At 62.1% G+C, this 52,329-nt stretch carries 75 protein-coding genes and 1 pseudogene; 32 read left to right on the forward strand and 44 right to left on the reverse strand.

All coding sequences use genetic code 11. From position 1 onward, the window contains the following. The 7 genes from AC4D12_RS15795 to AC4D12_RS15825 form a co-directional block, all read right to left on the reverse strand. A partial coding sequence (locus AC4D12_RS15795; protein ID WP_490951023.1) for a ParB family protein occupies nt 1–144 on the reverse strand: 144 nt, incomplete at its 3' end. After that, the gene (locus tag AC4D12_RS15800; protein ID WP_490950909.1) at nt 141–314 is read right to left on the reverse strand and encodes a hypothetical protein; all 174 of its coding nucleotides are present in this window, start codon (nt 312–314) and stop codon (nt 141–143) included. The genes AC4D12_RS15795 and AC4D12_RS15800, both read right to left, overlap by 4 nt. A gap of 80 nt (nt 315–394) precedes the next feature. Beyond that, nucleotides 395–967: a single-stranded DNA-binding protein gene (locus AC4D12_RS15805; RefSeq protein ID WP_490950910.1), complete on the reverse strand. Its 573-nt coding sequence runs from the start codon at nt 965–967 to the stop codon at nt 395–397. A gap of 74 nt (nt 968–1,041) precedes the next feature. Then, nucleotides 1,042–1,266 carry a hypothetical protein gene (locus AC4D12_RS15810; RefSeq protein ID WP_490950911.1) on the reverse strand — a complete coding sequence of 75 codons (225 nt, stop codon included), beginning with the start codon at nt 1,264–1,266 and terminating at the stop codon, nt 1,042–1,044. Between the two features lie 5 nt (nt 1,267–1,271). Then, the gene (locus AC4D12_RS15815; RefSeq protein ID WP_490950912.1) at nt 1,272–1,550 is read right to left on the reverse strand and encodes a glutaredoxin family protein; all 279 of its coding nucleotides are present in this window, start codon (nt 1,548–1,550) and stop codon (nt 1,272–1,274) included. A 115-nt stretch (nt 1,551–1,665) separates the two neighbouring features. Next, on the reverse strand, nt 1,666–1,962 hold the full coding sequence (locus AC4D12_RS15820) for a hypothetical protein (RefSeq protein WP_490950913.1): 297 nt from the start codon (nt 1,960–1,962) through the stop codon (nt 1,666–1,668). Nucleotides 1,963–2,050: 88 nt separating this feature from the next. After that, a complete protein-coding gene (locus AC4D12_RS15825) occupies nt 2,051–2,485 on the reverse strand; it encodes a hypothetical protein (RefSeq protein WP_490950914.1) in 435 nt (144 codons plus the stop codon). A 366-nt stretch (nt 2,486–2,851) separates the two neighbouring features. Between AC4D12_RS15825 and AC4D12_RS15830 the strand changes: the two genes are divergently transcribed. Then, nucleotides 2,852–3,262 (forward strand): hypothetical protein, encoded by a 411-nt coding sequence (locus tag AC4D12_RS15830; RefSeq protein ID WP_490950915.1) that lies wholly within the window; start codon nt 2,852–2,854, stop codon nt 3,260–3,262. Nucleotides 3,263–3,392: 130 nt separating this feature from the next. On the opposite strand, the gene AC4D12_RS15835 is transcribed toward AC4D12_RS15830, so the two are convergent. The 6 genes from AC4D12_RS15835 to AC4D12_RS15860 form a co-directional block, all read right to left on the reverse strand. Then, the gene (locus AC4D12_RS15835; protein WP_490950916.1) at nt 3,393–4,337 is read right to left on the reverse strand and encodes an oxygenase MpaB family protein; all 945 of its coding nucleotides are present in this window, start codon (nt 4,335–4,337) and stop codon (nt 3,393–3,395) included. A 157-nt stretch (nt 4,338–4,494) separates the two neighbouring features. Continuing rightward, nucleotides 4,495–4,710 (reverse strand): hypothetical protein, encoded by a 216-nt coding sequence (locus tag AC4D12_RS15840; RefSeq protein ID WP_490950917.1) that lies wholly within the window; start codon nt 4,708–4,710, stop codon nt 4,495–4,497. A gap of 277 nt (nt 4,711–4,987) precedes the next feature. Next, entirely contained in the window at nt 4,988–5,473 is a 486-nt protein-coding gene (locus tag AC4D12_RS15845) for a hypothetical protein (RefSeq protein ID WP_490950918.1), read from the reverse strand. A 23-nt stretch (nt 5,474–5,496) separates the two neighbouring features. Next, a complete protein-coding gene (locus tag AC4D12_RS15850) occupies nt 5,497–5,796 on the reverse strand; it encodes a hypothetical protein (RefSeq protein WP_490950919.1) in 300 nt (99 codons plus the stop codon). Beyond that, entirely contained in the window at nt 5,793–6,482 is a 690-nt protein-coding gene (locus tag AC4D12_RS15855) for a M48 family metalloprotease (RefSeq protein WP_490950920.1), read from the reverse strand. The genes AC4D12_RS15850 and AC4D12_RS15855 overlap by 4 nt, the downstream gene beginning before the upstream one ends. Nucleotides 6,483–6,491: 9 nt before the next feature. Then, nucleotides 6,492–7,226, reverse strand: a complete 735-nt coding sequence (locus tag AC4D12_RS15860; RefSeq protein ID WP_490950921.1) for a recombinase family protein — start codon at nt 7,224–7,226, stop codon at nt 6,492–6,494. A 246-nt stretch (nt 7,227–7,472) separates the two neighbouring features. On the opposite strand from AC4D12_RS15860, the gene AC4D12_RS15865 reads away from it, so the two are divergent. Together AC4D12_RS15865 and AC4D12_RS15870 are read left to right on the forward strand one after the other, a co-directional pair. Continuing rightward, nucleotides 7,473–8,243: a hypothetical protein gene (locus AC4D12_RS15865; RefSeq protein WP_490950922.1), complete on the forward strand. Its 771-nt coding sequence runs from the start codon at nt 7,473–7,475 to the stop codon at nt 8,241–8,243. Nucleotides 8,244–8,322: 79 nt separating this feature from the next. After that, nucleotides 8,323–8,973, forward strand: coding sequence for a hypothetical protein (locus tag AC4D12_RS15870; protein ID WP_490950923.1), 651 nt, complete (start codon nt 8,323–8,325; stop codon nt 8,971–8,973). A gap of 32 nt (nt 8,974–9,005) precedes the next feature. Here the strand turns inward: AC4D12_RS15870 and AC4D12_RS15875 are convergent, their stop codons facing one another. Continuing rightward, on the reverse strand, nt 9,006–9,365 hold the full coding sequence (locus AC4D12_RS15875; RefSeq protein ID WP_490950924.1) for a hypothetical protein: 360 nt from the start codon (nt 9,363–9,365) through the stop codon (nt 9,006–9,008). An 82-nt stretch (nt 9,366–9,447) separates the two neighbouring features. On the opposite strand from AC4D12_RS15875, the gene AC4D12_RS15880 reads away from it, so the two are divergent. Next, nucleotides 9,448–10,038: a hypothetical protein gene (locus AC4D12_RS15880; protein ID WP_490950925.1), complete on the forward strand. Its 591-nt coding sequence runs from the start codon at nt 9,448–9,450 to the stop codon at nt 10,036–10,038. 153 nt (nt 10,039–10,191) lie between these two features. On the opposite strand, the gene AC4D12_RS15885 is transcribed toward AC4D12_RS15880, so the two are convergent. Further along, a complete protein-coding gene (locus AC4D12_RS15885) occupies nt 10,192–10,623 on the reverse strand; it encodes a hypothetical protein (protein ID WP_490950926.1) in 432 nt (143 codons plus the stop codon). Between the two features lie 727 nt (nt 10,624–11,350). Beyond that, a complete protein-coding gene (locus AC4D12_RS15890) occupies nt 11,351–11,878 on the reverse strand; it encodes a hypothetical protein (RefSeq protein ID WP_490950927.1) in 528 nt (175 codons plus the stop codon). A gap of 71 nt (nt 11,879–11,949) precedes the next feature. On the opposite strand from AC4D12_RS15890, the gene AC4D12_RS15895 reads away from it, so the two are divergent. From AC4D12_RS15895 to AC4D12_RS15910, 4 genes are all read left to right on the forward strand, one after another. Further along, nucleotides 11,950–12,300, forward strand: a complete 351-nt coding sequence (locus AC4D12_RS15895) for a hypothetical protein (RefSeq protein ID WP_490950928.1) — start codon at nt 11,950–11,952, stop codon at nt 12,298–12,300. A gap of 872 nt (nt 12,301–13,172) precedes the next feature. Beyond that, nucleotides 13,173–14,048 (forward strand): ATP-binding cassette domain-containing protein, encoded by an 876-nt coding sequence (locus tag AC4D12_RS15900; RefSeq protein ID WP_490950929.1) that lies wholly within the window; start codon nt 13,173–13,175, stop codon nt 14,046–14,048. Continuing rightward, nucleotides 14,049–15,299, forward strand: coding sequence for a hypothetical protein (locus AC4D12_RS15905; protein ID WP_490950930.1), 1,251 nt, complete (start codon nt 14,049–14,051; stop codon nt 15,297–15,299). Beyond that, the gene (locus AC4D12_RS15910) at nt 15,296–15,970 is read left to right on the forward strand and encodes a hypothetical protein (RefSeq protein WP_490950931.1); all 675 of its coding nucleotides are present in this window, start codon (nt 15,296–15,298) and stop codon (nt 15,968–15,970) included. Before AC4D12_RS15905 ends, AC4D12_RS15910 begins: the two co-directional genes overlap by 4 nt. A 132-nt stretch (nt 15,971–16,102) precedes the next feature. Here the strand turns inward: AC4D12_RS15910 and AC4D12_RS15915 are convergent, their stop codons facing one another. The 3 genes from AC4D12_RS15915 to AC4D12_RS15925 all read right to left on the reverse strand — a co-directional run bounded on the left by AC4D12_RS15915 (nt 16,103) and on the right by AC4D12_RS15925 (nt 17,832). Beyond that, the gene (locus AC4D12_RS15915) at nt 16,103–16,339 is read right to left on the reverse strand and encodes a hypothetical protein (RefSeq protein ID WP_490950932.1); all 237 of its coding nucleotides are present in this window, start codon (nt 16,337–16,339) and stop codon (nt 16,103–16,105) included. Nucleotides 16,340–16,572: 233 nt separating this feature from the next. Continuing rightward, nucleotides 16,573–16,695 carry a ribbon-helix-helix protein, CopG family gene (locus tag AC4D12_RS15920; protein ID WP_490950933.1) on the reverse strand — a complete coding sequence of 41 codons (123 nt, stop codon included), beginning with the start codon at nt 16,693–16,695 and terminating at the stop codon, nt 16,573–16,575. A 297-nt stretch (nt 16,696–16,992) separates the two neighbouring features. Then, on the reverse strand, nt 16,993–17,832 hold the full coding sequence (locus tag AC4D12_RS15925) for an ANTAR domain-containing protein (protein WP_490950934.1): 840 nt from the start codon (nt 17,830–17,832) through the stop codon (nt 16,993–16,995). A gap of 605 nt (nt 17,833–18,437) precedes the next feature. On the opposite strand from AC4D12_RS15925, the gene AC4D12_RS15930 reads away from it, so the two are divergent. Further along, nucleotides 18,438–19,151 (forward strand): ANTAR domain-containing protein, encoded by a 714-nt coding sequence (locus AC4D12_RS15930; protein WP_490950935.1) that lies wholly within the window; start codon nt 18,438–18,440, stop codon nt 19,149–19,151. Nucleotides 19,152–19,291: 140 nt separating this feature from the next. On the opposite strand, the gene sigK is transcribed toward AC4D12_RS15930, so the two are convergent. Beyond that, entirely contained in the window at nt 19,292–19,933 is a 642-nt protein-coding gene (gene sigK, locus AC4D12_RS15935; protein ID WP_490951024.1) for an ECF RNA polymerase sigma factor SigK, read from the reverse strand. Nucleotides 19,934–20,238: 305 nt separating this feature from the next. Between sigK and AC4D12_RS15940 the strand changes: the two genes are divergently transcribed. Then, nucleotides 20,239–20,886 carry a GNAT family N-acetyltransferase gene (locus tag AC4D12_RS15940; RefSeq protein WP_490950936.1) on the forward strand — a complete coding sequence of 216 codons (648 nt, stop codon included), beginning with the start codon at nt 20,239–20,241 and terminating at the stop codon, nt 20,884–20,886. A gap of 297 nt (nt 20,887–21,183) precedes the next feature. Here the strand turns inward: AC4D12_RS15940 and AC4D12_RS15945 are convergent, their stop codons facing one another. Next, entirely contained in the window at nt 21,184–21,480 is a 297-nt protein-coding gene (locus AC4D12_RS15945; protein WP_490950937.1) for a hypothetical protein, read from the reverse strand. A 434-nt stretch (nt 21,481–21,914) separates the two neighbouring features. Between AC4D12_RS15945 and AC4D12_RS15950 the strand changes: the two genes are divergently transcribed. Then, on the forward strand, nt 21,915–22,202 hold the full coding sequence (locus AC4D12_RS15950) for a hypothetical protein (protein WP_490950938.1): 288 nt from the start codon (nt 21,915–21,917) through the stop codon (nt 22,200–22,202). Nucleotides 22,203–22,504: 302 nt separating this feature from the next. Beyond that, nucleotides 22,505–22,963: pseudogene (locus AC4D12_RS15955) on the forward strand (excalibur calcium-binding domain-containing protein); the annotation flags it as partial. Between the two features lie 22 nt (nt 22,964–22,985). Here the strand turns inward: AC4D12_RS15955 and AC4D12_RS15960 are convergent. Beyond that, entirely contained in the window at nt 22,986–23,231 is a 246-nt protein-coding gene (locus tag AC4D12_RS15960; protein ID WP_490951027.1) for a hypothetical protein, read from the reverse strand. On the opposite strand from AC4D12_RS15960, the gene AC4D12_RS15965 reads away from it, so the two are divergent. From AC4D12_RS15965 to AC4D12_RS15975, 3 genes are all read left to right on the forward strand, one after another. After that, the gene (locus AC4D12_RS15965) at nt 23,201–23,275 is read left to right on the forward strand and encodes an excalibur calcium-binding domain-containing protein (protein WP_490951025.1); all 75 of its coding nucleotides are present in this window, start codon (nt 23,201–23,203) and stop codon (nt 23,273–23,275) included. The genes AC4D12_RS15960 and AC4D12_RS15965 overlap by 31 nt on opposite strands. A 157-nt stretch (nt 23,276–23,432) precedes the next feature. Further along, nucleotides 23,433–23,762 carry a hypothetical protein gene (locus AC4D12_RS15970; RefSeq protein WP_490950939.1) on the forward strand — a complete coding sequence of 110 codons (330 nt, stop codon included), beginning with the start codon at nt 23,433–23,435 and terminating at the stop codon, nt 23,760–23,762. A gap of 25 nt (nt 23,763–23,787) precedes the next feature. Beyond that, nucleotides 23,788–24,378, forward strand: a complete 591-nt coding sequence (locus AC4D12_RS15975) for a hypothetical protein (RefSeq protein WP_490950940.1) — start codon at nt 23,788–23,790, stop codon at nt 24,376–24,378. Between the two features lie 282 nt (nt 24,379–24,660). Here AC4D12_RS15975 and AC4D12_RS15980 read toward each other — a convergent pair whose 3' ends face one another. The 11 genes from AC4D12_RS15980 to AC4D12_RS16030 all read right to left on the reverse strand — a co-directional run bounded on the left by AC4D12_RS15980 (nt 24,661) and on the right by AC4D12_RS16030 (nt 30,643). Then, the gene (locus AC4D12_RS15980; RefSeq protein WP_490950941.1) at nt 24,661–24,918 is read right to left on the reverse strand and encodes a ParB family protein; all 258 of its coding nucleotides are present in this window, start codon (nt 24,916–24,918) and stop codon (nt 24,661–24,663) included. Next, entirely contained in the window at nt 24,915–25,202 is a 288-nt protein-coding gene (locus tag AC4D12_RS15985) for a helix-turn-helix domain-containing protein (protein WP_490950942.1), read from the reverse strand. Before AC4D12_RS15985 ends, AC4D12_RS15980 begins: the two co-directional genes overlap by 4 nt. 8 nt (nt 25,203–25,210) lie before the next feature. Next, nucleotides 25,211–25,600: a hypothetical protein gene (locus AC4D12_RS15990; RefSeq protein WP_490950943.1), complete on the reverse strand. Its 390-nt coding sequence runs from the start codon at nt 25,598–25,600 to the stop codon at nt 25,211–25,213. Nucleotides 25,601–25,704: 104 nt separating this feature from the next. Further along, nucleotides 25,705–26,277: a single-stranded DNA-binding protein gene (locus AC4D12_RS15995; RefSeq protein ID WP_490950944.1), complete on the reverse strand. Its 573-nt coding sequence runs from the start codon at nt 26,275–26,277 to the stop codon at nt 25,705–25,707. A 74-nt stretch (nt 26,278–26,351) separates the two neighbouring features. Further along, nucleotides 26,352–26,576, reverse strand: coding sequence for a hypothetical protein (locus AC4D12_RS16000; RefSeq protein WP_490950945.1), 225 nt, complete (start codon nt 26,574–26,576; stop codon nt 26,352–26,354). Between the two features lie 5 nt (nt 26,577–26,581). After that, entirely contained in the window at nt 26,582–26,860 is a 279-nt protein-coding gene (locus AC4D12_RS16005; protein ID WP_490950946.1) for a glutaredoxin family protein, read from the reverse strand. A 115-nt stretch (nt 26,861–26,975) separates the two neighbouring features. After that, on the reverse strand, nt 26,976–27,272 hold the full coding sequence (locus AC4D12_RS16010) for a hypothetical protein (protein WP_490950947.1): 297 nt from the start codon (nt 27,270–27,272) through the stop codon (nt 26,976–26,978). A 102-nt stretch (nt 27,273–27,374) separates the two neighbouring features. After that, nucleotides 27,375–27,812, reverse strand: coding sequence for a hypothetical protein (locus tag AC4D12_RS16015; RefSeq protein ID WP_490950948.1), 438 nt, complete (start codon nt 27,810–27,812; stop codon nt 27,375–27,377). A gap of 505 nt (nt 27,813–28,317) precedes the next feature. Continuing rightward, nucleotides 28,318–29,256, reverse strand: a complete 939-nt coding sequence (locus AC4D12_RS16020) for an oxygenase MpaB family protein (RefSeq protein ID WP_490950949.1) — start codon at nt 29,254–29,256, stop codon at nt 28,318–28,320. A gap of 95 nt (nt 29,257–29,351) precedes the next feature. Continuing rightward, a complete protein-coding gene (locus AC4D12_RS16025) occupies nt 29,352–30,194 on the reverse strand; it encodes an RCC1 domain-containing protein (protein ID WP_490950950.1) in 843 nt (280 codons plus the stop codon). Beyond that, nucleotides 30,191–30,643 carry a DUF6194 family protein gene (locus tag AC4D12_RS16030; RefSeq protein WP_490950951.1) on the reverse strand — a complete coding sequence of 151 codons (453 nt, stop codon included), beginning with the start codon at nt 30,641–30,643 and terminating at the stop codon, nt 30,191–30,193. The genes AC4D12_RS16025 and AC4D12_RS16030 overlap by 4 nt, the downstream gene beginning before the upstream one ends. A 55-nt stretch (nt 30,644–30,698) precedes the next feature. Between AC4D12_RS16030 and AC4D12_RS16035 the strand changes: the two genes are divergently transcribed. Beyond that, entirely contained in the window at nt 30,699–31,433 is a 735-nt protein-coding gene (locus AC4D12_RS16035) for a MerR family transcriptional regulator (protein ID WP_490950952.1), read from the forward strand. A gap of 27 nt (nt 31,434–31,460) precedes the next feature. On the opposite strand, the gene AC4D12_RS16040 is transcribed toward AC4D12_RS16035, so the two are convergent. From AC4D12_RS16040 to AC4D12_RS16050, 3 genes are all read right to left on the reverse strand, one after another. Further along, entirely contained in the window at nt 31,461–31,649 is a 189-nt protein-coding gene (locus AC4D12_RS16040) for a hypothetical protein (RefSeq protein ID WP_490950953.1), read from the reverse strand. A 320-nt stretch (nt 31,650–31,969) separates the two neighbouring features. Then, complete coding sequence (locus tag AC4D12_RS16045) at nt 31,970–32,269, reverse strand: hypothetical protein (RefSeq protein WP_490950954.1); 300 nt, start codon at nt 32,267–32,269, stop codon at nt 31,970–31,972. Nucleotides 32,270–32,282: 13 nt separating this feature from the next. Beyond that, nucleotides 32,283–32,945, reverse strand: a complete 663-nt coding sequence (locus AC4D12_RS16050; RefSeq protein WP_490950955.1) for a recombinase family protein — start codon at nt 32,943–32,945, stop codon at nt 32,283–32,285. A gap of 491 nt (nt 32,946–33,436) precedes the next feature. On the opposite strand from AC4D12_RS16050, the gene AC4D12_RS16055 reads away from it, so the two are divergent. The 3 genes from AC4D12_RS16055 to AC4D12_RS16065 all read left to right on the forward strand — a co-directional run bounded on the left by AC4D12_RS16055 (nt 33,437) and on the right by AC4D12_RS16065 (nt 35,601). After that, nucleotides 33,437–33,760: a hypothetical protein gene (locus AC4D12_RS16055; protein ID WP_490950956.1), complete on the forward strand. Its 324-nt coding sequence runs from the start codon at nt 33,437–33,439 to the stop codon at nt 33,758–33,760. Nucleotides 33,761–34,992: 1,232 nt separating this feature from the next. Then, complete coding sequence (locus tag AC4D12_RS16060) at nt 34,993–35,256, forward strand: hypothetical protein (RefSeq protein ID WP_490950957.1); 264 nt, start codon at nt 34,993–34,995, stop codon at nt 35,254–35,256. A 123-nt stretch (nt 35,257–35,379) separates the two neighbouring features. Then, nucleotides 35,380–35,601, forward strand: coding sequence for a hypothetical protein (locus tag AC4D12_RS16065; RefSeq protein ID WP_490950958.1), 222 nt, complete (start codon nt 35,380–35,382; stop codon nt 35,599–35,601). A 94-nt stretch (nt 35,602–35,695) separates the two neighbouring features. Here AC4D12_RS16065 and AC4D12_RS16070 read toward each other — a convergent pair whose 3' ends face one another. Continuing rightward, entirely contained in the window at nt 35,696–35,920 is a 225-nt protein-coding gene (locus AC4D12_RS16070; protein ID WP_490950959.1) for a hypothetical protein, read from the reverse strand. A gap of 178 nt (nt 35,921–36,098) precedes the next feature. Here AC4D12_RS16070 and AC4D12_RS16075 point away from each other — a divergent pair, with 178 nt between their 5' ends. Next, a complete protein-coding gene (locus AC4D12_RS16075) occupies nt 36,099–36,443 on the forward strand; it encodes a histone-like nucleoid-structuring protein Lsr2 (RefSeq protein ID WP_490950960.1) in 345 nt (114 codons plus the stop codon). Nucleotides 36,444–37,120: 677 nt separating this feature from the next. Beyond that, nucleotides 37,121–37,537, forward strand: coding sequence for a hypothetical protein (locus AC4D12_RS16080; protein WP_490950961.1), 417 nt, complete (start codon nt 37,121–37,123; stop codon nt 37,535–37,537). Nucleotides 37,538–37,580: 43 nt separating this feature from the next. Here AC4D12_RS16080 and AC4D12_RS16085 read toward each other — a convergent pair whose 3' ends face one another. Then, nucleotides 37,581–37,859, reverse strand: a complete 279-nt coding sequence (locus tag AC4D12_RS16085; protein ID WP_490950962.1) for a hypothetical protein — start codon at nt 37,857–37,859, stop codon at nt 37,581–37,583. Nucleotides 37,860–38,787: 928 nt separating this feature from the next. Here AC4D12_RS16085 and AC4D12_RS16090 point away from each other — a divergent pair. The 4 genes from AC4D12_RS16090 (at nt 38,788) to AC4D12_RS16105 (ending at nt 41,107) form a co-directional block, all read left to right on the forward strand. After that, complete coding sequence (locus tag AC4D12_RS16090) at nt 38,788–39,171, forward strand: hypothetical protein (protein ID WP_490950963.1); 384 nt, start codon at nt 38,788–38,790, stop codon at nt 39,169–39,171. 374 nt (nt 39,172–39,545) lie between these two features. Beyond that, nucleotides 39,546–39,950, forward strand: coding sequence for a hypothetical protein (locus AC4D12_RS16095; RefSeq protein ID WP_490950964.1), 405 nt, complete (start codon nt 39,546–39,548; stop codon nt 39,948–39,950). After that, nucleotides 39,947–40,498, forward strand: coding sequence for an RNA polymerase sigma factor (locus AC4D12_RS16100; protein WP_490950965.1), 552 nt, complete (start codon nt 39,947–39,949; stop codon nt 40,496–40,498). The genes AC4D12_RS16095 and AC4D12_RS16100 overlap by 4 nt, the downstream gene beginning before the upstream one ends. Before the next feature lie 126 nt (nt 40,499–40,624). Continuing rightward, the gene (locus tag AC4D12_RS16105) at nt 40,625–41,107 is read left to right on the forward strand and encodes a GNAT family N-acetyltransferase (protein ID WP_490950966.1); all 483 of its coding nucleotides are present in this window, start codon (nt 40,625–40,627) and stop codon (nt 41,105–41,107) included. Between the two features lie 86 nt (nt 41,108–41,193). Here AC4D12_RS16105 and AC4D12_RS16110 read toward each other — a convergent pair whose 3' ends face one another. Beyond that, nucleotides 41,194–42,405 (reverse strand): MFS transporter, encoded by a 1,212-nt coding sequence (locus AC4D12_RS16110; protein ID WP_490950967.1) that lies wholly within the window; start codon nt 42,403–42,405, stop codon nt 41,194–41,196. Nucleotides 42,406–42,943: 538 nt separating this feature from the next. Here AC4D12_RS16110 and AC4D12_RS16115 point away from each other — a divergent pair. From AC4D12_RS16115 to AC4D12_RS16130, 4 genes are all read left to right on the forward strand, one after another. Continuing rightward, nucleotides 42,944–43,768: a hypothetical protein gene (locus tag AC4D12_RS16115; protein WP_490950968.1), complete on the forward strand. Its 825-nt coding sequence runs from the start codon at nt 42,944–42,946 to the stop codon at nt 43,766–43,768. A 91-nt stretch (nt 43,769–43,859) separates the two neighbouring features. Beyond that, nucleotides 43,860–44,435: an RNA polymerase sigma factor gene (locus AC4D12_RS16120; RefSeq protein ID WP_490950969.1), complete on the forward strand. Its 576-nt coding sequence runs from the start codon at nt 43,860–43,862 to the stop codon at nt 44,433–44,435. A 10-nt stretch (nt 44,436–44,445) separates the two neighbouring features. Continuing rightward, a complete protein-coding gene (locus tag AC4D12_RS16125) occupies nt 44,446–44,919 on the forward strand; it encodes a hypothetical protein (RefSeq protein WP_490950970.1) in 474 nt (157 codons plus the stop codon). 204 nt (nt 44,920–45,123) lie between these two features. Next, nucleotides 45,124–45,615 (forward strand): hypothetical protein, encoded by a 492-nt coding sequence (locus tag AC4D12_RS16130; protein WP_490950971.1) that lies wholly within the window; start codon nt 45,124–45,126, stop codon nt 45,613–45,615. Here AC4D12_RS16130 and AC4D12_RS16135 read toward each other — a convergent pair. After that, nucleotides 45,596–46,303: an SOS response-associated peptidase gene (locus AC4D12_RS16135; RefSeq protein WP_490950972.1), complete on the reverse strand. Its 708-nt coding sequence runs from the start codon at nt 46,301–46,303 to the stop codon at nt 45,596–45,598. The genes AC4D12_RS16130 and AC4D12_RS16135 overlap by 20 nt on opposite strands. A gap of 146 nt (nt 46,304–46,449) precedes the next feature. Between AC4D12_RS16135 and AC4D12_RS16140 the strand changes: the two genes are divergently transcribed. Both AC4D12_RS16140 and AC4D12_RS16145 read left to right on the forward strand, forming a co-directional pair. After that, complete coding sequence (locus AC4D12_RS16140) at nt 46,450–46,836, forward strand: hypothetical protein (RefSeq protein WP_490950973.1); 387 nt, start codon at nt 46,450–46,452, stop codon at nt 46,834–46,836. A gap of 71 nt (nt 46,837–46,907) precedes the next feature. Continuing rightward, nucleotides 46,908–47,195 carry a hypothetical protein gene (locus tag AC4D12_RS16145; RefSeq protein WP_490950974.1) on the forward strand — a complete coding sequence of 96 codons (288 nt, stop codon included), beginning with the start codon at nt 46,908–46,910 and terminating at the stop codon, nt 47,193–47,195. 127 nt (nt 47,196–47,322) lie between these two features. On the opposite strand, the gene AC4D12_RS16150 is transcribed toward AC4D12_RS16145, so the two are convergent. Continuing rightward, the gene (locus tag AC4D12_RS16150; RefSeq protein WP_490950975.1) at nt 47,323–48,006 is read right to left on the reverse strand and encodes a helicase associated domain-containing protein; all 684 of its coding nucleotides are present in this window, start codon (nt 48,004–48,006) and stop codon (nt 47,323–47,325) included. An 849-nt stretch (nt 48,007–48,855) separates the two neighbouring features. On the opposite strand from AC4D12_RS16150, the gene AC4D12_RS16155 reads away from it, so the two are divergent. Further along, nucleotides 48,856–49,143, forward strand: a complete 288-nt coding sequence (locus tag AC4D12_RS16155) for a hypothetical protein (protein WP_490950976.1) — start codon at nt 48,856–48,858, stop codon at nt 49,141–49,143. 217 nt (nt 49,144–49,360) lie between these two features. On the opposite strand, the gene AC4D12_RS16160 is transcribed toward AC4D12_RS16155, so the two are convergent. The 3 genes from AC4D12_RS16160 to AC4D12_RS16170 form a co-directional block, all read right to left on the reverse strand. Then, on the reverse strand, nt 49,361–49,624 hold the full coding sequence (locus tag AC4D12_RS16160) for a helix-turn-helix domain-containing protein (RefSeq protein ID WP_490950977.1): 264 nt from the start codon (nt 49,622–49,624) through the stop codon (nt 49,361–49,363). Between the two features lie 273 nt (nt 49,625–49,897). After that, entirely contained in the window at nt 49,898–50,449 is a 552-nt protein-coding gene (locus AC4D12_RS16165) for a ParB family protein (RefSeq protein WP_490950978.1), read from the reverse strand. Next, a complete protein-coding gene (locus tag AC4D12_RS16170; RefSeq protein WP_490950979.1) occupies nt 50,446–51,273 on the reverse strand; it encodes a ParA family protein in 828 nt (275 codons plus the stop codon). The genes AC4D12_RS16165 and AC4D12_RS16170 overlap by 4 nt, the downstream gene beginning before the upstream one ends. Nucleotides 51,274–52,329 lie beyond the last annotated feature (1,056 nt).

Consider the following 52,329-nt stretch of genomic DNA (forward strand, 5'->3'; position numbering starts at 1 on the left):
CTCACGCATCACAGCTGCTTCGATCAAGTCTGTCACAGAGCGGTACCCCTCGGCATTGCCTGCGGCGAGGAACGCGGCTCGTACCTGGTCCGCGTCGGCCTGGCTGAAGTACGGGGTGAATGACGCAGGCTTGTTCTTGCTCACTCCGGATCCACTCCCCCGCCATCGTCCTCGGGCTGTCCACCTCGAGCTATCTCTGCCCGGGCCCGCTCGTAGGCGGCGGCGATGTAGGCTGGCTGGCCCGAGCAACCCGTGACGGTGATCGCCATCAGGAACAAGGCACTGAGAGCCGTGAAGGCTCGTGTGGTGATCATGGGTGTCACTTCCTAGGTGTTGACCGGGGTTAGGTGCGAGGCGAGGGGTGACCGACGGTTGCCGGCCACCCCGATGTCTGTCAGAACGGCGGTTCGGTCTCGGAGCCGTTGCCCCATCCGCCCGCGCCGCCGGCACTGCCGGCACGAGCCGCTGCGGGGGCTCCCCACGGGTCATCCGCGGGCTGCTGCTGAACCCGCTGGCCCTGGTTACCCGGCTGCGCCCCTCCCTGGAACCCTCCCCCGCCCTGGGCGTTACCTCCACTGGCGCCGTTGTTGCCGGATCCGCCGCGCTGGGCGCGGGTGACTTTCGCTGAGGCGTAGCGCAGGCTCGGCCCGACCTCATCGACCTCGAGCTCCATCACGGTGCGCTTCTCGCCTTCCTTCGTGTCGAAGGTGCGGGACTTCAGCCGGCCCTGGGCGATGACGCGGGTTCCCTTGGTCAGGGTCTCGGCGACGTTCTCGGCCGACTCGCGCCAGACGTTGCAGCGCATGAACAGGGTTTCGCCGTCCTTCCAGTCATTGGACTGCCGGTCGAAGGTGCGTGGGGTACTCGCGATGGTGAAGTTCGCGACCGCTGCCCCGCTGGGGGTGAAGCGGAGTTCGGGATCCGAGGTGAGGTTCCCGATGACGGTGATGACGGTTTCTCCGGCCATGATGCTCGACTGCCTTTCGTGTGGGGTGCTGGTGTTGTCGTTGATGAGTGAATGAGTATTTGAGTATTAAGTGTCTAGGGTCCGTTGGGGGTCTTAGCGCGCCAGATTCCGAGCGCCCCGCCGAGGAGGAGCGCACCTTGGGCGGCGTAGATCAGGGCGTCGGGACCGGCGAGGAGGGTTCCGCGGGTGATGGCCAGGACTGCGGCCACCGTGAGGAGGCCGGCACCGGCGATGCCGATGAGCCAGACCAGGATGACGAAACCGTCAACATGCTTCCTCGAGGTGGTGGGCGTGGCCATGGTGCTCACCTATCTTCCGCGCTGGTCGAGGTGTTGGCGTCGAGGGCGATGACCTGGTTGATCTTGGTGGGGTTCAGGCCGGACCAATGGTCCTCGCTGCCGTCCTTCTCGTACACGACGACAGGTGCCTGGCTGTAGCCGAGCTCCTCGGTGATGTAGGCGAGGGCCTGGTCGTTGGTGGTGATGTCCACGGTGTTGAACTGGACGCCTGCGGCATCGAACAGTTCCTTTGTCTTCTTGCACCCGAAGCACCCGGTGGGCTTCTCGAAGATGGTGATGGTCATGGCGCTCAGTCCTTGGTTACGTGTGGGTTTTAGTGAGAGTCAACTGCTGTGCTGCTGGTACTAATTCTACCGTTTATTCATCTGAAAAAACAGCATTTCTGCCGCATGAATCCGACTAACTTTGATTTTGGTTCTCGTCCGCTCGGCCGATTATTTCCAGCTGGGACCAGCTCTCGCACACTTCTCCGGCTACTTCGTGAAAGTACCGGTGGTCGCGCAACTCGGGGTGGACTTCGGTGTAGCGGCGGACGTCCTCGGCGCATATGTCGTCCTTGTCGCTGACGGGCTGGATCCAGTCGTTCTCCTTGGGGTTCTCTTGCAGCCAGATGAGTATTGCGTCTTCGTCGACGGCCACTCGGACGTAATTGGCCTGGGTGACAATCCGGTTCATGGAGAACAGCACTTCGGGCATCAGCGCTTGCCTGCTTTCGAGGTAGTGGGATGAGGCGGAGGGCCGGGCCGCACCCCGCCCGCTGGGGCGGGGTGCGGTTGCTGGGCGATTACCGAACGGTGTCGCGTCCCTGCATCCATCCGAAGAATGGCTTGCGGTAGCGGCTGGGAAGCTCGGCCGCCGCCGCGGGCAGGTCCTCCGGGCCGTCTGCCTGACCGAACTTCCAGAACCCGAACACCGATTCGGTGATTGCTTCGTGGCAGGCGGTCTGGGACCGGAACCAGAAGGTCTCGGTGTCGCCCTCGAGGTACTGGCCGTACCCGAACAGCTCCCCTGCGTCGTCCTTGCACTTGGCGACCGCGAGGATGATGTACGGCCACGATCCGGCATCCCATCCTTCGGAACCCCAGTTCGGCAGGACAATCCACGCCGTACCGGTGAGGGTTTCCATCCAGTCATACCCGTCCCCGCTGCGATCGTCGGCGGGCAGGGCGGGTACGGATACCGCTTCGGCGGTGTCCTTAGTGGTGGTGTTCTCGGTCATGGTGTTGCTCCTTCGTTGCGGTGGTGGAGTCGAGGCCCTGTAGTGACCAGCAGCGGACCCTTTCCCCGTTGTTTTTTGCCTGCTGGCGAGCTCGCTCGCTCGTCCCCGACGGAGCAGTGCTCAACGCCGTAGGTGCGAGGGTGCACCGATTTTGGGAGGAAATAAGCGATGCAGGAGCGCCGGACAGGATCGGTGTGCCCGATGCCGGCGGAGCCGGTTGACGCTGTGGAGCGGGGGCGCATAATCCGAAGGACAGCAGCAAAAAAGACCCGGACGGGGTGCGACGAAGGAGCAGCCTGGCCGGTGACAGGCCGCAGCGAAGCGCAGGACCGCCTAGGGCTTGAGAACGCTCGGTAGGCTCGGTTCATGGACGAAAAGCGTCAGGGAGAAGAGTGGAATGCTGGCGATCGCATCAGGTACGTACATCCTGAGCAACATCAACTAGTCGAGGGCGAGATTAGGGCCAGATCGTGGTCCCGTGAAAGGGGCAAGCCTATCTATCTCTTTACGGTAGTGGCCGACGGCGAAAGGGATGAGTACGTCATCCCGCCAAGCCGCGTTCAGCCGGTGACGTCAGATTCCCTTCCAGATGCTCTGCAAGCGTCGCCTCGTAAGGCGGAACCTGAATTCACGCCAGCCGAGGGCGAGTACCCAATAGCACCTCCCAAGGACACCGGGTTTGGACCGCTCGATTCTGATAATTGGAAAGAGTGGAACAAGGGTAGACGTGAGTGGGAGGCGCAGCAGGGCGACGCTACTGAAAAACCTGAGCGCTAGATGTCCTAAGCCCTACGAGAGGGCTGGTGCTTCAGGCTCGGTGCCGGCGATCAGGGTCGGATGATCGGTTCGTTCCATCCGGGGTCAAGGAAGGCCATGATCAGCTCGACAGGTTGAGCGTGGCCGGGGCTCAGTTGAGCCAGTCAGGAGGGCCGGCGAGGCCGAGTCGGTAGCGCGCCGCATCCACGGAGGGGCTATGAGGCCCGAGGGCCAGCTGGAAGGTCCGCAACTGCAAGCGGGTGCGCTGCAACCGGAGGCGATTTGCGAGCGAACGGTCACCGCGGCCGGGCACCCCGGCAAGGGGAGCCACGGACGGGGAGATGACCAGCGCTCCGGCGCTAGCGATGCCGCTGTAGAAGATCCGCTCGGCCCGGTTCAGCCCGTCCGGGGCGGACAGGAAGGTAAGGAGTTCGGCGGGGACGGGTTCCAGGTCAGGCTCGAGCGCGCGCAGCGCCTCATCGAGTTCCCCGCGGCTGACCGGAAGGTCCTCGGCCCCAAGGGTCCGGGCGCTACGGGACCAGTCGGCGACATAGGTGTCGGCCCAGTTGCGTCCGAACTGTGGGGCCAGGTCGTGGCCGACGGCCTCGTGGGCCCCGAGGAAAGCGTCGGTGAAAGCCAGGTGCACCCAGCGCAGCAGTGCGGGGTCGGAGGCGGAGTAGGCGCGCCCGTCGTCGGTGGTGCCGTTGACCCGCCCGTGCATGCGGCGGACCCGCGACGAGTCCCGCTCGGCGAGCTCAGTGGAGCCGAAGGTGGTGATCGTGAGCCAGCGCGCGGTCCCAGCGAGGCGTGCCCAGGGGTCACTGCGGTAGGAGGAGTGCCGTGCAACCCCGGCCATCGCTAACGGGTGAGCGCCTTGGCCGAGGAGGGCCGCGACGCCTCCGACCAAAGTCGAAAGGCCACCATGAACCTGCCAGACGACGCCGTCGGGCTCAAACAATCCTGGGCCCTCCCCGACCAAGGCGATGTCGCGCACCCAGTCAGGTGCCCCCGTGGGATCACCGGAAACCCGAGCACGGAACGCGCTGCGGACGCGGTCAGCAAGGTCGGCAGGGCGCGGGATCGAGCTCACAGGCATGATGCTCCAACGACGGTAGGTCGGGTACGACGGACACCCGGACAGGAATCTACTACGAAGCGTAGAACACGGTCCTGACACGGCGCTGAATACGGTGACACCCAGATACCAGCGCGCCTTCGCAGTCAGCGCTGACCATATTGCGCATTGGTTAGGCTCAGACCATGGGGGAACACACGAGGGAATTGCCAAAGGCACCCTTCAGGGTCGCAACGACGACGCTGTTCGTGACAGCGCTGCCCCTCCTGATTTCGCTCCTGCTATCAGGGTCGTACGTGTGGAAGTCCATCTCGGGCTCCGAGATCACGACGGCACAGGTAACGGGGAACCTGCTGATCTTCATCGCCGGGGTCGCTGGCAGCCTGACGTACATCTTGCTTCTCGCGGGCGACGACCGTCCGGGAAGCACGGTCGCTCTCGATCGCAACGGTCGTGCTCCTGATAGCTTGCACTGCGCCGACGGTGCTCAGCATCGGCGCAGGATTCGTCGACGAGTGGTGCGAGTCCCAGCCCGGAGGCCGCGGCTTGTCAGGGCCGGTTAGCCTCGAGGACATCCCGAAGTCCTGCCAGTAGCTTCCACTCCGCCCCAGCAACGAAATCGTGACGAGCAGGGCGCAGTGGTCGCCCTCGGCCGAGAACGCCCCCCATAGTCAAAACAGGGTTGGTGCTTTGGGGTCGATGCCGGTCAGTAGCGGGCGGATGATCGATTCGTTCCATCCGTGCTCGAGGAGGGCCGTGCGCAGCTCGACGGACTGGGCGCGGAACTGGGCGCGTCCGACACCGCGCCATCGGAAGGTCGATGCGTTCGCGTGGCGGCCCTTCTGGGACCGGTCGAGCATGTTCAGCGCCTGTGTACCGGGTAGCAGGTGCGTGTCTGTCCCGGTGCTGGCGTGGACGCACAGTGGGACGTCGCAGACATGCATGAGCGCGATGCCGGGGTGCAGTGTCTCTCCGGTGAGGTGTTCGTAGGCGTAGCGTTGTGGCCGCAGGGCGCGTTGCTCGCCGTCTCTGGTGACCCAGAACCGCCCGTAGCCGTCGTCAGCGACGGCTCCGGTCCAGATCCAGCAGTCATGCGGCCGCGGGCCCCTCACGACTTTCTCCCAGAACCGGTCAGCCTCTCCCCTGCGCGTTCTCATCCCCAGCTACCTTTGCCGGGACGTCATCGGACGCGCGCCGGCCGGCGCACGATCGGGCGGCGGCCCTCCATCCGCACTACGCCGGCGACGACGAGGACGCCTGCACCAGCGATCATGAGCTGTCCCCACCATGGCGCGCCGGCCGCGGTCGCGACGAACCACGCTGAGAAGAACCACAAGCCGACAGCCAACGCTCCAGCGACCTGGCTGCGGACCCGCCGCGAGATCGGCAGCAGCAGCAGCGGCAGGCGGAGGATGGCGCGGACTAACCGGTAGCTGTACCGGATGCTCGAGGTGAGCAACCAGCGGATGATTCTGATCATCGTGCTCTCCTGGTCGCCGGTGGGTCTTGCCGGGTGATTTCAGCTTCGATGGCCGTGAGCCTGGTGGCGCGGTATGGATGGGTTCGCAAGGGAAGCCGTAGGCGTCGGTGGTGTATGGGTTCTGGGGTATCCCGTTCCCATGCTGCAAACAGGGCTTGAGCACTCAACAGGTTGCCGTGCTGGCGTGCAGCGAAACGATCCGCCCGTAACTCGCTTGTGCGGCTGTTCGCTCGAAAGATGAAGTACGCGGCAGAGGCAAGAATCGCACCACACCCCATCGTTACCCCTCCAGGAGTCATATCAGCGTTGGAGGTGTCCGCAGTGGCGGCCGCAATGAGTCCAGCGAATAGCAGGAGTGCTGCGAATCCCAGCCCGGCGAGGTACTGCCTGCGTTTCTGCGTCCACCACGACTCGTCGGCAAGGTGGCCCAACTCATGTATCACTAGAGACTCGAGGACGTCGGAAGGCAGTTCGCGCAGAGCGGCCTCGGTGATCTTGATTGTTGGCACTCCACGGATCACCTGATAGTGGGCGTTCGCCCTGGGTGCGCCCGGCTTATCTACCGTGGGGGCAAGCTCGACTGCCGGTGATGGAAGACCTGCTTGTGCCGCAGCTCGCTGCACGAGGGCGCGAGCATCCTGTAGGAGGCTTTTTACTCCGATGAGTTGTCGGTCTTGAGGTGTCATCACTTGCTCCTATCGGTCAGCGGATGCTGTCGAACTAGCGATGTTGAGGTAGCGGTATACCGTCGCGCGGCTTGCGCCGATGATCTTCCCGATGTCGGCTGGGGCGAGGCCCTGCGCTTTGAGGTCCCTCGCGCGCTTCACCTTCGCGTGGTCGGTTGTCACTTCGCGTCTGCCGGCCTTGCGCCCATGCTCAGCCGCCGCGGCCATGCCGGCCCTGGTCCGCTCCGCGAGCTGGTCGCGCTCGAGCTGTGCGAAGGCGGACATCACGGTGAGCATGGCGCGCCCCATGGGACCTGTGGTGCTGATGCCTTCGGTGACGCTGCGAAAGTGCACTCCCCTGCGCTCGAGGTCATCGATCAGGGCCAGCAGGTTGCGGGTATTGCGACCCAACCGGTCCAGCTTCCACACAACCACCTCATCTCCGCTCCGAAGATGATCGAAAAGTTTGTCGAGTTCCGGCCGGTTAGCCGTCGTTCCACTCACTCCCTGATCAGTGAAAATCCGAGTGCAGCCCGCCGCAGTTAGCGCTGCGTGCTGCAGATCCGCGTTTTGCTCCAGCGTGCTAACCCTGGCGTACCCGATACTTCCCATTCCGACGCTCCGACCGCTCAACAAAGGTTGATTTCTCCTTTGATGAGAATACTCCACGTAAGACACATTGCTGAGATTAATTAGCGGCTCCAGTTCCGCGCCGATGCTCGACATGCCCGAGACCGCAGGGAGCACTCTCATCAGTCCGGTCAAAGGATCCTTTGCTTGGACTGCGTATCAGCAGCCGGAAGCTCTCCATGGCGTACGCATATGGCACCCTTCCGTCCACTTTTCACCGTTCGGGTCAAACGGCCATCGCCGCTGCCGTGCTGGCGGGCACGAGAACTACAGCTGCAAGGTGAGCGCCGAAGGACCCTTTAACGGATGCGTAAGGAAGTGGCAGGCCACGGCAGCCACACTGCTCCTTGACGGCCGCTGAAGTTCGGCGATACTAAGCGGATGGGAGCATGGGGAGTAGGTATTTTCAGCAATGATGACGCGGCTGACGCCAAAAAAGCCTTCGGAGACCTAATCAGGGGAGGCCTCACTGCTAGTGAAGCGACTGACATAATCTTGGAGGAGTACTGTTTTGGCGACCCTCATGATGTGGACAACAACCCAGTTTGGCTCGGCCTAGCAGCAACACAACATCGGCTGGGGCATATCGTTCCGTCAGTTATCGCAAGAGCCATTGAAATAACTCAGTCACAGGACGAGCTTGATCGCTGGAGTGACGATGACAGGAAAGCTCGGCAAAGGGCTCTCGAGAAACTTAGGCTCAATCTTCTTGAGTCTCCATCGGAGCCTCGCAAGTACAAGCCGGTCAAGCGCCGGGAAACTGCGCTTCCCATCGGAAGCCACTACCTGTTCATCGACCAGTCAACAGAATCCCAACTCCTCCTCCGCGTACTTGGGCGATACATTGACGGCAAAGGTAGCTATCCGGTCTTCGGCGTACTCGACTGGGACGGAAGTGAGCACGTCCTCGAAGCCCCGCAGTACGCGGAACAGCTCCGACATCAGAAACCGCTTCTCGAACACCGTCCCTTCGTAACGGCGTCAACAATTCGGGAGGAGGTGGACAAGGACCATCTCAAACCGCTCCCAGGAACCTACCCTCGCAATCAGATAACCGTGACCAAAACTGGCGGCTACTCCTTGGTCAGCTGGTCCGGACTAGTCGATCATGTGAAGAAGGAACGTTCGGTGTTGCCCGCGACGATTCGGTAGACCATCCTCTACGGGCGGGTCGAGAGACACGCTGCCCGTCCTGTGTTCATGGTGAGTGTCGGACCGTAGGGTCAAGATCATGGGGAATGAGTTTGACGATCCAGACAGCCGAGTACCGCACAGTGGCATCCAGATCGTGGATCTGGGCGTCCTAGAAACAGAGGACCTAGATCTTCTTAGGACCGATGATCGACCAGCACGCTCGAACCGACGGAGGCTTCTCGTCGGTGGGACACTGATCGCCTGCGTTTTCGCTGGATTGACGCTCTTGCCGTCGGTGAACGACGAGCCTCCTCCGGATGAGATCGAACCGACTGTGGAGGCAGTAAGTGCCTGCGCCGCGCTGGAAGGAGTAGAGCAGCGGGAAGCTTCCATGGCGGCCGGCGTACAGAGCCCGCCATCCCGAGATGAGCTTCCGCCTGGACACATGATTACCGGTGTGATGACCACGGGGAACACCACCACGTTCCTCGGCGTGGTTCACCCGGATCGAACATTCGAAGTCTGCGAGGAAGCCGCACGCAACGCCCCGTTCACGGTCGACTACCCCACCGAAGCTGAGCTCGGCGAGCTACCTGATGGCATGACCTACGCGTATGACTGGTCTGGCGGGTTCACGGACAATGCAGTGACCTTGCATCTTGAAGGAGTGCGCTCGATTGATGGAACTGTCACGGAAGCGCTGACCCTGCCAGACGGTCGAACGGTCCCAGCCCTCGAATCCCAGTGAGGGATCCTCGCGCGGAACACATCTCGCGGAGGTCACTCGTCCGCCGTCCGCCCGATTGAGGTAACGAACAGTCTCAACTGCTCCAGTTCGTAGCGGCAAAACCGGTAGTCGAACGTTGAGGATGGAATGCGATTCTGAAGCTCACTGAGAGCGCTCAGGACGGTGGTTCTGTTGCTCTTCGTTGTGGGTGCTCCCTCCAAGCCGGCACAGTGGTCGATGAATTCGACGACAGCGAAGCTGTAGTCAGCGTCTGCAGGGGTCAGCTTCAAGCTGCTCATCAGCTCGTCATCCACAAATTTCGGGTGCACGATCGCTGTTTCTAGGGCTTCGAGGTGGAAGTAGAAGGGGCGCAACAGGTCGGACGTGCGTTGCGCTTTGCTCGAGAACCTCATGACCGATTCCACCATGCAGACGAACTTCTCAGATCATTCACGCAGCGCGGAACTCGCGTATCAGCGTCGGACACAATGAAGTGTGCCCACTACCGAGAAAACCCGATCGCGATTGTTGACCGCGCAGCGAGAGCAAACCCTGGTGCGCCTCGACCGGGTATCGCGTCCCGGTCAGCGCGTGGACGGCTTCGTTGTCGCGGTGGGTCGAAAGTGGGCTTTGTTCGCGCAAACCATGGACGGAGGGTTCTTCGACGGCTATGCAGCGGTCCGTCTGAGCGAGATCGCGCGCGTGCGACCCGACCAGAGCTTTGAGCAGAAGTTCTCCAGGACCCAGCCGGAATGGCCTCCCGCTCCTCCACCCGGTCGGCCTACACCGGACCTCGATTCGACCTCAGCCATGCTCCTCTCCTTCCTTGCCCCTGGTGTCATGTTCTCCATCGAACGGAACAAGAAATACGACGCCGTATGGATCGGGGTTCCGGCCGAGCTAACGCGCCGACATCTCTACCTTTGGGAGGTCCGGCCGGACGCCACCTGGCACGACGCACCACTTGGTTACCCGCCAAAGAGCATCACGATCGTCAGGACCGGAGATCACTACCTCCAAGGACTGGCGTCGATTGCCGAAACCGGTCCAGCGAAGGAGTTCAAGTACCCCAAAGCTCTACACTGAATCGAGCGCTCACGCTAGCGAAGACGCTTCGCGCAGATATGCCCGGTAAGGGATCCCTTCATGGGACGGGAGAGACTGCTTCCGTTCATTGAGCAGCCGAGCTAACGACCGTTCCCTCTGAAGCGGGCAGTCGGTGCTGGCACCTCTAATTTGCTAGGAGCGGCTTGTTCTTCCGATGGTTCGGCCGAGTCGCCACTTTGTGCCATCCGCCTCGATGATGAGATTTCGAACAACGCCGCGCCTTAACAGGCTCCGCCGCTCACTGATGCGGCCTCCTCCCTCGAGATACACAAGCATCGCTAGACACAGCTCCCGCAAAGCTTTCTCTCGGTACTCCTCGGCTTCGTCCTCATCGTCTTCCTCATCGAAGACCATCATTTGTACGTTTAGCTCGGGAACGTAGCCAATCATGAAGGAACCACCGTCGGCGCCGATGATGACCGAGCGTCCCGCACTCGTGCGGCTGTTCACCAGTGAGCCGTAGGGCCAGTCCTCGTGGTCTGGGTTCACATCGGGCGTCACGAGGTGTTCCTTGAATACATCTGGAACGACGCGACCGAGCATAGCTCTCATATCGATGGTCATGACAACAGCTTCGCAAACTGACTCGACAACGGCCGCCTAACCTCCTCCTCAACCCTAAGCTGTGCCGTCCCAATCAGGGATCCTGCAGCGTGCATGCCGAACGGCAGTGGGTGGGGATGATGGTGAGCATGGACAAACAAGAATGCGGCCGTGGGCGGCGGGGTGCTAGGTCAGCGAGAGGTTTCTGGCGATCAGGGGTCTTAGGCGGAGTGGCAACTTTCCTTGGTAATGCCATCGGAATTTCTAGCACGGCCAGTAACCCTGGTAGTTCATCGTTCATGGCCTTCGGCTCCGAGGCCTTTTCCGCTCCAGGTCGAGGGTTGCGGGTGTCTTGGGCTCGCGCGGTCCGGCTCGCTACGGACATCGTGCTACCAGAATCGCCGTGGCCTGAGCACCGAATCGGCGTCATCCTGCAAGGTCCTTGGAAGCACCAGTACATCGCAACTCGTCCGGAGGCAGCGGACTCCTTCGAGGTATTGCTCGCCAAACGCTGGAGTCTTAGGGGCAGAGGTCAGATGATTCGTGCTGTTCCGCGGACAACACTGAAAGAGAGCACCGAACGCGGAGATATTGGCTGGTTACCAGTGGGTATCCACGCGGACGCCATCTCCAGGACTCGCTTCCGCCGGGTCTATGTATCAACGTCGCCGGGTACTGACGCGCGCTGAAGGATCCTTGAGCGGGCGATCCTCAACGGACCTGTCCCGTTGGACAGGTCCGTGCGCTCTCAGTTGCGGTGGAAAACGCTGGCCAACACGGCTCGTGCCCGGTCCAGTTCTCGGTCGTACGCGACGACGTCGAACCTAAAATCGGACGCGTTAGGAATCAAAGCATCATCAGTGATGCCTTCCAACTCATCAATCCATCCCAATCGACGCCACGTCACTACGTCCCGAGTCCGGTCGATCTGCACGCCGAGTATGCCATCAGATATGTCGAAGCAGGCCCCGCAGTAGAGCAACTCAGCGATGACCGGACTCTGCCCTGCGGCAGGACCGCGGAGCTGCTTCAACTGCCGCCGGCCTTCCGCCCTCGATGACCGGGATAAACGCGTCACGAGATCCGCTACCGGTACATCAAAATCCCACTCCGGTTGCTCCCACTCGCGCCACAACATCCTCAGAGGCTGGCCATCGATTACGACGTCCAACCGCTTGCTCTCTCTGCGCCTGGAAAGCCGTGATTCCCCTCCGAACGCCGACGCCACAAACTCCGGATCCTGTTCACGCAAGGTCAAGACGTTCAGCGGAGTCATTTCGGCATCTTAAGCCGTGAGCACCCTTGTAACGCCTGCGTTCATCGTCAAGCGTGATGCACAATAGCCGGATGAGCGGCTACAAGGTTGTCGATACACAGTTCGAGTTACGCCGTGACGTCGTGAACCTAGCCCAGATCGTTCACGCGCCGATCAAGCAACCGACCGGTGAGATGAAGACCTTTATTCTGAGTGCCAACATCAGCCGGCATAAGTCCGAAAAGTGGGGATGGTCGAACGGGTCTGCGTCAGTCCTCGACTCCGACGGTGAAAGTTGGGGTGGAATCGTCAGCGTGAACACTGACGACGTAGTCAGCCTCGTTCCGTCTCCCAAAGACAAGACCGCCGACCACAAGTCGGCACTGGAATCCATCGCAGCAGGCCTTTTCGAACGAGCAATCCGCGTCCTGACACTCGATTGACGCCCCCGTTCGTCCACACCTAGCCGCTACCTGAGGTGTCCGCAGCGGGATCCTCGAGCGGGCACCACTTGTTCGTATCTTCGCCGTCCTCGTCGGAGTCATTGATGTTGCTTCGAACCACGCGTTGCTGGGCTGATCAGTGCGCTTAAGCTAGTTAAACCACACCACGCCTGTCGTAACAGAGAGATCACTGTGACCAGTTCATTGCTGCCGACTACAGCCGGTTCGATAGTCGAGGAATACGATCACGGCCGCGCGGGCAGCGGCTCGTGGGCGACTCTTGCGCCTACCGAGTGGGATCCACGGGCTCGAACCTTCAGCGGCCTTGTGTGGTGCGCGCCCGCCTTCACCGACATCGATACCAACACCCGCAAGGTATGGACGGTGCCGCCGAAGAGACTGCAAAACAACAGAGTTATTCACCTCGGGGGTACGCCTACAGCTACGGGCAAGAAGCCGCTGCGTCGCCTAGGTACGGTCGCTTTACTAAACGGCGTCGTGTACACGTCTTGCGGGATGTGGTTACGGGACGGCATCCCCGAATTCCCCACGTGGATTAATCCAGCGTGGGGTGTTGCCGCGGGAGATGTCGAGCGACGCGGCACGGAATTGGTTACTGGACTTCCCTGACGGATGAGGTCCGGCGAAGTGGTCCTTAAGCCCATCCCCCATTGGATACATCTATCTAAGTAGTTCAACGACTGTCGAAGCGGTTAGTGTCAGCCCATGCCGAGATACATACAGCACCCTTCCCTTGTCACCTACTGTGTTGAAGGGGCCCTGGAGCCGATACCCGAGGCTGCGAGATCATCGACGGCGCACCCACCACCTAACGGACCTGAACCACCCAGAGCACGTTGCAGGATCCGCAAATGGAGCACCTGTTCGTAGGCTCCGACCATGACTGTCTGGAACTGGAAGTTGTCTTCAACTGGGACAAGTACGGTGAGGCAATGACGGAGAACGAACCAGAGTCCTCGAGGGTGGAGTCGATGCCTGTATTGCGGGCCGACAGGCTGACACTGCACCGCGGATCGCGTGCGATCTACACGGAATTCTCAGTGGAAATTGGCCCAGGCGTCACCGCGATTCTCGGTCCGAACGGTGCTGGTAAGACCACCCTGTTGGAATCCCTCGCGGATCCGACCACGATCGCGGAAGGACGCGTTGAACTGGTTCGTAAGGACATTCGTGCCGATCGGTTCCCACGTAAATACTTCGCCGCCACCGGTTTCCTCCCCCAGAAATGGTCCTCATATCGAGGCTTCTCTGTGCGAGACAGCGTCTCGTACGTCGCGTGGTTGAAGGGCCTGAAATCTGCCAGCGCCCGGGCTGCTGTTGATCGTGTGCTGGTCGAGCTTGATCTTCAGCATCTCGCGAACGAACGAGTACATCGCCTCTCGGGCGGCATGCAGCAGCGGGTCGGTATCGCGGAGGCATTCGTCCACGACCCATCTGTCGTCTTGCTTGACGAGCCGACGGTCGGACTCGATCCGGAACAGCGCCATACGGTTCGCCGTTTCCTGCGAGCTCAAGCCGAAACCCGGACCGTCATCATCTCAACCCACATGACTGACGACGTCGAGACCATCGCCGATCGAGTCCTCGTCATAGGCAACGGGACCGTGGCTTTCGACGGCACGCCGACCGAACTGGCAGCAGCTGGGCTAGGGACGGACAACGCTGCTACCGGGATCGAGGCCGGCTACCTGGCAGTCATTCGCCGCACCAAGGAAGGCGTGCGCTAAGTGGGTGCGATGCGCGCGGTACTGCTCCGAAGTCCCGTCGTCGTCGGCGGAATACTCATCGCCGCGATCACCTTGGCACTCGCTCTGAACCGCCAGACCGTCGGGTTCAACCTGTGGGCTGACCGGGTCAACGGCTTGACCTCAGCCTCGGTGCTCACCGGCGTTGTGGCTGCAGGGGTCGCGGCTGTAGAGGCTAACCGGTGGCAGCACGCGAACCGGTGGAGACTCCGCACGGCGGCTCGTCGACCTTTGGTGGTGCGTTCAGGCCACGCACTCATAGTGCTGGTGCCATTGCTCCTGGGCTACGGATCGGCTGTCGCGATCATCAGCGTCAACGCCCTGCTCACGGGTGCCTACGGCAGCCCGCCAGCGCTGTGGCTTGTGGGCCTGGCGTGCGCACTGTTGCTGTCCGGGACCCTTGGCTATGTGGCGGGAGCGACTCTTCCGTACCGGTGGTACGTCGGCCCAGCTGTCGGCTTGGCCTTCTACATCACGTACGTCATCATCCTGATCCTGAGACCGCCCTACGGGGTGCTTTCGCTGTTCCCGGTCAGCACGACCTATTTCACCGTGTTCAACAGAGTTATCACACCCGTTGCGGTGTCCCAGATCGTTTTCTTCGTTGCCGCCTCAACCTTATTGTTCCTTCTCGTGGGTCTCCGTCGGCAGAAATCAGCCGCGACCCTGTCGGGGCTTATCGTCCTCTCAGTGGCCATGGTGGGCGCTGGCGCGACGATAATCGCAACGAATGGCCAGGTGACCGCGGTAGAGAACCCCAGGGACTTCTCCTGCACAGGAACCGACCCCGTACTGTGCCTGAACACCGGATACTCCAATGCTGGCCAAGCACTGCACAGCGAGTTCCAGCGGTTCAATCAACTCACGGCTGGAACACCGTTAGCCGCGTCCCGGCTTGAGCAGAACATCCAGGGCATCGGTGATAACCCGTCCGACGGTTCCCGCAGCGTGTACCTCGAGCGGTGGTCCAGTCAGAGTGACCTGTCCTTCTCCGTGTTCCTCTATCTGCGGGAGTACGGGGCTTTACCCGAATGCCAGGACTCGAATGGCGCGTTCGTTGTCGAGCAGGTCAACAGTTGGCTTGCTGGGTTCTACGAGAGCACCGCAGGGTCAGACGACAACGAGATCTCTCGGGGTCTCGCGCAGATTCCTGACGCCGACCGTGCGGCATGGTTCCAACAGAACTACCAGGCCTACGCCTCGTGCACCCTCACTGGCGCGGACGTGCCATGACCGGCTTGTTGCTGTTCGCTCGCCTGCGACGATGGCGAGCCAATTTGATCGTCGCCGTGTGCAGCGCTCTGATCATCCTGCTGGCAGGGCCGATTCGTTACTCGCTCAACCCCAGTGATGGATACCTCATAGCGGTCGTCTCTCAGGCTCCCCTGCTGAGCGCTGTCCTGCTCCAAGCGTCATCACTGTCCCCGCTACAGGCCCAGGAACGGCATGCAACGAGGTCGCTACGCCATCTCCGAGCGTTCAATTACGTCGTCCTCACCGTCCTGGCCGCGCTCATACTGGGCTTGTCTGCATCACTGCTCACCAGCTTCGCGGGGACAGACCAGGACGCGTCCGTTGATTCACTCGCGGTAGTGCGAAACCTCTGTGCCCTTACCGGCGCAGGGTTCATCGGCGCGAGCCTGTTCGGCCCTTCACTGGGGTGGGCTCTTCCTACCGCGTGGACGATCCTCCCCTACATCATGCTCACCCAGACCTCCAACGACAACGAAGTACTCACACTGGTCACTCAGCCCGACAACTCGTTTCCAGCGTTCGCAACAGCTGTCATCGTCTGGATAATTGGCTTGGTTCTGGTCACCGCGTCAAGAAACGGTGTTCCAGAGCTACCAGAAGCAGTCAGTCGCCTCGTGAATACTGCGCGGCGCAGAACATTCGGGCACTGATGCCTGCGCGGATCTGACACACAAAACGACGTAGATCTAACAACCGTTTGAACACACCCCGCACAAAACGGACCGCACTTCCCACATGCCCGGTCGAGGATCCTGGTGTGGGACACCCAGCTTGCATGGCGGCTAGTCTTCTTCGGCCTCTGTCGCATAGACCTTCGGCAGATCCTTGAGCGCTTTGAAGCCAAGAAACACTCCAAGGATCCCCACGATAAAAACGAACACAGCGATGATCACATGATCGGTTGTGGGTTCCAGTAGGACCAGGATTGGAATAGTTACTGCTACTGCTGCGCACGCGATGATCTGCAGGAGATAGTAGATCCTTGACCGGCCCTCCGCAGGATGGATCCACGGCTTCATTGCGTAGTCTCCTGTCCCTCATCCAGTGCTCCCACCAGCAGAGCTTAGTGCGCCAAGGCATCGGCTAACGGGCAGCGCATCCTGGTCTAGATGTTCGACTCTGGTTCTTCCATGTGGCGCATCATGAGCGCTTGGAAGTCTCGATCGAACCCGTGCTGCTCGTAACGGGCAGTCTTCTGGTTCCAGTGATCCTTCTCAAGCTGCGGCAGGAACGCAGTCAGTGCGAGGCGGATCTAGAGGCCGCGGCTGCGGCCCGTGTGCTCGGCCAGGGCGTCGATCCGTTGGATGATGTCTGGCGGAAGTCGCACGGAGACGACCTGCCCGGACGGGTGCGGGTGCTGTCTGCTAGTAGCCACGTAGGCCTCCCCTTGTCAGCGGTAAATAAGGTTTACAACCGCCGTCACGCCAACCCTCTACAGCTTCTGAAGTACCGAGCTCTCGGAACATTTGCTCTACGAGCTCGAGCGCAGGTTCCATGTCCTCGCGAGTAACTCGCCGGACCTGTAAATCGTCCATTCGCCTGAGTATGCCAGCGGCTACCGGGGCGAGGTCGATGCGCCGGCCGCCAGGTGTCGCTATTGCGCGGGCTGTACCCAACGCAAGGCTCAAGACGCCGGCTGGATGTCGAATGGTGACGGGAGCGGAGGTAACTGCTATTGCTCGAAGTGCGTTCTGGGCGCCGCTTCGCTGACTGAGACGACGACGGCTTCGGCGACAGCATGGAGCTTGACGTTGCGGATACTCGAAGCCTTCCGGAGGACCTCCATCGCCTCGTCCTGACTGCCCCTGTTCTGCGCCATGATGATGCCTGCGGCGAGGTCGATGGTTGTTCGGGAACGCAGCGCTGCGGTCAGGTTCTCCTGGGCGTCGTCGAGCCGGGCGATACGCACCGCCAGCCGCAGGGTCGCCGACGTCGTCCTCGCGAATGTCTCCGCGTCCTCGATTGCTTCGGTGGTGAACGCGTTCATCGATAAGGAGTACAGGTTCAGCGCGCTTTTCGCGTCCCCTGCCAGCGGGATCGGAACTGCCAAGATGGATCGGACCCCGGTTTCCGCGATCGCCTGCAGGTAGTCCGGCCACCGGTCGTCCCCGGCCATGTCCCTCACGTGATTGGTGCGGCCGTTGCGGGCTGCGTCGAGGCACGGGCCGTCACCGAGCCGGTACTGCAACTCATCGATGCTCCGCGCCAGGTCATCACTGCTGGCTACTGTTTCGGTCTTCCGCGGGCGCAGCAGTGTGATTCCGCAGTGGATGTCGTGACCATCGCTCGAGAACTGATCGGCTGCGTGCCGTGCCAGCGTGGAGAGGAAAGCCTGCACATCAGGGCTGTCCAGGACCAAGTTCTGCAACAAGTCAGGACTGTCACCAAGGGCACTGGACGGTGCAGTTGGACTCTCAGGAGCACCCAAACTCGTCGGCCTCGCTGCGGTGAAGTCGACGCTAGGGTCATCGTCGTGGGTGCGGGCATTCGGACCCATGTTGCCGCTCATCATGCTCCAACCAGCAGATGACCTACGCTGGCTCTTCGTGACTAAGAGTGCCGAGCGCGCGCGAAAAATCCTCGCGCCGCCCGCTGCTTAAGCGACATGATCAGCATAAACCGACCAAATCCCAGCTCGGCAGCCGCCCTGAAGGAGCCCAACGCTGAACCCGACGCGGAACCCGAGCGTGCCTCGGGCTGATACCTAACGAGTGAGGAGGGACGGCGTGATGAGTAAGCCAGGAACGAAGATCCCCGAGCTCTGCCCACACTGCGGCGGGATCATTCGGATCCGCGAACCACGCAAACGCACCATCGCCGGTCAGAAGGTGTGGGCATGTACGCAGCAATGCATCACCTGGGACGCCCGCTAAGACCTGTGGCTTGAGGGTAACCAGAGGTGACCCGGAACTTCGGTAGGCGTTACGAGGCGCAGACTGACGGTAGGCAACAGAAGATCTTGGACGTGTCCGCGTTCTTTCGTTGAGTACATCGAGGCGCGTGCGCGGACATGGGGTTCTTCGTTCGGAGTCAAGAAGCCGGCTCCGAACGAAATCTATCTCCGGCGCTCTGCCCGTCCAGCGTCCTGTGGTCCCGACGCCGACCTACAGTGGCCTGATGAGCCAGTCGCCCGATCACATCGACACGACAACTCTGTTCGACCTGGCCCACACCCACGACGACGTCCAGGACTTCCTCGACCAACTCGTCGTCCTCTCCGCGCGGAACATGGCCCCCGCAAACGTCGTCTGCGCTATCAGCTACCAGGACTGGAACACAACAACCACCCTGGTCAGCACCGACCCCACGGTCGACGTCATGAACGAACGTCAACACGACAACGGCGCAGGCCCAGGTCTTTCCTCGATGAAGACCGGCACCGTCACCGTCGTCGACGACACCACCACCGAACCCAGGTGGCCGGCCTACCTCCAGTCCGTCGCCGACTACGGGTGCCGGTCGATGATGAGCGTCCCCTTACTGCTGACGGACTACAGCCGCGCGAGCATCAACTGCTACGCCACGGACCCCAGCGTCTTCACGCCCGAGCGGCAGACCATCGCCCGGAACTTCGCCGCCACTGCCGCGAGTGCCCTCGCCCTCGTCCTGCGGTTGAGCTCGGGCAGCAACCCTCATCATGATCTGCTGGTCGCGGTCGCCACCCGACCCCCGATCAACGTGGCCGTGGGAATCATCATGGGGCAGAACAGGTGCACCCAGGACGAAGCGTTCGAGATCCTCCGCTCCGCGTCGAACAACCAGAACATCAAGGTGCGCGTCCTCGCCCAACAGATCATCGACAGAGCTGTAGCCGCCCCCGCCAATCACTAACGACGGAGCGACGGCCGACGAGCAACGAGCAACGAGCAACGAGCAACGAGCACCGTGCACCGTGCAGGTGAAGTATCGCGCCACCGCGCCATGTGCTTTCGTCGCTCAGAACTCAGAGCTCAGAGATCGGAGATCGGAGTTCAGGCTGACTGCAGTGTTGATCGGAGGCGGGCGATACCGTCGCGGATCCGCGTTTTGGCGGTGGAAATTGGGATCCCGAGATGGGCGGCGACGTCGTTGTAGGTGAGGCCGTCGTAGTAGGCCAGGTAGATGGCTTCGCGTTGCAGCGAGGACAGGTTTTTCAGGCAGTCGCGGACCTCCTCGGTGTCCTCTCGGGTGAGGACAGTCTCGCTGACCTGGTCGTAATCTACGGACTGGTTTTTGATGCCCCAGCGGAGGTCCCTGACCCGGTGGTTCTCTTCCGCCCGGACCTTATCGACGGCCTTGCGGTGAGCGATGGTGAGCAGCCATGACATTCCCGTGCCCAGGCTCGGGTTGTAGCGGGCGGTGCCACCCTGCCAGATGGTCAGGAACACGTCCTGCACTGTTTCGGCGCTCATCTGCTCATCCCAAATGATTCTTCGCACCAACCCGTACACGCGGGAGGAGCAACGCCGATACAGCTCATCGAACGCGTCCTGATCCTGATCCGCGACACCGGTGAGGAGCTCACCGACGGTGAGCTCCTGGTCCCGGCGGAGTGACCGAGCGTCGGAAGGACTACTGGAGAGCACTAAGCACCTACTGGTATGAGACCGAGAAGTACATGTCCGGGCGACCATAAAACCACGCCGCCCTGCTGTGAGCCTAACCCGCACCGGCGCACTGCTCAGCAGCCTGCCGAAGAGCACCGTCGCTGGGCCTGCATGCCTCGAACACGTGATTCCACCCTCAGGTCCAGCCTCTTGCGAGGAGCTCTCGCGGCGCTCAGGAAGCGTAAGCAGATCGACGTCGAAGGCCGCGAGAACCACCGATGACCTCGCTGCTTCTGGGTCATCTGGGTTTGCTTTTACGGCGTTCGTTACTACTCTGTGACACCTCTGGGGTCTAGAGGAAGGCCTCAGGCAGCTCCAGGACAGGAACGACGATGACCACGACGTTGCACTCTGCCCAGATTGACCGATATGACCCGAGCCTCACTTCCACACCAGCGGACACGCCCGTGAACATGTCGGCGGACACACTTATCGGCGGGCCGGTGGATATGACGGCGGTCGCCGTTCAAGGCGCCGCTGCTCAGCTCGATGACCTACTGACCGTGAACGATTGCGCCGGGCTCACGACCCGTGAGCTCCGTGTACTGGCGAACCGGACTTTCGCATTGCTGGACGCCAGGAATCCGCCTGCTGGCGTCGCAGCCCGTCACGCGATCATCACTGAGGAACTTGACGCCAGGGCAGAAGAAGCTGCGCGCAAAGCAGCCACATCCACGGCCAAGGGAACATTCCGGGATAACCCGCTGTACTGCCGGTTCGAACTGTTCGTGGACGGGTCTCTCGCCGCGTACATGAAGTACGTGGCGAGCGGTGATCATGTTGTGCTCGTCGAGGGAATCGAACAGCCCGGATTCGAGGGTCAGAGCTATGACGTGACCCTGATGCGGCACGTTGTGCTCAACGCTCATAAGCGACGGCTGGGTTTGGTGCCGCAGTGCGAGATGGCAATCGATTTCCTGACCGAGAACCCGCACTACCGCGCACTGATCACACATCGCAGCGTCGCGCCCACTCATTGACGACCAGATCCAACGATGGCGAGACTCAGTGAGGGCTAGCCCCCACTGGGCTGCGTCTTGTGACGACTGCGTGTGTCGATAGTTGCAAGAAGAGCATCGGCAAGGCCGATTTTTCGACATGGGCTGAAGATCGGTCGAGGGTCACGAGCCCTTGGTGGTCGCTGTTGATTGTGACTGTTGGGTTGGCGTTGACTTTTCGGATCTCGCCGTCGACCTAGTACGGCATGGGTTCCAGGGCGACGCGCTGGAACGAATTGGGCACAAAGATCACCTGACCACGAGGGATATGTGTAGGACTTAGCCAGCGTCTTTGGCGGAAGGTAACTCAATCGTGAGCTTTTCCGGCCCGTCACCGTTGAGTGGGTCGATTTCGCTGAGCGTCATGAGTGCCGGTTCCTCGACGTCGTGAACGAGTTCGATGACTTCCTCGGGTTCGAGATCGGCCACCTCAGCGATCACTTCAGGGGGTGTGCCGTGCTCGAGGGCGACGACGACTGCTTCCTTCAGGTTCAGGTCCGCGTGATCGAGTTCGAACGCGGCTACTTCCTTGTCCGCAGCAGCGACGGCGATCCTATGGAGATCCTCTGTGGACATGGCGCCTGAACCCTCTTCTGTTGGATGATCCGGATCTGCTGACCGGTCGTGATGAAGCCGCCCCCGCGGGTTCCTTTTCTATGTCTACCTCAGCTGGTCGGCTGAGGACAGTAGCCGTGCCCCTGCGACCGTCATTGAACTGAGACGGCACTTTAGCTGGTATGCGATCGACACCTGGGTGAACTGGTGACGCTACCTTGCGGCATTCCGGCGGTGCATCCTCTGCTGCAGAGCTTGTGCCACTGCGGTTCACACGGCGGACCTCCCCTTCGAGCGCAATTTCTCGTCGGCGTATAGTCAGCCAATAATCCAGGAGCAGAAGTTACACTTGAGTCTTATTGATTGTCTTCCTGAGATAACCCGGATTCTCAGCGGTGTTTCAAAGAGCACGGACATCACCTCTTCCCGGTCATACCGATCGATCAGGGGTTTTCATGACTCAGGACAGTCAGCAGCAAAGCACAACCCGCGCCGCCAAAGCTGCGGACTTCACAGCAGATGATCTGTGGTTGCACTACTTCAGTGTCGGCGGGATCCTCGACCCTCTTGAACTCGACGCCTATTTCCACGGCCTGTACCCCCTCGAAGTGAGCGAACGGAACATGGTCGCCCTGGCTCTCAACGAGCTCATAGACAACCTCCCTCGACGCCTCCGAGCGGACGTCGAAAACCTTCCGATCCTCAAGGGACGGCCTTTGTCCGACGACATCTTCGATCAGTAGCATCAATCAGCGCTGACCGCCTGCGGCAGGTGAATTCCACGCGAGACATATAACGGCGGATTTACGCACGGACTGCGCCGGCACTATGAGCTGGCTCGCAGTACGATTCGGTGTTCGAAGTTAACTTCTTCTGGGGATCCCACATGTCATCAGCTTTCGACCACCACTCTGCACAGCCTTCGCCGTACCCACCACAACGTCCGCGGCCTACAGCAGGGGTCTCCACGTGGATCGTCAGCGCGATCGTTCTTCTGTTTCTGATCCTGGGTGCAGTTGCTGGCGGATTCGCCGGCATGCTCGTGATGCTGGCGCTCTTCCTGCTCGGTACCGGTCTCTACACGCTGATCTTCGGGCGCCCATCATGGCTGCGACTACCTGGAAGGAAGTGGGGCGGTGTGGCCCTGGGAGTCGGTTTCGCTCTCCTCATCGTGGGCGGCCTACTGCTTCCTCCGTCGCTGAGCGTTGAGGAGACATCAGTAGCACAGCCGACCCCCACTGTGACTGCCACAGCCTCTCCGAGCGCCACGGCCACTGCTGCACCGTCAGCGACCCCCTCTGCTACCCCGACCGCCACGCGCACACCGACTCCCACACCGACTCCCGCGCCGACTCCCACGCCTTCAGAGACCGCCATCCCGGCCCCTGAGCTCGTCGCTGCCGGATCGATCACCAGCTGCGCGGAAGCCGCAGCCAGGGGCATCTACAACATGCCTGCGGGCTCGCCCGCATACTCGGCCAAGTTCGACCCTGACAAAGATGGCGTGGCGTGCGAGAACGCTGACGTCAAATATGACCCGGCGCTTCTCGGTGATTTCCCCGATACGGCAGCACCAGCTCCTGCAGATCCGCCGGTCGCTCCTGTGCCAGCACCGGAACCTGTACCGGCACCTGTGCCGGCCGCCCCAGCACCGGCTCCGCCTGCACCTGAACCGGTCGCCCCGGCTCCTGTTGCTCCTTACGCGAACTGCGATGCGGTGCGTGCCGCAGGAGCAACGCCAATTTACGAAGGTCAACCCGGGTGGCAGTCACGGCTTGATGGAAACGACAACGACGGCATTGGCTGCGAGAACTGACCGATAGCGGCGAAACGAACGGACCGTTGTTCGGACATCGAGACTGATAACTTTTAGGTGTGCCTGTCCCTCAGCTATAGGAGGGGCAGGCACACCTTTTGTTGCGCCTCTCAGCGATAGCCCGTTGATTGTCGGCGTGGTCTCGTACTGTCCGGGGGTGGGCCAGAACAAGCGCTACGCCGGCTTCTACGCGAAGCAGTTGGATGCGCGGATTGAGGAGTTCGTGATGCGGGAGGAGCTGATCATGCTCACCGCGGCCGAGCTCGACGTGGAGAACTGCCGGCCGAAGGACTTCCCTGAACCGCGGCGGGTGTATGCGTGGGTTCGCTACCCCTCCAAAGCCATCAGGGTGCAGGCTCATGCCGTCTCCTACACAAGGACCGCGGTGAAGATCCGGTTCATCGAACCCCTCATCAAGATCCACCGCGAGGGCTGGGTGTGGCTCAGCGCAGTCACACCGATTCAGTCGGCGCCGGAACGAAACTGACGGGACGGTCTGGGACAATTCACGGATGCCCGAACCTGACGATTTCCAGCTGCATGCGTGGGTGGACGAAAGCATGCGCGTTCCACCCACGGAGCGGGGCATGTATCTGTTGGGAGCTGTCATCGCGGACCCTTCCGACTGTGGATCCAAGCGGGAGCAGCTGACGGCAGTGCTGCCAAGAGGTGCGCGGAAGCTCCACTGGTCGGACATGGAGGACCGGGAAAAGAAGCAGGTGACCGGGCTGGTCACAGGGTTCGATGTGGCACACATGGTGGTGATCGGCACGCCGCTGAACCTGAAGAAGCAGGAGAAGGCTCGTGCGAAGTGCATGGAGCGGCTGCTATGGGAGCTTGGCGAGATGCAGGTATCGAATGTCTTTTTGGAGCATCGAACACCGTCGCTGAACAAGCGAGACATGCGTTTGGTGGACCAGCTGCGTGGTCGCAGAGCAATGCCGGCGACCTTGCGAGTGGATATAGCCCTGCCCTCTGTCGAACCGATGCTATGGATCCCGGATCAGATGCTCGGGGCGGTGGGAGACGCAGAGGCAGGCCACGATGAGACGTGGCTGAATCTCTATGACGGAGCAGTGCAGCGAATCGACATCGAGGTGTAGGAAGCGCGAAGGCCAGGTCCCGCTAATCACGGGGGTCCTGGCCTTTACTTCTCAACCCACCCAGCAGGAGGGGAGCTATACCAAGTAAAGCGTTGCAAGTGCCACGTGTCCACTCAAGGAGACTCGGCGCGGTCCGATTAGGCCCAAGGCGTAGTCGTCATTTCTTCCCACGGTGCCAGCGGCGATGTGGAGGCTACGGTGTCAAAAAGAAGGAGACGGAAGCTGCACCACCAGCTTCCGTCTCCGTACTGCTGTTCTTGCGTTTCCCCGCAACGAGGAAATCTAGAGGGCCCGGTTCTTCTCTTCGGTGAGAGTCCGTCGGCCTGGGCGGAGGGCTCCCGGTGCGACCGGTTCCCACTTCCTGCCCTGGTTGTGCTTACGCTGCAGGCGCTTCACCTCACGCATCACAGCTGCTTCAATCAAGTCTGTCACAGAGCGATATCCCTCGGCATTGCCTGCTGCGAGGAACGCCGCGCGGACCTGGTCCGCGTCGGCCTGGCTGAAGTACGGGGTGAACGACGCCGGCTTGTTCTTGCTCACTCCCGCTCCACTCCCCCAACCTCTTCCCCGATCTGTCCCTCGACCTGTTCCCCTCGAGCTAGTTCTGCCCGGGCTCGATCGTAGGCGGCGGCGATGTACTGCTCGAGCTTGGTCCGTTCGATGCGCCACTGCCCGCGGCCGCCGACCTGGATGGCCGGTAGCTCACCTGTTTTGATGAGCCCCATCACCGTCGTGCGTTGCACGTTCAGCTCCTCGCCCGCCTGCTGCAGAGTCAGGAACCGCAACGGCTGCGGCCGCTCGACAGAACCCGTTCCGTCGCTCATGGCGGCGGCTACCGGTAGCCCTGGCCGGCGATGGCGTTCTGTGCTTCTGCGAGCTCGACGCCGAGCTGCCTGGCAAGGCCGGCCGCACGGGTTAGATGATCGGTTGCTGTGGCGACTGACTGAACGGGGTCACCGCCCTGCCACTCGTAGACGTCGTGGGTGTCCAGGGACTTTCCGAGGCCGGCCGCGAGCTGGGCGAGGGCCTGCGAGAGCAGCCACTCGACGCCTTTGAGGCTCCCGAGCACCTTGTAGGCGACCGGGGCCGGGATGGAATGTCCGGGCAAGCTGTGGTGGCAGATCGTGCGCAGCTCCTCGTAGATCGCGTCAGCCGACGACACGATCACGGGGGTCGGTTCCTCCTCGTCCGCCAGTCTGAACTCGTCAAAGTCTTCGGTCATGGTGTGATCCTTCCAGAGGCGGTCTTCGTGGGTGCAGGTCTGCTAGTAAGTGAGGGTCGATGATCAGGGGGTGATCGACGGTTGCCGGCCACCCTATGTGTTGATCAGAACGGCGGTTCGCTGTCGGGGCCGTTGCCCCACCCCCCGGCACTGCCCGTACCGCCGGCACCTGCTGCGGCTGGGGCTCCCCATGGATCATCCGCGGGCTGCTGCTGAATCCGCTGGCTCTGGTTGCCCGGCTGCGCACCTCCCTGGAACCCTCCCCCACCCTGGGCGTTGCCTCCACCGGTGCCGTTGTTGCCGGATCCGCTGCGCTGAGCGCGGGTAACTTTCGCTGAGGCGTACCGAAGGCTCGGCCCGACCTCATCGACCTCGAGCTCCATCACGGTGCGCTTCTCGCCCTCCTTGGTGTCGTAGCTGCGGGACTTCAGCCGCCCCTGGGCGATGACGCGGGTTCCCTTGGTCAGGGTCTCGGCGACGTTCTCGGCCGACTCGCGCCAGACGTTGCAGCGCAGGAACAGGGTTTCGCCGTCCTTCCAGTCATTGGACTGCCGGTCGAACGTGCGAGGCGTGGACGCGATGGTGAAGTTCGCGACCGCTGCCCCGCTGGGAGTGAAGCGAAGTTCGGGATCCGAGGTGAGGTTCCCGATGACGGTGATGATCGTTTCTCCGGCCATGATGCTCAACTGCCTTTCGTATGGGGTGCTGGTGTTGTCGTTGATGAGTGAATGAGTATTTGAGTATTAAGTGTCTAGGGTCCGTTGGGGGTCTTAGCGCGCCAGATTCCGAGCGCCCCGCCGAGGAGGAGCGCACCTTGGGCGGCGTAGAACAGGGCGTCGGGACCGGCGAGGAGGGTTCCGCGGGTGATGGCCAGGACTGCGGCCACCGTGAGGAGGCCGGCACCGGCGATGCCGATGAGCCAGACCAGGATGACGAAACCGTCAACACGCTTCCTCGAGGTGGTGGGCGTGGCCATGGTGCTCACCTACCTTCCGCGCTGGTCGAGGTGTTGGAGTCGAGGGCGATGACCTGGTTGATCTTGGTGGGGTTCAGGCCGGACCAGTGGTCCTCACTGCCGTCCTTCTCGTACACCACGACGGGCGCCTGGCTGTAGCCGAGCTCCTCGGTGATGTAGGCGAGGGCCTGGTCGTTGGTGGTGATGTCCACGGTGTTGAACTGGACGCCTGCGGCATCAAACAGTTCCTTTGTCTTTTTGCATCCGAAGCACCCGGTGGGCTTCTCGAAGATGGTGATGGTCATGGCGCTCAGTCCTTGGTTACGTGTGGGTTTTGGTGAGAGTCAACTGCTGTGCTGCTGGTACTAATCCTATCGTTTATTCATCTGAAAAAACAGCACTTCTGCCGCATGAATCCCGCTAACTTCGGTTCTGGTTCTGGTCCGCTGAACCAATGATTTCCAGCTGGGACCAGCTCTCGCGCGGTTCTCCGGCTGCTTCGTGGAAGTGCGGATGGTCGCGCAGCTCGGGATGGGCTTCGATGTAGCGGCGGACGTCCTCGGCGCATATGTCGTCCTTGTCGCTGACGGGCTGGATCCAGTCATTCTCTTTGGGGTTCTCCTGCAGCCAGGCGAACATCGCATCTTCATCGACGGCGACTCGGACGGAGTCGGCCTGGGTGACAGTCCGGTTCATGGAGAACAGCATTTCGGGCATCAGTGCGTGCCTGCTTTCGGGCTAGTGGGATGAAGCTGGTGAGGTCGAGGGCCGAGCCGCACCCCGCCCGCTGGGGCGGGGTGCGGCCTTCGTCAGCGAGTCCTAGCAGCGGTGGATGCATCCGTAAGGCTTGGTGAACTCGTCGTCCAGCTCCTCGGCCGTGGCTGGCAGGTGGGCCGGCCCGTCTGCCTGTCCGTGCTTCCAGTACCAGAAGACCTCTGCGGTGATCGCCTTGTGGCAGGCGTCCTCGGCGCGGTACCAGTGCGTGTAGGTGTCGCCCTCGATGTAGGTCCCGTACCCATACAGGGTGCCGGTCTCGTCTCGGTGGGTGGCGGTGGCGAAGAAGACGTAGGGCCAGGACCCGGCGTCCCATCCATCGGTGCCCCATGCGCCCATGACCTTCCACGGGCTACCGGTGAGGTTTTCGAGCCAGTCGTACCCGTCGCCAGTGCGGTCATCCACAGGCAGGACGGGGGCGCTGACGGTCTCCTCGGTGTCCTTCGTGGTGGTACTGACCAGAACTGCGGTATCGGTGTTCACAGTGTTGCTCCTTCGTTGCGGTGGTGGAGTCGAGGCCCTGTAGTGACCAGCAGCGGACCCTTTCCCCGTTGTTTTTTGCCTGCTGGCGAGCTCGCTCGCTCGTCCCCGACGGAGCAGTGCTCAACGCCGTAGGTGCGAGGGTGCACCGATTTTGGGAGGAAATAAGCGACGCAGGAGCGCCGGACAGGATCGGTGTGCCCGATGCCGGCGGAGCCGGTTGACGCTGTGGAGCGGGGACGCACAATCCGTAGGACAGCAGCAAAAAAGACCCGGACGGGATGCGACGAAGGAGCAGCCTGGCCGTGACAGGCCGGAGCGAAGCGAAGGACCATTGCCCTGCTCGGAGCCCTAGCGGAGAGCAGAGAAGCACTACAGGCCAGATACCCACCCACAGACGACGAAGGGCCGACACCCATCGGTGCCGACCCTTGCTCAAATACTCAAATACTCATCGGTATCAATCAAGCGTAATGAACGCGATCGAGGCAGTAGTAGCGGCCAAGCTTTAGTCGAGCCAGTCCGGGCGGCCGGCGAGGCCGAGCCGGTAGCGCGCCGCATCCACGGAAGGGCTATGCGGGCCGAGGGCCAGCTGGAAGGTCCGCAACTGCAAGCGGGTGCGCTGCAACCGGAGGCGATTTGCGAGCGAGCGGTCACCGCGGCCGGGCACCCCGGCGAGGGGAGCCACGGACGGGGAGATGACCAACGCTCCGGCGCTGGCGATGCCGCTGTAGAAGATCCGCTCGGCCCGGTTCAGTCCGTCCGGTGCGGAGAGGAAAGCCAGGAGCTCGGCGGGCACTGGTTCGAGGTCAGGCTCAAGCGCGCGTAGCGCCTCGGCGAGCTCCCGACGGCTGACCGGCAGGTCCTCGGCGCCGAGAGTCCGGGCGCTGCGGGACCAGTCGGCGACGTAGGTGTCGGCCCAATTGCGGCCGAACTGCGGTGTCAGGTCGTGACCAACCGCCTCGTGGGCTCCGAGGAAGGCGTCGGTGAAGGCCAGATGCACCCAGCGAAGCAGGGCAGGATCGGACGCGGAGTAGGCGCGGCCGTCGTCGGTGGTGCCGTTGACCCTCCCGTGCATGCGGCGGACGCGTGACGAGTCCCGCTCGGCAAGTTCAGTGGAGCCGAAGGTGGTGATCGTGAGCCAGCGCGCGGTCCCGGCGAGGCGGGCCCACGGGTCGCTGCGGTAGGAGGAATGCCGTGCAACCCCGGCCATCGCCAGCGGGTGCGCCCCCTGCCCGAGGAGGGCCGCGACCCCGCCGACCAAAGTCGAGAGGCCACCGTGGACCTGCCAGACGACCCCGTCAGGCTCGAACAAACCCGGGCCCTCCCCGACCAGGGCGATGTCGCGCACCCAATCCGGCGCCCCAGTGGGGTCACCCGAGACCCGGGCACGGAACGCGCTGCGGACGCGGTGGGCCAGATCGGCGGGGTGTGGGATCGAGCTCACAGACATGATGCTCCAACGACGTTAGGTCGGGCACGACGGGCGCCCGGACAGGTATCTACTACACAGCGTAGAACACGCCCCTGACAGGCGATGGCCTATTCAGACGCTGCTAGGCGCCAGTGCGTGGTGTCGCACTGGCCTTGATCGTTATGGCCCGTGGCGAGGACGGTGCCATCGGAGCGCACGGCGATTGTGTGGGCGGATCCGGCTGCTATTGTCACGACGTCCGTCCACGAAGTGACCTCACTCTGGCCGTGTAAGTTGTCGCCGGCCGCGAGCACTCGGCCTCCGTCAGTGATCGCGACAGTGTGACGGCTTCCTGCGGCGATCGCGGTCACGTCCGTCCACCTCTCCACGTCTGAGAGTCCGGCCGCTCGATCCCCAGCGGCGAGGACTCGACCATCAGTGGTGAGCGCAACAGTGTGAAGGTATCCCGCAGTGACGGAGCGAACGGACTGCCAGGACGCGACGTCGCATTGGCCGCGTCGGTTGTTCCCGACTGCGACAACCGACCCGTCAACTTTGACGCCCACCGTGTGCCAATCACCGGCCGCGATGTCAGTGATTCCCGTCCACGAGCCGACATCACAAGCGCCCTCTCTGCGTCGGCCAGCAGCCCGCACTGTGCGGTCTTCCAGCACCGCCAGGGTGCGCCGCCAGCCGGCCGCAACGGTAATGACGCCCGTCCAGGACCCGACATCGCACTGCCCGTCACCGTTCCATCCGGTCGCAACGACGGTTCCCTCCGCGGTGAGGCCGATGGTGTGGGCACGACCTGTGTTGGGAGCGGTATGCACGTTCCCTGCTGCGACCGACACGATGCTGCGCCACCCAGCGACCTGGCACTCCTCGGCATGGGGATCACCGGCGATCACGACCACACCGTCGGGGCCGATGCCGACGCTGTGCCGGCGGCCGGCGGCGACCCGTCCGCTCATCCCTGGTCCTCGAGAGCCGATCGCCGCGTTACGCGCGCCTGCGCAGCGTCGTGGGCGCGGCGCAGCAGCTCCAGGATGCGTTCGGATGTCCGCTCCCCCGGGTTCACCACCGACATCCACCCCGAGGAGGCGTAGAGCGGATGAGGCACAAGTGAGTCGATGGCCGCGGGGTTGACGTCGGCGTCGAGCGCTCCGACGAGCTCGCGGCCGGCGTGCACGTTGACGCGAAAGCGCCCCGGGGCGTCGAGGTCGGACGCGGTGTCATCGGGGTAATTCTTTGTGACGATCGTGCCGTAGGGCTGAACGCGGGTCGGCATGACGCCGTCGGGTGCGTAGTAGAAGAACGCGTCTCCCCAGGCGATCTCCGGGAAGTCGCTGCATGGTTGCGGTTGCACGACGAGCACCCCGTCGAAGCCGTTGACTGACTCGATGATGTTCTGCATGTCCATACCTCAATGCTGACCCTCAAGTGCTTATGTGGAGTTGAAAAGCTACAACCGCGGAATGACGGGGGTAAGTATCAAGAGGGAGACGCTGACGACCGCTGAAGCGGCTCGTCTCGCTGGGTACTCGACGCAACAGGTCCGGGACTTGGAACGCCTGGGCGTTCTGCCGCCGGCGGAACGGGCCGACAACGGCTATCGCCGATACGGAAGCGAGCACGTCGATGCGCTCCTGGCCTACCGGAGCCTGACCATCGCCGCCGGCCCGATCCGCGCGCGAGTCATCATGCCGGTGATGATCACCGGCACCGTCCGCGCGGCCGCCGCCGTCATCGATGAGTTGCACGCCGCCATCCATGCGGATCGATTAGCGGCTCTGGAGGCCCGCCGCGGGGTCGACCTGATTGAAGCAGAAGCGGGAGATGTCTTCGACGCCCGGAGCGACAGCATGAGCATCACTGAACTTGGTCGCGCGCTCGGAGTTCGCAGCTCGACTTTGCGCCATTGGGAGTCGCAAGGGCTCCTGCGCCCTGATCGCCTCTCACCACAGCTAGCCCGCAGATACGGGAGGCGAGCGATCATCGACGCCCGCATCGTCGCGATCCTTCGGAGCGGCGGGCATTCGATCCCCGCGATCGCCGCAGCTCTCACGCAACTGCGCGACTCGACCGACGTGACCGAGCTGCAAACGCTCCTCGAAGCCCGACTCAACGCACTCGATACAAGAAGTGCCGCCCTCCTCGAAGCGGCAAGTCACCTGTACTCACTCATCCGGTCTGCGTCACCTCGCCGGTAACCCATGGTTTAGAGGACTCTTCCATGGTCAGAAAAGGGTCGGTGCCTCGGGGTCGATGCCGGTCAGCAGCGGACGGATGATCGGTTCGTTCCATCCGTGCTCGAGGAGGGCTGTGCGCAGCTCGACGGACTGGGCCCGGAACTGGACGCGGCCTACGCCGCGCCACCGGAAGGTCGAGGCGTTCGCGTGCCGGCCCTTCTGGGATCGGTCGAGCATGTTCAGCGCCTGGGTGCCGGGTAGCAGGTGTGTTTCTGTCCCGGTGCTGGCATGGACACACAGTGGAACGTCGCAGACGTGCATGAGCGCAATGCCGGGGTGCAGGGTCTCCCCGGTGAGGTGTTCGTAGGCGTAGCGTTGCGGCCGCAAGGCACGCTGTTCACCATCTCTAGTGACCCAGAACCGCCCGTAGCCGTCGTCAGCGACGGCTCCGGTCCAGATCCAGCAGTCGTGAGGCCGCGGGCCCTTGACGACTTTCTCCCAGAACCGGTCAGCCTCTCCCCTGCGCTGCCTCATCCCCTGCTACCTCTGCCGAGGCGTCATCGGACGCGCGCCGGACGGCGAACGATCGGCCGGCGACCTTCCATCCGGACCACACCGGCGACGACGAGGGCACCTCCAGCAGCGATCATGAGCTGCCCCCACCACGGCGCGCCGGCTGCGGTAGCGACGAACCACGATGAGAAGAACCACAGGCCGACGACCAACGCGCCAGCGGCCTGATTGCGGACCCGCGGCGGGATCGGCAGCAGGAGGAGCGGCAGCCGGAGGATGGCGCGGACGAACAGGTAGCTGTACCGGATGCTCGAGGTGAGCAACCAGCGGATGATTCTGATCATCGTATTGTCCTGATCATCGCGAGACCTCTGGCGTGAGCCTGGTTTCGAATGCTTCGACCTCGGCCGCTGATTTCGCCGGTGATTTCGATCTCGGCTTTCGCCCCTTTGCAGGAGTCGCCTGGTCGCGCTTGAGTGTCCGGTAAATGGTGGTCCTGCTGACTCCAAGGACCTGACCGATCTGTTCGACGGTCATGTCCTGCTGCTCATACATTCGTCTAGCGGCCGTGGCCTGTTGAGGACTGAGCCGCGGTGGGCGCCCACCGGTGCGGCCTCGAGCTCGGGCTGCCGCGAGACCGGCGTTCGTGCGCTCCCTAATGAGGTCACGTTCGAACTCGGCGAGAGCGGCGAAGACGTGGAAGACGAGCCGGCCGCCAGGTGAGGTTGTGTCGATCGTTTCCTGAAGTGACTTGAACCCGATGCCCTTGCCCTGGAGCGCTGTGAGCTGGTCGATGAGGTGTCGGATGGAGCGGCCGAGCCGGTCGAGCCTCCACACCACGAGCGTGTCCCCCGGCCTGAGCTGATCCAACAGCTTCGTGAGCTCCGGTCTCTGATCAATGGATCCCGAAATGGTGTCGACGAACACCCGATAGCAGCCGGCAGCAGTCAGCGCGTCGACCTGCAACATGGCGTCCTGGTCGGTTGTCGACACTCGCGCGTAGCCCAGAAGATGTCGCATGCTCTTCAATGTAGCGGAACCCATCCCGCCGGAGCAGAAGTGAAACATAGATTCTGGCACTGAGTATTGATACATGAAAGGTGCTTCTAGGCGCTGATTCGCGGTGTCGCAGCTGCGTGTAGCGAATACGTTCGTATTCGCCACTCTGGTCCAGAGCGGCGAGGACATCTTGGATCAGTAGTGACTGTCCCGATTAGGGCACCATCACCGGGCATTTTCTCGGGCGGGTCATCCGGGAATCGACCTCGTCAGTTTCCATATGGGCTACCCCTCCTCGCTCAAGCCGGTTAGGGGTGTCCCGTTGGAGGACCGGCTTGCGGGCAGCCCCGGCGGTTGCGGGCCCACACCGACATCCGGTGGTAACCGGCAGGAAACGCAAGCTGTGAGGCCGGACGGTAGTGGGGCCCGTTTGGTGGGCTGTGCCTTGCGTAGCCTGACGGGGTCGTTATCCTGACGGCCGCGCGAAACGGGGCAGCATCTAAAGTGAGGGCATGGTTGACGAAGAATTTTCCGCAGCGTTGAAAGCCTTCCGCGAATTCGAGGGGCAATGGCGTCATCATCCAGCCCGCCGCGCCGGGGAGAAAGTGCCGACAGTAGACGAGCGGATCCTTGAGGAGGTCGGTACCGAACGGGGTGAAGAGTTGCTGACCAGGATCAACGCACTCCGCCGTGAAGCAAACAGCGTGCACGACCCAGGCGGAGATATGGGTCCCTACCTCAAGAATATGAGTGCTTGGAAAAAGACCCATCCCGAGGTTGACCCTTTTGAACTCAATATGCTCACTGGCCCAATAATTGCGATGCACGCTCAATAAGTCGCTGGGTGTCGCCAAGATCTGTTCCTGCATCAACCATGGCACGCATCTTCGACGCGTAGGAGTTGTAGTCAGGCGAGATGGTCATTAATTCAGTCTCGCAGCCTTGGCCCGCAGCCTGTCCGCTGGGGGATGGATACCGGCCCCCCTGGCGCGTCCTCGAAAGGGACGGCCAGCGACCCATCGGCGCTCGGGATCAACCCGCATACCTTGTAGCGATTGGAAATGAATAGATCAGGAGAGCAAGGTATCCGAGGGAAAAGGGAGCCTGGTAGGGCCAACGTGTTCGCCGCAGATCAGATGTCGACACTGACCGTCGACCTCGGGTAGAGGGAGCCACCTTGCGCCAAGCAGGTAGCTGCGCGGGATACACCAGCAAGGCCGAGGTCACCAGAACCAATGCGACGTAGGCAAGCCATGGCTGACCTATGAAACCCGTCAATGGTGGAAGGGCCGCAGCTAGGCCGATCGAAACGAGATTGAGGACTAGCTGCACGCCGATAAAGAAGCGATCGAGCGCTTTACCTTCTTTCACCGCTGGATAGTTAAAGCGCGCAGAAACCAACACTGAGAAGGCAACGAGGATTGGTGCACTAAACACAAGGAAACGAGTCATCAGGTAACACTCTGGCATCCCGGCATCCCGGCATCCCTCAGCCGGACAGTAAAATAGGGTGCCCTCTCAGGGATCGATGAGCGGGACGGTGAACGCTTCTTCGCCCGCATGGGCGGCGCGAAAACATGGAATGCCACAACACCACTGACGGTCGTCTGCGTGCTTTCATGACACATGGGCATTCCTAAAAAGACCGGATACAGGGTACTGGGGCTCCTGCTGACCACCTCGGGGGCGGTCGGTAGCATCATCTTTTTTCTTCAACCATGGCGCAGTTGCCCCGAGATTGATGACAGCTCCGCTGGATGCCCCGCCACGCCGACCGATCAAAGTCTACTTGTCCTAGCTTTCTTTCTTCTTGTGGTGGGCGTGACTCTCCTCGTGAAGTCGATGAAACCAGAACGCGTGCCATCCGAGGCCGCAGGGCGCTTCGGCAAGCTTAACTGAGTCAGGCCGCTAGCTGTCCCGATAACCGATTCCGCAGTGGGACAGGGTGGGCGGCTCGACGCACGAGCATGATGGCACGATGTGGGCATGAGCATTAGTGGGGCACAGGCCGTGCCAATTTCACCATCCAGATAACCTGCTCCTCGATTCCAGAAGATGAGGACGACTGATGCCTACTCCCCGTGAAGAACCCGTGTGGTCGTACGGCCTGAGCATCCCCTTTGGGAAAGACAGAGGGGACTTTTCCGCTTACATGGATCACCTCGCGACAACGCTCGAGCAAACTTCCCCCAGCGACATCCGGTCAATCGTCATTTTTCAGGAGTGGGTCCAAGAGTGGGATGACAGCGAGGAGTTGAACGAAGAGGGATACGCGGAGTGGGCGTGGACGGCGACAGTCAACCAAACCCCTCCTCGAAAGACCCTCATCTGAAGCCGTTGCTCCCTCGGAGGTTCATACAGGGATCCTCGAGCGGGACGGTCAGCACTAGAGCAGTCGTTGGCCTTCCCAGGTCGAGCTGTGAAAATGTCAGAGGGACCGTCAACCAGAGGAATCATGATGTCCGATCCCCAGAACGCCGAAAAGCCGAAGCCAACTCCGAGCCAGATCCTATTGCTGGCAACGACCCCGATCGTCATCATGATCGTCGTTCCTTTGAATGTCTTCCTTGGGTTGACCGTTGCTCTGACATTCGCTGCGATCGCAGCACCCGTGATGTTCGTGGTGGCACTCATCCTTAATCGGCGGGAGAGGAAGAGGTGGGCAGCTCGCGAGTAACGTGCTTCTGCGCCACGCAGTGGACCAGGATCCCAAACACGGCCCGGATCGGGATCGGCTTACGGGCATTGACGGACGTGATCCGCCGATCAGGTCATGCTTGCCCTTCAGCTTTGGTGACACCGCTCTCGGCAGACGTGTGGCGCTCGGGTCTGCCAGCTGCTCTCCACTCGCGCTTGGGCAAGGGGACTGCGCTGGTCGGTACCGTGTCGAGGTAGTCGCGGTACTTTGATCGGCCCGGGAAGTCCAGGGCCCCGATGAAGTCGGGCAACACCTCGAAGAAGATGCGTGCTGCTAATCCCAGGATTTCGAGCATCATCGATCTCGGCCCGACCTATGCCCGGTCATCATGCCTCGTAGCCTATGCCGCCGCCGTACTACTCGGACGGGGATCGGCCTGCGGACACATCGAGGTGATTGATGGGAATCGCGTGGACGGGGATCGGCACGTAAGTTGGTGTGCTGTGGGGATCAACGATTGAAAACAGGAGTAAACAATGGCGCAGCGCGTGCAGGTCGAATTGGTTGATGACCTCAATGGTGAGACAGCAGACGAAACAGTGCGTTTCGGGCTTGATGGCACCGAATACGAGATAGACCTCACCACTGAGAACGCCTCCAAGCTCCGCGCAGCCATCTCCGAGTACGTGGAGAAGGGTCGGAAGGCCAGCACCGGACGCCGAAGCCAGAGCGCCTCAAAGGCTGGCGGTACCGCGAGCCGTTCCAAGCGTGAGGACACCCAGCAGATCCGCGCCTGGGCGCAGGAGAACGGGTACAACCCCAGTTCGAGGGGCCGGATCAACCAGACCATCATCGACGCATATAACGAAGCCCAGAAGTAACAGCTGCCGGCCCCGCGCGAAGACGGACTCAACGGTCCGGCGGATGCGAATCCCTCCAGCTCCTGGCGGGCGGTCCCCTGAGTCCCGTGGTCCTTCTCTCGAGCTGCGGCAGGAACGCAGTCAGGGCGAGGCAACTGTGGAGGCCGCGCGCCAGGACCAGCGCGCAACTTCGCACTGCGACCCACTCCCCCAACACCCACGCGGGCGTTGCATCATGTCTAGACCTTCGATCATTCTTGTTGCGAAAGTCGCAAATGGACCCTAGAGCAACGTGAATTAAGCGCCCATGCACTGTGGCGTTGGGGTGTACCCCAACGCCACGTTGACCGCGCACTGTGGGTTGCACTCGCTTCGCCGCTCCCGTCACCAATGCAGCATTCGGCCCATAGTGACGGTTTGGTAACGATCGCCGGATGGGTCGAGAGAGATCTAGCCACCAGTGCTTTGCTCACTAAAAGTGAAGGAGGCTGATGTTTTGCCACAGCAACCAACTGGTGAGTCGCAAATTCAAGGAGAAGAAAATGACCGCTTCATTCACTCTCACAGCTCCGGGCCGACGGAAGGGGCGCTTTGCGCGTACCCCGTTGGTCAAGTCCGTAACCTTCTTGGGTGTCCTCGTGATGGCCGCGTTCGCCACGGCGGGTCCAGCGCAGGCAGTTGAACAGCAGCCTGCAGTAATGAGCGAGGAAGCTCCGGTACCCGAGCTCCGGTCCGGTTTCGCAACCAGTCCGGTTGACACCTTCAGCTACCAGAACGGTGGCGTGACGGTCGACGTCCCGACCGGCTGCTTCTTGAATATGTCCGTTCAGGGAACAGGCCTGCAGATCGACCGAACAATTTCAGGAGTCGAGTGCATCGGCCCCTCCGCGACGGTACCGCTGTTCTGCAACTACCAGGCTGTGTACCGCCTGAGGGATGCCGCTGGTGTGACCTACAACGAAATCAACTTCCCCATCACCACAGGGTGCGGCCAGGCAAGCTACTCACTGCCTTCGATGTTCCCGCAGGCAGCTCGGGAAGCTGGGGACCTCTGCCTCGACTTCAAGGTCTCCGGGGTGGTCAGGGCCACAACGTGCCTGGCTATCTTCCCGTAGCCCGACGCTGAGTGTTCGGAACCGGTGACTGCGGCTCGGGCGGTCACCGGTTCCGTGGTTTAACAAGCGAGATCAAGAAGTAGAACGCCGCCATCCCAGCAAGCGAGACAACGACGGACTGCGCGAGATCCGCAAAAAACGACTGACCGCTGGTACTGACGAAAATGGTAGCGATCAGCAAAGCAAGTGTTGCGGCCAAAGGAAGGCCGAGAACGAGAGTCCAGTCGCGACGGCCCTGAACAGGCATGCGAGCAACATACGCAGCGAAGAACACCGTGGGCAGTATGAACAAGCTTGTCGTGGTTGCAGCTGCATCGAACATCAAGACTGCACTAAGAGGTGGAATCGCTAGGGCTCCGGCACCGAAAGCGGCTGCCGTTGGAGCCGACAGGGTCGATGATCTCCGACGAGTGCGAATCCCGGATATGAGCAGCAAAGCACCGGAGATTCCAAGAACGAGAGCTGCGCCTCGGACAGAGAGGTTCGTTGCCGGAACGACGGTCAGGGCGCTGACCAGGAGAAGCAATCCTCCGTATGTACGTGGCGACCGAAGCCCGTCCACCTGGCTCGCGGCCTCGCCGGTCATGACACTGACGTCGTTCAAGTGGAACCCCCGTCGCTAGATGTCTCCCCAGCTTACGGCTCGCGCTCATGCGGATCGACGGTCACCACCAAGGACCTTCTCACTCACGGTGCAGCAGTTCGGCTGTGGTGGTGCAGCAAGTACAGCCCCTAGATGGGGACACTTTTGCCTCGCAATTGGGTGTACCCCAACGCAACAATGCCGAGTCGAACACGCCGAACACGCCGAACATCGACGGAGGTCAGCCAATACCTTGGCCTGCCAGCATCGACCGTCCGGTCCCGCTACCACCGGGCAAAGACGGAACTCGCCGCAGCGCGCTCACCTCCCACCTCCGCATACCACGATGATGCCCCCGTAGCTCTAAGGTCGAAGCATGAGGGACAGGAACAGCGGTCGGAGCTGAAACATGAACCAAAACAGTGGGGTCCGGATCGTTGACCTCGGAGCCGAGGATGACGAGCCAGCACGCCCCGAAGCGCCCGTTCGACCGCCGCTTCCTAGGCGCACCCGCTTGCTCCTGGGCTTAGCGGCCGCCGCAGCTTTAGCTGCTTCTCTTACGCTGTGGCCCTCCAGTGATGGCGCCCCTCCTCCGCAGGCCGACGCCCCCGTGGAAATACCAGCCGTGACGACGACTCGGTCCAGTTGGGAAGTGTGGATACCGTCGTTGGAAACCCCCGACACCGTTGTGCAGTTCACACTTCCCAGCGGTGTCCCGTGTGAGCACAGGATCGTCGTCGCATCAGGAGACCCCGCTGATATTCGTACCGCTCAAAACCTGCTCCGCACCACTGACCTGCTCGCTGCTGCAGACATAGATAACGAACTGGCTCAGCTCACCGCCCTCGACATACCTGTTCAGGATGGCGGCGGTGACGCCGTGTCGTCGGCCGAGCCGTATTCCGAAGATGAGCTCTACCGGATCGCGGTCTCGAACGCGATCTTCGTATTCGTTCAGGATGAGACCGAAGCGCTTGGGACCCGGGACGCGTACGGCGTCTCAAACCTCTCTTTTGAGAGCCAGACGAACTGCGTGGGCATGTCCCGGTAAGTAGTCCGTAGGCGGATCGCTAACCGCCCCTTCTCGCTACCGGAAGTGAGACTGGACGTCGTCACGACGACTGATTACGAGCTCCGACCGTCGATCAGCTACCGGCGGATGACGACCAGGAAAAATTGTTCGTCAACATGCAACGTTTGGGTGGTTGCTGGCCATGTACCGGGTGAGTGAACACCTAAACGTGGAGGATGACCCCAATGACGAAACCAACCATCGATGACCTACTCACCCAGAGCGCACCACAGTCCCATTCGGCGCAGCCCGGCGTGCAGTCCGCTCTGCGCGCAGTAGCAATGGAATCCCGGTCAATGGGACGAGCACCTCGACACACTCGCTCGAAGTGGTGGTGGGCGGTGACACCAGTCGTGGCCGCACCGCTGCTGCTGGTGGCGACAACCGGAAGCTCCGATGACGGCGTGGTCCCGGACTTCACCATCCCGATCAGCTACACCACGGACACCGGCAAAGACATCTCCTGCTCAATGGACATCTTCAACGGCGAGAGCAACAACGTCGAGACCGGAACAGCCGCAGTCGACTACCTCAGCGCCCAGGACTGGACCGGCATCGGACAGCGTATCTACGACAGGGCCCTGGTCTACGAAGCCGATCGCACACTCCTCTACGAAGGAGCTGGAACCCCCTCCGTGGAGAACCCGCGGGATGCGTGGGCCAAAGCCGAACGCGAACTAATCGCGATCCCCGAGGGAGTCCTCGATGAGGGTGATCACTTCGGCGGAACCGCCAACTGCGCCGGAGAACTTCATTGACGGCCAACAGCATCACCTTCCACAGGACGCCTTTCTTGGGCGCGTCCCGGGTTAGCGATCGGAGCGAGGAGGTCAGCGAACTCGTCAACCGTGAATCCGGGAAGCTCCTCGATTACTTCCTGCGCCGCACAGCAACCCCCGAAGACGCCGCCGACCTCCTCGGTGAGACACTGCTGATCGCCTGGCGACGGCAGAAGTTCCTTCCAGCGGACGAGACTCAGGCCAGGATGTGGCTTTACGGCATCGCCCGGAAAGTGCTCTCCGGTCAACGCCGTACGACAACCCGCAGAAGCGCGCTCACGGAACGCTTGATCGCAGAATTGACCGCCAGCAACCGAACACCCCCGGATGACACGGAGGTGCAGGTACTGGCGGTCATCGGGCTTCTCGATGACCTCGATCAGGAAATCATCCGCTTGGTCTACTGGGACGGATTCACCCTCGCTGAGACTGCCCAACTACTCCAGATGCGAGCCACAACTGTCCGTAGCCGGCATGCGCGCGCCCGCACACGCCTCCGCCAGGCTCTCACCGACCACTGCGACTAGAGCCACCCACAAGCAGGCGGTACGGAAGTTCAACGAACGGGAACTTCCGTACCGCCGACCACCCCTCCCCCACAGGTGTCCCACCTACGGGTCCTGAGTGGGATCGGCATCTGAAAGACTGATCGTGTGCCTGTCTTAGTTGAGCGTCGAGCAGATCCTGATGGAGTCGAGCAAGTCCTTCGATCGCTTCCGGAGTGGTTTGGGATAGAAGAAGCGATCGAGAACTACATCACTCAGGCATCAATTCTCGACTCCTACATCGCGACCGATGACGGACGAACAATTGGGGTCGCGCTGATTGATCGACACTTCCGCGAGTCGGCAGAGATCGCGCTCATCGCAGTAGACGCCCGGCGTCGCGCAGCAGGTACAGGCAAACGTCTAGTTAGAGCAATAGAGACAGCGCTCAGCGCAGACGGGTGCAAATTCCTCGAGGTGCACACAGTTGGACCCTCGTACCACGACGATGGTTACGCCGAAACGCGAGCCTTTTACCGCGCCGTCGGCTTCTCGCCAATGCACGAGTTCTCGGCACTCAATTGGGACGGTCCGACCCTCATCATGATCAAGACCCTCACGGCACCTACCGAGGGAGATGTCACCAACTGATACGGGAAGGATCGTCGAGCGGATGACCGGGCGACGATCCCACACCGTCCGTTCGACGGCGCGGGATCCCCTCATCGGTTGCAGTTTTACGTTGCCGGTTTCTGACCGAGCTGTGCTGGTCGTCGGGTTATCACCCACATCGTCGCGGTGAGGATGAGTGCTGTGGTTCCTCCGGTGATGAGGGCTGTCCCGGGGGAGTATTCGTCGACGATAAGTCCCACGGTTGCAGCTGATAGTGATGCTCCGAAGTTCACGGAGGTGTTGATCCAGCTCGAGGCTTCCGTCCGGGCTGCCGGGGCAGTGATGCTATCGGCGACGAGGTACCCGGTGATAAGCGAGGGCGCGAGGAAGAACCCTACGGCCACGAGGACCAGGACGCTGGCGAAAATCGATTCCGCGAACGCCAGAACTATCGTCCCGGCGGACATCAGAGCACACAGCACCACCAACCGGGTTCCGAGGCTCGAGCGCCAGGTGCGTCGCCCGTAGAGGAGCCCGCCGGTGGCGCTGCCTGCGGCGAACGCGGACAGGAGCCAGCCGGCGAGGGCGACGGAGTTCCCCCGATCAGCGGAGGCGGGGACGGCGACCTCGATGGCGCCCAGAACTATTCCTACTCCCAACAAGATGATGAGGTTCGGGATGAACCCTTTCTGTCGTAGGGGCTTGTGCTCCGTAGCCAGGCGGTGAGGCGCTCCTTTCTGCGTCGCCGAGACAGGTCCGGACGTCATGCCGATTGTGCCGGTGACGACGACGGCTGCTGTGACGAGCAACCCGGCCAAGGGTGAGGTTGCGGCGATGATGGCAGCGATGGTCACTGGGCCGGTGGTGAAAGTGAGCTCCTCGGCGACCGCGTCGACACTGTAGGCGCGGGTGCGGACAGGTCCTGCCGGTGTGACAGAGGCCCATAGCACTCGCATCGAGGCACCCAGGGGCGGGGTGCTCAGCCCGATCAGTACGGCAACGGTCCCGAGTAAGAGCACCATGTCCACTCCCTGAGACAGGAGGTAGGCGAAGAAACACAGACTTGCCGCATTAGTCAGGGCGAGGAGGTTCAGGACCCGTCGTTGTCCCCACCGGTCGACGAGTCGGGCACGCCAGGGCGAGGCAATGACGTTCGCCAAACCGAAAGCACCGGTCATCAGTCCCGCGATGGCGAACGAGCCGGTGACGTCGACGACAGCAAGGAGGAGCGCCAGACCGACCATGGCCAGGGAGAGGCGGCCGAGCAGGGCAGGGAGGAAAACTCTCAGTACCCCTGGTGTGCGCAGGACTTGCAGATAGGAGATGTGGTCAGCCACGATTCCGCGCTCCCCACATCAGGTGGGTAGGGGGGAGGTGATTCAAGACTGTTGAGACCCGCGCGTCCACTGTTCCGACTGAACGGACTTGCGGGTCAAATCGGAGTGGTTCGAGTGCGCGAAGAAGCGCAAGGAAAAGAGTCATAGGGATCGTGTGGTCTCTGCGAGAAACACCCCGGTAAGGATGGGATGTCGGATCTGACGGCGGCTCCAGAATGAGCCAGGGCACGAAAGCGACTCCGCCCGGGTCGGCTAAGTGAGCAAAGCTGCGCGGGCGAGACGCAGGCCGTCAGATGAAGAAGGGCATAACCACACCCGGAGCATACCAACACACCTGTAGGTGAACCCCAGTCCTACGCGGCAGTCCTCACCTATCGGTGGTCTTATCCGGTCAATACAACGCTGCATAATCTGGTGTCCCGAAGCAGGATCCCCTACGCGAGCGGCGTCGCGCAGGGTGTACCCCAACGCCATAGTCTGCGAATCAGTAAGGTCCGCCCTCTACTGCGTACTTCCTTCTAGGTTCTACGGTTGCTACATGGATGCGCCCACCGCGAGTGAGTTAGACCCGGCTCTAATGTGGTTTGTTCTTGCGATGTCCCGCCTGGAGTGGGGGTACACCCAGTTGAGCAACGGCGAGGATGACCCGCGCTGGGCGACATCGGAGTTCGGCACAAACGTCGGTGAAGTGCTCAACGAAGCTGGCGCCAATCTGTACTACTTCTCAGTGACCCGAAGCTTGAAATCGGCCACAAAGTGCTATCAAGCAGCGGTGTTTCTACTCAAGGAGCCTTACGGGGCGATCCCCGTCGAAAACTTGCTTCGCTCCGCGCTGTTGGCCACGGTGAAAGCGCTTTTCATCCTCCAACCAAACAAGCGGAAGTCACGCGAAGCTCGCTTTGGGCACCTGTATCACGCGGATAGGTCCTCCCTGGAGTACGCAGCATCGCGGGAACTGAAGCTCCTCGGCCTTGAAGCACCGAACGATGATTCACAGCAGTCTCGGCCACAGGTCATCCAAGAATCGAAGATCATCAGGGACGTGCTCGATGATCTTGTCGCTTACGGGAACTGCTCGTGCGATGACGCAGCTTGTCCACAGACGGACATCAGGGACTTCCGTCACCGAGTCTTACGTCTGTGGTGGCAATACAGTTCCGTGAGTCACGTCAACATTTGGCACGTTGAAAAGCTCGCTAGAGCTTCTCCTAGCGGTGATGGGTACACCACCGGTGACCTAGGCCGGGCACTCCACGATCTGAGTTGGCTCTACACAGAAGCCGTCGTGCGTTTCCATGAGCGGTACCAGCTGCCCACAAAGCTCTCCCCCCTCGAACCGCACGCAGCTCGCAGCTTCCCCTGAGTCGACGCTGCAACGCAGTCTCACCGAAAGTGATTGCGAGCCTCCTGTCACAGAACCCCCCTCCGCGACACTTACTGGGTGGAGGTGTGAAGTGAACACACGCGACACGAAGACGTTGGTAACCACCGACGAGGACCTAGTCAGCGGACTGGTCCGCGGAGATGATAAAGCCTTCTCCGCCCTGTTCGATAAATACTCGACGACGGTATACCGCTACGCCTGGGGGTTAGCTGACTCCCGTAACGAGGTACCCGACATCGTGCAGGAGACATTCTTGCTCCTATGGCGCCGCCGCATAAACGTCCGCATGGCTGAGCAATCCGTCCTTCCCTGGCTCCTGCTGTGCTGCCGGAACACCGCCTACAACCTCAACAGGACTCGTCGCCGCACCGACGCTGACGAGCTCACCGACCCCTCCCCCGGCTCCTCAGCCTGGCACCGTCGCGCAGACCACGACCGAGCCGTGGAAGAACTGGCGTGGATCCTCGAGGAAATCGCAGCGCTACCCGAGGTCGACCGGAAGTTGTGCGAACTCTGCCTCGTCGAGGGTCGCAGCTACGACGAAGCCGCCACTTCTTTGGGCATCAGCCAGCCAGCTGCCCGCAAACGCATCGAGCGAGCTCGCCGCAGACTGCGTGCCAGCACCACAACCGACCCCACCGCTTAAGGAGAAGACCGTGCCTATCACCTACGAACCACCCACCAACCGGCACATCGCCGAAGAGCTCGCACCCGTTCGGGCCTCGCTGATGCGCAAGGTCGCCCGCCGGCGAACGTCCAAACGAGCGTCCATCTCAGCTGCGGTTCTAGCGGCCCTGTCCGTAGGAGGCGCTTCCGTGGCCATTGGCGACGGCCTCGGCTACTACGCCGAAGTTGAGTACATGACCAACCCGCTGTACGTCGAACAGTTCGCGGACTGCATGACCGCTCACGGCTGGGAACCCCAGCCGGGCAGCGGCACCGACATACCGAACGACTTCCCTACCGTGCACTTCCAAGTCCGCAGCGAAGACAGTTACGCCCAGGGCGATGACGCTCAAGCCTGCCGGGCAAGCATCGCCGAAATAGTGGGAGAACCCATCGACGGGCCGTGCGGACCGGCGTGGTACCCCTGTGACCCTACCGAGCCGCGAGTTCGCCTCAACAACTGAGCGTCGGGGACATTACGCTCGCAACCAAGCTCCAGCAGACCGGCGTTACTGAAACGCCCCTCCAGCTGGCGGTGCGGAAGTCCAACGAACGGGGACTTCCGTACCGCCGCCCGCAGGGCGTACCTTGCGCAACACGAAGCCGTCAGCATTCCGCGTACGGACACTCGGCCCCCTAAAGCCTCAGCACATGAAAAAGTACAAGTCATGGAAGACGACCTTGGCACCCACCGCATGACCTCGCTCACCGTCGATGGCGAAGCGGCGATGGGGCGTATTGCGGTCTGGGCTGCATACCTTGAGCAAAATCTTGCTGACCTGGTCGGAGAAGTGCTGGGTGATATGCGTATGGGGCAAGCGGTCACCGAGGGTATGGCTGCGAGTCGAACGATCGACCTCGTTACCAAGCTGTTCGATGAAGTCACTGGCATTTCTGCTCATGAGCAGCAACGCGTCTCAGCAACCATGCGTAACGCAAGATCGGCTCTCAAAGAACGCAACGAAGTCCTTCATGCTCAAGTGGGTAGTGCATTCGCAACGGACGCAGCGTCCTTCAACAGCTACCGGCGTCGGCAGTTCTACTCAGAGATACGAACCGATGCGGAGCTGGATGCGATCGGAGAACGCCTTCATAGGGTTGGTTGGGAGGTCTTTGACCTGGCTCGGATCACCATTGGGATCAGGCGACAGGCTGAATGAGTTGCGGCCCGTCGTTGCGAACTGATCCCACCTCTTTGCCGACGATGCGTGGGATGAGGTTGGGTTCGGGGATGGTGTCGATGAAGTGCTGTACCTGGTCCCGCTCGGTCATGGTCGGGTTCAGCCACTGATCCTGGAGGTCGTTGGGGATGCTGACCGGTGTCCGGTCGTGGATGTGCCCGAGCGCGTCGTGCGCGGTCCGGGTGAGGATTGTCGCTGTGACCAGCCACTTGTCGTCTGCGTCCTCGGCCTTGGTTGGGTCGGGCCAGAACTCGTACAGGCCGGCGAAGCCCAGCAGCTGGTCCTCGTCCTCGCCGTGGAGGTAGTGCGGGGTCTTCGTCCCGTCGTCGTTCTTCTGCCACTCGTAGTAGCCGTTCGCGGGGATGAGGGCGCGGCGTTTGGCGGCCGCCGTGCGGAACGATGGCTTCTCCGTGACCGTCTCGCTACGGGCGTTGATCATCCTGGCGCCGGCCTTCGATTCCTTGGACCACACGGGGACGAGCCCCCAGCGGGCGACCTCGAGGCGACGCACCAGCTCCCCCTCACGTAGCTGCTCGGACACGTACGGGATCCCCTGCATCGGCGCGACGTTCCACGACGGCTCCAGGTCGTCCTGAAAGGTCTCATCGACGCTGAACGCGTCCCGGATGGCGGCCTTGTTCCCGGCTATGACGAAGCGTCCACACATGACCGCCATTGTGCCCGCTCGAGCTGACACTCCGAGCACGCCCTTCCCTGCCGCGCCAGGTCGCAGCTGGCTTCCCAAATAATCGAACCTGTGTTCTATTTTTAAGCCTGCACGAGGGACGGCAGAGGATGAGGACGGTACAGACGATGACAGCGCAACCAGTCGACAAACCACACACCGAGACGGCCTACTCGAGCGCGCAAGGGCCCGGAGTGCCTGCCTGGCATGTGCTTGATGAGGTCGCGGACGTCCGGTTCCTGCCGTCGGGGTTGCCGTTGGCGCTGCGGTGGCGGGGCAGCCTGTGGCAGGTCATCGGCGAACCGGTCTCGTGGTCCAGCTCGAGCAGCTGGTGGGAACCAGCCACCACCCCTCCTGACGGCCCGCGCGGGCAGGGGCGAGTCCTGACGACGAGGTTCTGGCGGTTCCAGGTGCAGACCGGACCGGCGTCGCCGGTGCTCGAGTTCGATATGAGCGCCGATCCGCGGTGGCAGGACTGGCGGCTGCGCCGCGTCGCCGGCGTCGACGCGCTCTAGGCCGACGGTAGGCGGGACGTGGCCGGCTCATGGGTGGGTCTAAAAGGTACGGCAGGCACTACGCCAGGCTGATGGACGACCGGATCGAGGAGTTCGTCATGCGCGAGGAGCTGATCATGCTCACCGCAGCCGAGCTCGACGTCGAGAACTGCCAGCCCGTCGACTTTCCGGGGCCGCGGCGGGTGTACGCGTGGATCCGATACCCCTCGAAGGCGATACGGGTCCAAGCCCACGCCACCGCCTACACCCGGACCGCGATCAAGATCCGGTTCCTCGAACCGATGATCAAGATTCACCGCGAGGGCTGGGTGTGGCTCAGCGCCGTCACGCCAGTGCCAGCCGACCCCACCGAACCCTGACGACGTCCTGCCCGTACTGACCGTACTGCCAGTCAGGGACCGCCAGCGTTCCGCTTTGCGCGATGACGCGGGTTTCCTCGGGTGCAGCGCCAGCGAAGATCGATGAACTACTACAGCTCGCCGCTGATCACTCGAACCTGCCGGGGAGGTTCTGGTCGAGTCGCTTCCGCCGACCCTGGCGTAGCCGGCCTCGTCGGTAAAGGAAGCGTTGGTTCACGAGCCACGTGGACAGGTACCCCTCGTCGGGGTGACGCTCCCTGTCGGTGTACGGCAGTCGTCCGTTCTCGGCGTGGAACTGCCGTAGCTCCTCGAGGCGCTGGTCCCACCAGGCGTCGTGGGTGCCTCGTTGGGCGCCGAGCCACTCCCCCAGCTCGTTCATCGCGTCGTTCCTCACCGGGCTGAGGGTGCCGGCGTTACGGCGCCGGCGTTGGCCCTCGATCCACCGGTACAGCCTCTGGCCTTCCTCGCCGTCGTTCTGCCGCGGAAGCTCCCCACCGCGGGCACACATGTACTCTGCGAGCTCCGCGTAGTGCTCCCACCACGTCTGCTCCAGGTTCTTCGCGTACCGGCGATGCGCGGCAGTGCCGGCCGCCGGCTGGTCGTGGATCAGCCAGCACCGCGCAAACCATGCAGGATCCACGCGGATCTGCTTGTCGACGGCTCGAACCACCCGGCGAACCTCGACCCTGCACCACAGCGCGATCGCCGCGACAGGGACGCCGCGCGAGTACATGAGCAGCCACTCGGGCTTGCTCTCCCGCGAAGCCGGCGGATACGCGTCCTCGGGAAGGATCAGCTCATCGAACCTCACGCTCACAACCTAACCGCACAACCTCGTCAATCCGCTGCGGGGGACGGAGGCGCCTCCTGCACACCTGGGCACCACCCAAGCCCTCTCCGCTTCGCTGCTTGGCCCGCGCACACGTGCACAGCAGGGACCAGGCTGACCGCCTGCACACACCCACCACGTCACCGACACGGGTATCTCACCTCGAGCGAGCGACGGCCGTGCACAGCCTCGGGGGCACGTTGGTTCTGGCTTCCCCTCGTTGCAACTTCCCAAAACTATCGAACGTGTGTTCTATTTTTAACCCTGCACTATGGCAGCAGATCAGGGAGAGACAGACGATGACGGCACAGCCAACCGACACCACCGAGCGCAAACCTCAGCCACAGGAGGCCCCTGACCATGTAGTGCGAGGACGGATGCCGGACGTGGCGTGGCATGTGCTCGAAGAGGTAGCTGACGCCCGGTTTCTGCCCTCGGGGACACCGCTGGCGCTGAGGTGGCGAGGGAGTATCTGGCAGGTCATCGGAGAGCCTTTGGCGTGGTCCAGCTCGAGCAGCTGGTGGGAACCCACCACGCCTCCCCTGGTGAGTCCTCTCGGCGGTCAAGGCAGCACCCTCACAACCCGGTTCTGGCGGTTCCAAGCGCAGACCGGTCCTTCGTCCCCGGTCCTGGAGTTCGACATGAGCGCTGATCCGCGATGGGAAGGCTGGCGGCTGCGTCGCGTTGCCGGCACCACCGACTACTAGCGACTGCCAGGCCCCCATCCGTCCGAGCCCATCGTGCCTTCGACCGGCAACCGACACACGAGCAGCGACGGGCGGCAGGACAATCGGCGAGAACCGCAGGTACAAGGCGCACTACGCCAAGCTGATGGACGACCGGATCGAGGAGTTCGTCATGCGCGAAGAGCTCATCATGCTCACCGCGGCCGAACTCGATTTCGAGAACAGCCAACCGAAGGACTTCCCGGAACCGCGGCGCGTGTATGCGTGGATCCGCTACCCCTCCAAAGCCATCAGGGGGCAGGCCCACGCCGCCTCCTACACGAGGACCGCGGTGAAGATCCGGTTCATCGAACCCCTCATCAAGATCCACCGCGAGGGCTGGGTGTGGCTCAGCGCCGTCACACCGGCGCTGAAGGATCAGCCGGAGGACTAGCGACAGTTCGCGTCACTTACGACCGGAGAAATCCGAAGACACCCGCGATGACCAGGAGCGCCCCGAGCAGCATTATGGCCATCCAGCGGCGACGGAGACCGACAAGTGGCTCACCCTTCTGTCTCGGATGTTTCATTGCCCAGATCGCGCCACTCACGAGCAATGCGACACCAGCGCTCAACTGCACGAAGTACGCGATCACATACCCATCCATCGGCTACTGAAGTCCCGCATCCGGTTCGATGCCACCACGGGCGATATCTACCCGTAACCGCTCGTACGCTAAGGCAATGTACTCCTCGAGCTTGGCCCGTTCGATCCGCCACTGCCCGGGGCCGCCGACCTGGATGGCAGCCAGTTCACCGGCCTTGATGAGCCCCATTGCCGTGGTCCGCTGTACGTTCAGCTCCTCGCACACCTGCTGCAGGGTCAGGAACCGCATCCGCTGCGCTGGCCTTTCCTCCGTCGACTCGTCGGTCACGCTTTGATCCTCTCGGTGACGGATTCGTTGATGGTGCAGGTCAGCTGGTGAACGTCGATGTAGGTACTGGTTCCTGTGCGGGTCCTTCTTCCGGGGTTGTGCACGAGGCGAGGGGTGACTGTCGGTTGCCCGTCACCCCAGTGTCTGTCTAAATGGGGGTTCGGTTTCGGGGCCGTCACCCCATCCGCCGGTCGTGTTCCCGCTGGCCGGCGCCCCCCAAGGATCGTCGGCCGGCTGCTGTCCCTGCTGACCTTGCTGCTCTGTAATGGACTCCTACCGCAGCGGTCGTCCGCGCGGGATACCAATCTCGTCGGGTGGGAACGGTTGGCCATCGTTGTACTTCTCCTCCAGACGTGCAGCCTCTGTCTCCAGGGCACGTGCTGCAAGGTCTGACAGGGATCGGTGGCCCTCGAGTCGGCTGGTGGGCCCGTAGGCATTCCTGATCCTGTCCACGATGTCCTCGGAGACCCAGAAGCCCATCTTTTTCTTCTCGACCGTGGCAGCCTCTGACGCGCGCTGTGCGGGCGTTGCGACCTCAACCGGCACCGCCGGCTCTTGAGCCACCGGCACGGGCTGTGCAGCCGCCACTACGGCGGGTGCGAGCACTGCCTCGACAGGCTCGGCCGGGAGCGGTGGCACCTCTTCCAGTACGGGCGCAGCGGCGGAGGCCACGGGGACCTCTGGTGCGTCCTCCGCTGCGGACACATCGGCGCCCATGTCCTTGACCACACTGGTCTCGGGCGCCTTCCTCAGCCCCTTCTTGCTCTTGAGCTGAGCCAGCGGGTTACCAGCCCCTCCCCTGCCCTCCGCGGGAGCGGTGCTCATTCGCCGCTCCCCTTCCATATCTGGTGAGCGAGCTGCTCGAGGTCGGCCACGAGGACGTTGGCCACAGAACCGAAGGACCTCAGCGGAACACAGGCGGCCTGTGCCTTCGCGAACAGCTCGCGATCGGGCAGCAGCGGATCAAGCACGAGCTCGCCGAAGTCCTCGCGGACCTTATTGATCCAGTGCGTCTGGTCCATGCGGCCCCTCCGCTCCTTGTTGATCACGACGCCGACCAGGTCGATGTCCTCGTTGAGGTTCTCCTGCACCTCGGCGATGGTCGTGACGATCTCGGCCAGGCCCTCTACGGAGGACACCCGGGGCTCGGTGACGAGCAGGGCGTGGGTCGCCGCCGTGAGTGCGTTGACGGTCAGCAGGCCAAGCGACGGCGGGCAGTCGATGAGGACGACGTCGTAGCCGTCGGCCACACCCTTCAGGGAGATTCGCAGACGATGCTCGCGCGCCATCATCGCGTCCCGCTCCCGTGACGCGAGATTCCGCTCCGATGGGATGACGTCGATGGTCGGACTCCCCTCCCCCGCCTGATCCTTGGGCAGCCAGGCCGGGCCGGCGGGAACAATCGCGTCTTCGGCCGCACCGGGTGTGATCTTTTGGTTGTTGTCCGGGTCGCCGTACAACACGTCGTTGAGTGTGAACTCTGGGTTGGTGATGCCGAGCGCCGAGGTGGTGTTGCGCTGCGGATCCGCATCAATGACCAGCACGCGCTTGCCAAGCTTGTCGGAGAACGCCTCCGCAAGGCCGGTGACCAGGGTCGTCTTGCCGACGCCGCCCTTCTGGTTACAGACCGCAATGATTCTCGCCGTCATGGCGTACCTTCCGTTGACTGCAATGGAAGCCACGCCGGAAGGGGCCCGAAAGGGGGGCCTTGGGAATCCTCGGTGCCGGCGTGGCCGAAGCTCTTTCGATCAGAGTAGCGGCGCAGTGGACCCGTCGACAGTAGGCCACGCCGAGGAAGAAACGGAACCATTAGGATCATTGACTTCGTTTACCCCAATCTGGCCATTGGAGCAAATTGAACCATTAACTTATAGGGGAAATGGTTCCGTTCTTCCCGCACGCCAGCGAGGATCGCGGGAAGAAACGGTGCCGATTCTGCCGGAGAGGTCGCCCTGTCGCGCTTGGAGAAATCGGATCATCATCCCCCACGCGCCGATGTCAGGAGTAAGCTCCGATGCCGGCAGAAATGGAAACATTCCGTGCTACCTCGGCGACCGCAACAGCCGCCCTGAATTCCCCCTGGTTCAGCGGAAGGCATCAGCCCGCATCGCCCAGAACGGGTCAATTTTTCCCCCGAAACCGAGAGACGAACTGCAGAAATGGAACCATTAGTACGCGGTCGACAGGAGCAGGTCCGTCGGGCGCAGCAGTGCCCTGGGCTGGCCGCCCTCCATGCGCAACCCCTCCTTCCTGTCCACGGCATAGCGACGACGGACTGTCGTATTGGAGACAAAGGTTCAATTTTGTCCGTGGCCCATGATTCGACCAGCCACGGCCTTGAGGGCAGAAATGACACCATTTCTTCCCGCGCGGGCTCGAAACGGTAGTAGCAGCTGGAGGCGAGTTGCCATCCAACGGGCACTCAGGCAGAAATGGCACCTTTTCTTCCTACGCTCGGGGCTCTTGGCCGCCAGCACACTTCGTGCGCTCACGGTCCATCCTTGACTCGTTCCACTATGGGTACTTTTCTGCCCTGACGTTTTGACCGAAATGTACCCATTACGCCTCAGGATGCTCATCGTAATTGGAACCAATTCCCCACTGGTAGAAAAGTATCTATTAGACACATTTCTGCCACCCTGCTGGAGGAGGACCGGCTGGGCGCCAGGACGACGTCGAACGAGGGGAGTGGCTTCGACGCAAAG

The sequence above is a fragment of the Arthrobacter sp. TJ-266 genome, assembly GCF_058269115.1.

Coding starts and splice junctions, on each gene's coding strand:
- AC4D12_RS16165 (WP_490950978.1), bottom strand. CDS start 50,449: ATGAGCACCGCTCCCGCGGAGGGCAGGGGAGGGGCTGGTAACCCGCTG.
- AC4D12_RS16050 (WP_490950955.1), bottom strand. CDS start 32,945: ATGCGACATCTTCTGGGCTACGCGCGAGTGTCGACAACCGACCAGGAC.
- AC4D12_RS15800 (WP_490950909.1), bottom strand. CDS start 314: ATGATCACCACACGAGCCTTCACGGCTCTCAGTGCCTTGTTCCTGATG.
- AC4D12_RS15930 (WP_490950935.1), top strand. CDS start 18,438: ATGAGCCAGTCGCCCGATCACATCGACACGACAACTCTGTTCGACCTG.
- AC4D12_RS15835 (WP_490950916.1), bottom strand. CDS start 4,337: ATGCCTGTGAGCTCGATCCCGCGCCCTGCCGACCTTGCTGACCGCGTC.
- AC4D12_RS15975 (WP_490950940.1), top strand. CDS start 23,788: ATGCCCGAACCTGACGATTTCCAGCTGCATGCGTGGGTGGACGAAAGC.
- AC4D12_RS15855 (WP_490950920.1), bottom strand. CDS start 6,482: ATGACACCTCAAGACCGACAACTCATCGGAGTAAAAAGCCTCCTACAG.
- AC4D12_RS15900 (WP_490950929.1), top strand. CDS start 13,173: ATGGAGCACCTGTTCGTAGGCTCCGACCATGACTGTCTGGAACTGGAA.
- AC4D12_RS16030 (WP_490950951.1), bottom strand. CDS start 30,643: ATGGACATGCAGAACATCATCGAGTCAGTCAACGGCTTCGACGGGGTG.
- AC4D12_RS16155 (WP_490950976.1), top strand. CDS start 48,856: ATGGACGACCGGATCGAGGAGTTCGTCATGCGCGAAGAGCTCATCATG.
- AC4D12_RS16075 (WP_490950960.1), top strand. CDS start 36,099: ATGGCGCAGCGCGTGCAGGTCGAATTGGTTGATGACCTCAATGGTGAG.
- AC4D12_RS16040 (WP_490950953.1), bottom strand. CDS start 31,649: ATGCTCGACCGATCCCAGAAGGGCCGGCACGCGAACGCCTCGACCTTC.
- AC4D12_RS15940 (WP_490950936.1), top strand. CDS start 20,239: ATGACCACGACGTTGCACTCTGCCCAGATTGACCGATATGACCCGAGC.
- AC4D12_RS15895 (WP_490950928.1), top strand. CDS start 11,950: ATGAGCGGCTACAAGGTTGTCGATACACAGTTCGAGTTACGCCGTGAC.
- AC4D12_RS15875 (WP_490950924.1), bottom strand. CDS start 9,365: ATGAGGTTCTCGAGCAAAGCGCAACGCACGTCCGACCTGTTGCGCCCC.
- AC4D12_RS15810 (WP_490950911.1), bottom strand. CDS start 1,266: ATGGCCACGCCCACCACCTCGAGGAAGCATGTTGACGGTTTCGTCATC.
- AC4D12_RS15850 (WP_490950919.1), bottom strand. CDS start 5,796: ATGATCAGAATCATCCGCTGGTTGCTCACCTCGAGCATCCGGTACAGC.
- AC4D12_RS16010 (WP_490950947.1), bottom strand. CDS start 27,272: ATGCCCGAAATGCTGTTCTCCATGAACCGGACTGTCACCCAGGCCGAC.
- AC4D12_RS15840 (WP_490950917.1), bottom strand. CDS start 4,710: ATGTACGTCAGGCTGCCAGCGACCCCGGCGATGAAGATCAGCAGGTTC.
- AC4D12_RS16035 (WP_490950952.1), top strand. CDS start 30,699: ATGACGGGGGTAAGTATCAAGAGGGAGACGCTGACGACCGCTGAAGCG.
- AC4D12_RS16065 (WP_490950958.1), top strand. CDS start 35,380: ATGATGTCCGATCCCCAGAACGCCGAAAAGCCGAAGCCAACTCCGAGC.
- AC4D12_RS15870 (WP_490950923.1), top strand. CDS start 8,323: ATGGGGAATGAGTTTGACGATCCAGACAGCCGAGTACCGCACAGTGGC.
- AC4D12_RS16085 (WP_490950962.1), bottom strand. CDS start 37,859: ATGTTCGATGCAGCTGCAACCACGACAAGCTTGTTCATACTGCCCACG.
- sigK (WP_490951024.1), bottom strand. CDS start 19,933: ATGGTCGCCCGGACATGTACTTCTCGGTCTCATACCAGTAGGTGCTTA.
- AC4D12_RS15815 (WP_490950912.1), bottom strand. CDS start 1,550: ATGACCATCACCATCTTCGAGAAGCCCACCGGGTGCTTCGGGTGCAAG.
- AC4D12_RS16140 (WP_490950973.1), top strand. CDS start 46,450: ATGACAGCGCAACCAGTCGACAAACCACACACCGAGACGGCCTACTCG.
- AC4D12_RS16000 (WP_490950945.1), bottom strand. CDS start 26,576: ATGGCCACGCCCACCACCTCGAGGAAGCGTGTTGACGGTTTCGTCATC.
- AC4D12_RS16025 (WP_490950950.1), bottom strand. CDS start 30,194: ATGAGCGGACGGGTCGCCGCCGGCCGCCGGCACAGCGTCGGCATCGGC.
- AC4D12_RS16055 (WP_490950956.1), top strand. CDS start 33,437: ATGGTTGACGAAGAATTTTCCGCAGCGTTGAAAGCCTTCCGCGAATTC.
- AC4D12_RS15915 (WP_490950932.1), bottom strand. CDS start 16,339: ATGAAGCCGTGGATCCATCCTGCGGAGGGCCGGTCAAGGATCTACTAT.
- AC4D12_RS16045 (WP_490950954.1), bottom strand. CDS start 32,269: ATGATCAGAATCATCCGCTGGTTGCTCACCTCGAGCATCCGGTACAGC.
- AC4D12_RS15925 (WP_490950934.1), bottom strand. CDS start 17,832: ATGATGAGCGGCAACATGGGTCCGAATGCCCGCACCCACGACGATGAC.
- AC4D12_RS15865 (WP_490950922.1), top strand. CDS start 7,473: ATGGGAGCATGGGGAGTAGGTATTTTCAGCAATGATGACGCGGCTGAC.
- AC4D12_RS16130 (WP_490950971.1), top strand. CDS start 45,124: ATGGAAGACGACCTTGGCACCCACCGCATGACCTCGCTCACCGTCGAT.
- AC4D12_RS15830 (WP_490950915.1), top strand. CDS start 2,852: ATGGACGAAAAGCGTCAGGGAGAAGAGTGGAATGCTGGCGATCGCATC.
- AC4D12_RS15945 (WP_490950937.1), bottom strand. CDS start 21,480: ATGTCCACAGAGGATCTCCATAGGATCGCCGTCGCTGCTGCGGACAAG.
- AC4D12_RS15995 (WP_490950944.1), bottom strand. CDS start 26,277: ATGGCCGGAGAAACGATCATCACCGTCATCGGGAACCTCACCTCGGAT.
- AC4D12_RS15845 (WP_490950918.1), bottom strand. CDS start 5,473: ATGAGAACGCGCAGGGGAGAGGCTGACCGGTTCTGGGAGAAAGTCGTG.
- AC4D12_RS15805 (WP_490950910.1), bottom strand. CDS start 967: ATGGCCGGAGAAACCGTCATCACCGTCATCGGGAACCTCACCTCGGAT.
- AC4D12_RS16115 (WP_490950968.1), top strand. CDS start 42,944: ATGGATGCGCCCACCGCGAGTGAGTTAGACCCGGCTCTAATGTGGTTT.
- AC4D12_RS16060 (WP_490950957.1), top strand. CDS start 34,993: ATGCCTACTCCCCGTGAAGAACCCGTGTGGTCGTACGGCCTGAGCATC.
- AC4D12_RS15885 (WP_490950926.1), bottom strand. CDS start 10,623: ATGACCATCGATATGAGAGCTATGCTCGGTCGCGTCGTTCCAGATGTA.
- AC4D12_RS15950 (WP_490950938.1), top strand. CDS start 21,915: ATGACTCAGGACAGTCAGCAGCAAAGCACAACCCGCGCCGCCAAAGCT.
- AC4D12_RS15825 (WP_490950914.1), bottom strand. CDS start 2,485: ATGACCGAGAACACCACCACTAAGGACACCGCCGAAGCGGTATCCGTA.
- AC4D12_RS15820 (WP_490950913.1), bottom strand. CDS start 1,962: ATGCCCGAAGTGCTGTTCTCCATGAACCGGATTGTCACCCAGGCCAAT.
- AC4D12_RS16005 (WP_490950946.1), bottom strand. CDS start 26,860: ATGACCATCACCATCTTCGAGAAGCCCACCGGGTGCTTCGGATGCAAA.
- AC4D12_RS16145 (WP_490950974.1), top strand. CDS start 46,908: ATGGACGACCGGATCGAGGAGTTCGTCATGCGCGAGGAGCTGATCATG.
- AC4D12_RS16135 (WP_490950972.1), bottom strand. CDS start 46,303: ATGTGTGGACGCTTCGTCATAGCCGGGAACAAGGCCGCCATCCGGGAC.
- AC4D12_RS16080 (WP_490950961.1), top strand. CDS start 37,121: ATGAGCGAGGAAGCTCCGGTACCCGAGCTCCGGTCCGGTTTCGCAACC.
- AC4D12_RS16070 (WP_490950959.1), bottom strand. CDS start 35,920: ATGATGCTCGAAATCCTGGGATTAGCAGCACGCATCTTCTTCGAGGTG.
- AC4D12_RS15890 (WP_490950927.1), bottom strand. CDS start 11,878: ATGACTCCGCTGAACGTCTTGACCTTGCGTGAACAGGATCCGGAGTTT.
- AC4D12_RS16170 (WP_490950979.1), bottom strand. CDS start 51,273: ATGACGGCGAGAATCATTGCGGTCTGTAACCAGAAGGGCGGCGTCGGC.
- AC4D12_RS15985 (WP_490950942.1), bottom strand. CDS start 25,202: ATGAGCGACGGAACGGGTTCTGTCGAGCGGCCGCAGCCGTTGCGGTTC.
- AC4D12_RS15990 (WP_490950943.1), bottom strand. CDS start 25,600: ATGACCGAAGACTTTGACGAGTTCAGACTGGCGGACGAGGAGGAACCG.
- AC4D12_RS15910 (WP_490950931.1), top strand. CDS start 15,296: ATGACCGGCTTGTTGCTGTTCGCTCGCCTGCGACGATGGCGAGCCAAT.